Below are 40,528 nucleotides of genomic sequence, written 5' to 3'. Positions count from 1 at the left end.
TTCATTCTCCCCTCAAAACCAAAATCAGCTTTTCAGTTATAATGCGTCAGCCCTGAGTTTTACCCTGTTTGAGTAATTGCGCAATTGTGTATCTTTGTTGTGCGGTTAGTTGACTCATATCTTGGTATTCATTGGACCGACCGCTAAGATAACAATTATCCGCTTCAGTAGGAGCAAGAGGGAGAGCTTTTCTCTCTCTGCTTCTCTGAATAATATGTTGGATTGTGCTTAGGGTGCGATCCATTTTTTTTGCAGGTATGAGTTGCATTTACTAATTGAATATACGATTTTCTACCGAGGCTATTTCGATTTCCTCGGAGGTCTAGGCTGAGTGGCGGTGATCGGCAGTCAACGGCTAGCTGTTACCTAAAGGCTCTAGTCTCTCTAGTGCCACTTGTGCTCCTAGGGATGCTAGTTCCTCTAACTTCTAATCTCTAACCTCTAACTTCTTTTTCGTACCTTTGAAGTGGAGTAGCGAGAGTTGCTCCCATTTCCCAAGCTAGACACTATAAACTATAGTACAATTGATGCAACAGATAGAGGGTCCCATCGGGGTATTTGACTCAGGGTACGGAGGATTGACCATCCTGCGTAAGCTACGTGAGCAACTACCTCAGTACGACTTCGTTTATCTCGGTGACAATGCGCGCTCGCCTTACGGCTCGCGGTCTATGCGTGTCGTCTACCAGTTTACGAGAGAGGCCGTTGAGAGGCTCTTTGACCTAGGTTGTCCCCTAGTCATCCTCGCCTGCAATACCGCCTCAGCAAAAGCACTCCGTCAGATACAGCAAGAGGATCTGCCCAAGCTCGACGGTGGCTCCATGCGTCGTCGTGTGCTGGGGATCATTCGCCCGACGGTTGAGTGCATTGACACACTCACGGGCACCAAGCATGTGGGTATCCTCGCCACTGAGGGTACCGTCTCTAGCGAGAGCTATGTAGCTGAGATACACAAGCTCTACCCCGATATGACCGTCGTGCAGGAGGCTTGTCCGCTTTGGGTGCCAATCGTTGAGACGGGCGAGAGTGATAGTCCAGGGACCGACTTCTTCGTGCGCAAGCACTTGGAGCGACTCTTGGCACAAGACGAAAAGATTGACACGATCATCCTCGGTTGCACCCACTACCCTATTCTGATGCCGAAGATACGGCGCCTGCTCACCCCCTCGATCAAGGTCGTAGCTCAAGGCGAGCTGGTAGCTAAGTCTCTCGAAGAGTACCTCCTACGGCACCCCGAGATGGAGGCTCAGCTAACACGTGGTGGCACGACACGCTACTACACGACGGAGCAGACGGAGCGCTTCTCACGGACTGCTTCAATATTCTTTGACACTCCCATATCGGTAGAGCATCTGTCTCTATCACAATACTAATAAATAACCAATAGCAAACGAATTACTATGAAGAGATTCTATTTTGTAGCACTACTCCTGCTGACCTCTCTGCTCTGTGTCAGCTGCGGTACCTGCAAGAGCAGTAGCAAGATCAATCTAGCCACTCTCGATGGTAGCTCTTGGGAACTCACCCACATGGACGGTATCAAGATAAATGACGACGCTCTACAGACAGCTACTATCAGTATCAGCAAAGCCAGTATCTATGGAAAGGCTGCCTGCAATAGCTACGGTGGCGAGTGCTTCGTCTATTCTGATGGGCGTATCAAGATTAAAAACATTATGGCAACCCGTATGGCTTGTAGCAATATGATGTACGAGCGCATCTTCCTAGCAGCACTGCAGGAGGCGAAAGCCTTTCGTATGAGTGGTACCAACAAGCTCATGCTCTACTCTACGCACGATGCCTCTGGTCAGCCCAGCCTAACCTTCAAGCGCAAGTAACCCCAGCTGCACAACATATCACTATGGCGTAGACCCTCATCTGGGGTCTACGCTATGATCTTACCTTTAACTTCTAATCTCTAAGCTCTCCCCCCTATGCGTATCCGCACTCTCTTTACCACCCTCGTACTCCTCTGCTCGCTCACACTCGTTGCTCAGCAGCAGCGTGAGATCACTCTACCAGAGGTCACCTCAGGCGCTTTTGCAGCTCGTGGCGCCGGCAACGGCTTTCGCTCTCTACCTGACGGCAAGCACTACACGCTCATCAGCGACGACTACCAGCGCATCGTCAAGTACGAGTACGCTACGGGGCGGGCTGTCGATACGCTCTTTGACATTGCCAAGGCGCGTGAGTGCGACATCAAGGCGATCTGGGACTACGACATAGCCCCTTCAGGACATCATATCCTGATCTATACCGACATCAAGCCGATCTACCGACGCTCCTACACGCTACGTGCCACCCACTATGATGTGCGCCGTAATCTTTGCGAGCCACTCACCGAGGGCGACATTATGATCCCCACCTTTAGTCCTGATGGGCGGATGGTCGCTTTCGTCAGGGACAACAATATATTTATCAAGAAGTTTGACTTCAACTCTGAGGTACAGGTCACTACGGATGGTAAGCGCAATGAAGTGATCAACGGTTCCACCGACTGGGTATACGAAGAGGAGTTTAGCACGACACGCCTGATGGAGTGGAGCCCCCAGAGCGACTTCCTAGCCTTCGTACGCAGTGACGAGAGCCACGTCAAGGCTTACTCAATGCCGATCTACGGAGACGATCTCTACCCCACGGACTATGTCTACAAGTATCCCAAGGTGGGCGAGCAAAACTCGACCGTCTCGCTACACCTCTACAACCTTGATCTCAAGCGCACCGACCGTGTGGATCTACCACTAGACGCTGACGGCTACATACCCCGCATCGCCTTCACTGGCTGGGGAAGCGATCTAGCAGCCGTCACGCTCAACCGCCTGCAGAACGACCTCAAGGTCTATCGCATCAACCCAAAGAGCCGCACACCTCGTCTGACCCTCCGTGAGCAAGATCCACGATATATCAACAATGAGTTCATCAACTCAATGCAATTCGTCCCCGAAGGCATCGTTATGCTGAGCGAGCGCAATGGATCTACACAGCTCTACAAGTACGGCACGAATGGAGCGCTACAGAAGCGCCTGACGCAGGGCAACTGGGACATCATCAACTTCTACGGTTGCGACCGTGATGGCAACGTCTACTATCAGGCAGCGGACCAAACACCTACCCAGCGACGTGTCCTCAAGACGACCCCTCAAGGCAAGACAACCGTCTTAGCTGGAGAGGCTGGCATCAATCGCGCTAGCTTCACTCAGGACTACAGCTATTTCATCAATAGCTATAGCAATGCTAAGACACCAGCTATCACGACAATCCGCACGACCAAGGAGGGCAAGGTAATCCGTACGCTTGAAGACAACGCACAGCTAGTTGCTAAGCTCAAGGGGTATGACTACAATGACAAGGAGTTCTTTACCATTGAGGTGGCTCCTGGGCGTACGCTCCATGGCTGGATGATTCGCCCACCACACTTCGATGCGAGCAAGCGCTACCCCACGGTGATGCACCAGTACAGTGGTCCCGATTCACAGGAGGTACTGGATCAGTTTTACATCGGCTGGGAGTATGCCCTCGCTCAGGCTGGCTACGTCGTAGTCTGTGTGGACGGACGTGGCACTGGTGGGCGTGGCACCGAGTGGCGCAAGTGCACCTATCGTGAGCTAGGTCTGCGCGAGAGTAGCGACCAGATAGCAGCTGCTGAGGCGCTACCCAAGCAGTTTAACTATATCGATGGAAGTCGCATCGCAATCTTCGGCTGGAGTTTCGGCGGATACAATACGCTTATGTCGCTCTGCCGTGGCAAGGTCTTTCGTGCTGGTGTAGCTGTGGCTCCTGTGACCGACTGGCGCTTTTACGACACGGTTTATACAGAGCGCTTTATGGCGACACCGCAGGTTAATAATAAGGGCTATGAGGCTTCCTCAGTCCTCTCTATCGCTCACAACCTCCATGGCGACCTACTCGTCATCCACGGCACGGCTGATGATAATGTGCATCTGCAAAACACGATGCGTCTAGCCACCGAGCTGGTCAATGCGGACATACCCTTTGAGATGGCAACCTACACGGACAAGGATCACAGCATCTACGGAGGCAACAATAGACAGCACCTCTACAGTCGCATCATCGAGTTCCTCGATCGTAAACTGAAGTAGTAAGAGCTAATGAAGCAACCCCACATACGCAAGCCTGAGTGGCTCAAGATCAAGCTTGGTAGCGATGTAACCTATGACGAGACGCGTGCGGTGCTGCAGAAGCATTGCCTGCACACCATCTGCACGAGCGGGCGCTGCCCTAACCAAGGTGAGTGCTGGTCTCGAGGCACCGCTACCTTTATGATCGGAGGGGCGGTCTGTACACGCGCTTGTAAGTTTTGCAATACAGAGACGGGTCGCCCGCTGCCACTAGACCCAGCGGAGCCTCGTCACGTGGCCGAGAGTGTCAGTGCGCTAGGGCTCAAGCATGCGGTGGTCACCAGTGTGGATCGTGACGACCTGCCCGACAAGGGGAGTACCCACTGGGTCGAAACGATACGACAGATACGTGAGCTCTGCCCAAGTGTCACGATTGAAGTACTGATACCAGACTTTGATGGTCAGGCGAAGCTCATTGCTCCAATCCTACAGGAGCGTCCCGAGGTGGTGGCGCACAACATGGAGACCGTGCGACGGCTCACACCCATCGTGCGTAGCCGAGCTACTTATGACTGTAGTCTCTCCGTCTTAGCTCAAATTGCTGAGATGGGGCTTCCCGCTAAGACGGGACTGATGCTCGGTCTCGGCGAGACGCAGGAGGAGATCCTTGAGACGATGGACGATCTGCGTCGGGTAGAGTGTAGCATCCTCACGCTAGGTCAGTACCTCCAGCCTACCCGCCGCCACTATCCCGTGCAGGAGTATGTGCATCCAGACCGCTTTGCCGAGCTTCGGGAGATAGCCCTGGACAAAGGCTTTCGCCACGTCGAGAGCGGTCCCCTCGTACGCTCCTCCTACCACGCTGAGCGTCACTTGCTCTAGCGTACTCGCCCTATGGATCGTTAAGCCGTCTGCTTAGAGAGTGTACAGCTGTGCCTTCGGTATGGAGGGAGGCACTGACGGCAGTTGAGGTAACTGTCTTATGATTGTTGGTTTATCTTTGCAGGGTATTGACTGAGTCAAGATACTTTGGTCGTCTTGTCGGGTGCGCTCTTGGCTAGCGAGAAGAAGAACTCAAGTCCTCCCGTGGGTCTGTTCTTTGCCGAGATTTCTCCGCCGTGGAAGCGTATAGCATTTCGTACTATGGAGAGCCCTAGTCCCGATCCGCCCATCTCACGACTGCGTCCGCCATCGATGCGGTAGAAGCGGTCGAAGATCTTAGCTAGGCTCTCGCTCTCAGGGATGCCAGGACCGTTGTCAGCAAAGGTGAAGTAGTAGTACCGCTCGTCCTCCATCGTCTGCTCGATCTCTATGGTGGTGCCAGTGCCAGCGTAGCGGATACTATTCTCCGTCAGATTGGCAAAGACAGCGTAGAGTAGCGAGTGATTCGCCTGTACGGTGGTCTGCTCAGGGATCCGATTACAGATGGTCATCTGCGCCTCTTGGAGCTTGATCTCTAGAGCCGCTTTGACCTCCTCGACGACACTGTATGGAGTGAGCTCCTGCAGAGAGTAGAGGTCGCTCGCCTCCTCCAGCTTGGTGATCATAGAGACGTCACTGATGAGCTGCGAGAGACGTATCATCTGATTGTAAGTACGCTCGATGAAGTAGCGCTGCTTCTCCTCTGGAAGTGGCTGGTTGAGGATTGTCTCAAGGTAACCACGAGCACAAGTGACCGGGGTGCGCAATTCGTGGGCTATACTATTAGTCATGTCGTGCTTGAGGCGACGATCGTTTTCCTTCTTAGTCACATTGGTTAGGACGATCTCAAAGCTATTGTCCGGGAAGAGCTGAGCGCGTACCTCTAGGTGCGAGCCGTCCCTATCGATGATGTATCGTGTGGAGCGGGGAGCAGTGTCTGGATCGGACTCTATACCAGCTAGAAGGGTCTTGACCTGATAAAGCTCTGGGTAGTCGAGGATGCGCTCATCGATGATAAAGGTGGGAGTGTCGACGAGGGTGTTGAGATTCTGTATGAAGTGGCTATTGGCATAGATAAACTTGCGCTCCGCACTAAAGAAAGATATGCCAGCGTCGGAGCTAGCGAAGTGCTGTATGAGTTTCTCGCGCTCGATCTCGTAGCGGGTCTTGCTCTCTTCGAGCATCTTAAAGGTCTTCTTAAGCTGCTCTCCTAGCTCTCCGATTTCACCCTTGGGGAAGGTGACCGACTCGTACTCCCCTCCAGCCTGTGCCTTCGCCACAAAGTCATGAAGCTTACGCACTGAGCGGGAGAACTGGTCGGTAAAGAAGACCACTGCTAGCAGTGCTAGACTAAAGATGCCGACGATGAGGAGGAGGAAGAAGTGATTGGAGCGAAAGTAGTTGACATAGTCTATATGGTAAGGGATGGCAACACGAATGTAGTATCCCTGATCTTGGTACTCCTTCGCAAAGTAGTAGAAGTCCTCCCCGAGCGTTTCGCTATAGCGCTTGGAGGTGCCAGTGCCATGGAGATTGGCCTGCTGTAGCTCTGCACGTGAGAGGTGGTTCTCAGGGATGGGACCCTGGGTAAAGTTGTCAAAGTAGACATCGCCCCTCAGGTTGATGATCGTAAAGCGCAACTTGTTCGGGAGGTAAGCCAAGAAGCGTCCTAGAGCTTGTGGATCAGGTAAGTGGCTAAAGCTAGAGAGCGTGTCTGGCTGTCGCTTCTGAGGGTGTGTCGTGTAGTCTATGATGTAGCTATTGACACAATCGGTGGCCTGCTCGAGGTATTCCTCGAGGGCTTTGGTCTTGATCTCCTTTTCGGAGGCACGCTGTACGAAGTAGATGATGCCACCAAAGAGGATAAAGAGCAGCGTTGCGGAGATAAAGACTTTGGACTTATAGTTGTACTGGCTCATAGTAGGACGGTAGATGGTGTAAGCGTGGGACTACTGGGGCTCCTCCTCGACGAGGCAATAGCCGAAGCCTGAGCGGTTGATGATCTTGACTCCGCCACTGCGTAGCTTCTTGCGAATGCGGGTGATATGTACGTCGATGGTGCGCTCCAAGACGAAGACATCTTCGCGCCATACTCGGTCGAGTATCTCCTCACGGGAGAAGACTTTGCCTGGATCTCGTGCCAATAAGACGAGGATCTCAAGCTCTTTCTTGGTTAGCTCGATAAGCTCCCCATGGACGAAGACCTGCTTGGCATCTAGATCAATGAGGAGCGTGCCGATCTCTATCTGACTCTCTCCAAAATCTGGACCGCTCTGCAAGAAGCGCATGAGGATAGCCTGAATGCGTGCTTGTAGCTCCTTGATGGAGAAGGGCTTCGCCATATAGTCGTCGGCTCCGATGTTAAAGCCAGTGAGGAGATCGTTTTCGGTCCCCTTAGCAGTGAGGAAGATGATCGGCGTGGTGAGCTTCTTATCCCGTCGTATGAGCTCAGCGAGCTTGAAGCCGTTCATCCCAGGCATCATTACGTCAAGAATGAGCAGGTGGTACTCCTCAAGTGGCATCTTGAGCGCCTCCTCAGCATTGGCAGCTGTGGAGACTTGATATCCCTCGCTGGCGAGGTTGAAGGTAAGTATCTCGCGGAGGTCCTCCTCGTCATCGACGATGAGGAGCTTAAACTTCTTCTTGTCCATAATTCTCTAGCTCTTGTTCGGTGGGGATCTCTACTTTTTGGCTCTTAGCGTGGAGCAGGTTCTTTCCTTCTGAATGGAAGATGGCTGCCTCGGCAATGTTTGTCGCATTGTCACCGATACGCTCCAGATTGTAGGCTATGCTGCTGATCGCCAGTGACGCCTGTATGGAGTCTACGTCAGGACTTTGCTCAGTGTCTAGTAAGGCTTGGGGTAGCGAATCGTTGATCTGGTAGTGCAGATCGTCTATATGAGTGTCTCGAGCGATGACTCTGCGTGAAAGCTCGGAGTCACCAGCGAAGAACGACGTGACCGCATCGGTGACCATCTGATAAGTCTCCGTAAGCATCTCACGAAGCGTGTCAGCATACTGTAAGTACAGTCCGTTGCCCATGTCGATCGCACGGGTGAAGTTGGCCACATTGAGCAGTAGATCACCAATGCGCTCTAGGTAGCTGGTCATATCGTGCAGGGCAAACATACGCCTCGCCTCAGAGGCACGAGGAGCGTAGAGGATGATTCCGTTGATGACTTCGCTCCTTATCTTGACCTCTAGGCTATCTATGATGGTTTCGTTCATCTCAATGTGCTCGTAAGCCTCAGGCTCGACGATCCCGCTGAGGAGATGCTGTATCGCCTCGACTTGGCGAGCGATCACTTTGTTGAGTACATTGAAGTCTTCCTTGATCAGGACGACGTGGTGATCCATATTGGGTGACATAGGCTGTGACAGTTTCGTTTTTTACTTGATTATGTGTCTGTCTGTACGGCAGATCTAAGGTACAACGTTTTATCCGAAGTTGCCCTGTAGGTAGTCCTCGGTGCGCTGATCGCTGGGGTTGGTAAACATCTTGTCGGTGCGGTCATACTCGACCAGCTCGCCAAGGTACATAAACATAGAGCGGTCGGATATGCGTGCCGCCTGCCCCATATTGTGCGTGACGATGAGGATGGCTATCTCCTTCTTGAGCTCTAAGATCAGCTCCTCGATGCGATTGGTCGCTATCGGGTCTAGGGCGGAGGTCGGCTCGTCCATCAGAAGTAGCCGAGGACGTAGTGCCAAAGCACGAGCGATACAGAGCCGCTGTTGCTGTCCGCCCGAGAGGAAGGAGCCACGCTTGTCCAGTCTGTCCTTGACCTCCTCCCAGAGTCCGACAGACTGCAGAGAGCTGGTCAGGATCTCTTCGCGCTGCGCCTTGGAGACTTTGATACCGTTGAGCTTGTAGCCCGCCATCACATTGTCAGCGATGCTCATCGTCGGGAAGGGATTCGGCTGCTGGAAGACCATCCCCGCCATACGACGGACGACCATCGGGTCTTTCTCTAAGATGTTTTCCCCCTGCAGGAGGATGCGCCCGTCGGTACGTATACCAGGGTAAAGCTCGTGCATGCGGTTGATGGCTCGTAGCAAGGTACTCTTGCCACAACCACTGGGTCCCATGATGGCGGTGATCTCATGGTCGTAGATCTCCGCCGAGACATTGGTCACGGCACTCTTCTCAGGAGTGTACCAGATGCTTACGTTGTCTAGCTGGAGGACCACGTCGGGCGTTGTCATCTGTATAGCGTTTGGAGTCATGCTTTTGACAAAAAAGAGGTTACTAGTAGCGTGTCCGAGCGGAGATACGCTTGGCGATAAAGTTTAGAAGAAGGACCAGGAGCAGGAGGAAGAGCGACGAGCTCCATATCAGCTCCTGAAGGTTGGGATCACTGTAAAACTCCCAGATGAGTAGCGGCACAGCTGACGAAGGGGTGTCGAGCGTCCACGATATGCGGGTACTACCTAGCGCGGTCATGATGAGCGGTGCCGTCTCGCCGATGATACGACTCATCGCTAGCAGGATGCCTGTCAATAGACCTCCCATAGCAGAGGGGAGGAGAACCTTGAGTACCATCTTGCGATAGGAGCAACCGAGAGCGAGCGCCGACTCTTTGAAGGACTTAGGCAGTCGCGCCAGCGTCTCCTCCGTAGAGCGTATGATGAGCGGTAGCATCATGATCGCTAGAGCCACAGCACCCGCTAGAGCCGAGTAGCCCCGCATCGGTAGTACGATCCAAGCGTAGACGATGATACCGATGACGATCGAGGGAGTGCCTTGTAGTAGATCTGTGACAAAGCGTACTACATGGGCGAGGCGTGACGATCTATTCTCCGAAAGATAGATACCGCCCAGGAGACCTATGGGGATAGCGATGATAGAGGCTACGAGGGTCATGAGGAGCGTGCCGACGATACCATTAGCGATACCGCCTGGGAGTATCGTGCGAGAGCCTTCGATCGTGTTAGCGCGCTTAGCCATCATCGCCTCGACAGCTGTTGGTGCCGTCTTGGTGAAGAAGTCCCAGTTGATCTGCTCATACCCCTCCATGACGATCTTACCGATGATGAGAAAGAGCGGTATGACGGTAATGCAGGCGAGTACGATATTGACTAGATAGACCGTGCGGTCCCAGCCCTGTCTTACTTTGAGTGATGCCATGGTCGGTTAAGCTCGTTGCTTGTTTAGGATAATCTTCACAATGCCATTGATGATGGCTGTGATGAGGAAGAGGACGAGTGCAATCGCTATGAGCGAACTGAGCTTGAGCCCGTGTGCCTCGTTGAACTGATTAGCAATCAGCGAAGCCATACTCTGTCCCGTGTCAAAGAGCGATGTGGGCACCTTGTCCGTGTTGCCGATCAACATGGTCACCGCCATCGTCTCGCCGAGCGCTCGTCCCAGAGCGAGGATGTACGCTGCGATGATCCCGCTCCGTGCGTTGGGTAGGATGACCGATCCGATCACCTCCGTGCGGGTGGCACCGAGACTGTAAGCTGCCTCCTTAAGCGACTTAGGCGTAAGCATGACAAACTCCGCCGTGAGCGACGAGGCGTAGGGGATGATCATAATGGTCAGTATGAGCACCGAAGTGAGGATCCCGTAGCCATTGCCTTGCGGTCCATCGATCATGTCAATGAGCGGACGAAGGGTGTAGAAGCCCCACAGACCGTACACGATAGAGGGGATGCCCGCCAGCAGGTCCGTCAGCGAACGTATGACGCCTGCGATGCGCTTCCCCTTGAAGTACTCTCCGATGAAGAGTGCCACCGGTAGCGAAAAGGGGACGCAGAGGATCAAGGCTAGTATCGAGGTGACCACGGTCCCCACGATAAAGGGCAACGCCCCATACTGCTCCCGCCCAGCCGTGGGGTCCCACTCGGAGGAGCAGATGAAGCGAAAGAAGCCAAACTCACTAAAGGCCTCCATGCTGTTACTAATCAGACTGATCAGCATCGCTAGGCAGATCAGTAGCACGAGGAGCCCAGAGCTCATGAGTAGACCTCGGAAGATCTTGTCTCCGATGGGGCGTGACGCTTTACGGACGAGGGTGGACATACTGTTTGAATAGTAGGTGTGAAAGGTAAAGAGACATCTCTCCTCCGAATAGAGAGCGGTACAGGTCGGATGCGACTCACTAAGTCATCGGAGCTATCCAGACGGCACTACTGTTGAGAGGGGGAGGAGAGACGTTCTTCTTTTGGTGTGAGGAGATTGCTACAGAGACAGTAGCAGTCTCCTTTTTTGTTTTTCAGGTGTATATAGGGAGCTACTCCTTAGGAGAGCTAGTTAAGTCTATTGGATTACCGCCATAGGTTAGCTGAGCTAGCTGCGCCTTGGCTGCAGCGATCATCTCAGGCGATAGCGGTGCGAAGTGGATCTGCGAAGTGATCGCTTGCGCCTTATCACTTAGCATCCAGTTGAGTAGACGAGCCGTCTCGGTAGCCTCAGCCTCTGAGTGGTTGCTGTAGCTGAGATCCTTGTAGGTGATGAGCCAGGTGAGGCAACTGATAGGATAAGCCTCAGGGTGCGCCGAGTTGGTGATCATCTGTCGTGTATCGGGCGCCACCTCACCAGCAGCTGCCGCAGAGATCGACTCAAGCGAGGGGAGGACAAAGTTGCCCGCCTGATTCTGCACCTTTGCTGTCGGGATCTTTAGCGAAAAGCTGTACTCACTACCCACATAGCCGATCGCACCATCCGTCTGAGCGATCACGCCTGCGACACCTGGATTGCCCTTTGCAGCCATACCCGTAGGCCACTTGAGCGACTTGCCCGTACCGATCTGCGCAGCCCAGTCGGGGCTCACCTTCGTCAGATAGTCACTGAAGACATTCGTCGTGCCACTACCATCAGAGCGATAGACGGGCGAGATCTCCTTGTCGGGGAGCTTTTGGTCAGGGTTGATCGCAGCGATAGCGGGGTCATTCCAGCGGGTTATCTTGCCTAGATAAATGTTTGCTATGATCTCGCCCGTGAGCTGTAAGGAGGTGATCTCGGGACAGTTGTATGCGATGACGACGGCGCCCATGCAGGTCGGTATGTGGATCACCTCGCGAGGCATCTCCGCCAGCTCCTCATCCGAGAGGAAGGCGTCAGAAGCGGCAAAGTCGACCACCTCATCCTTGAGGCTACGGATACCACCGCCACTACCCACGGCACCGTAGTTAACATGTATCCCCGACAGCTCCTCATAAGCTTTGAAGGCCTCGGTATAATAAGGTAGTGGGAAGGTCGCTCCCGCAGCGTCAAGCTGGGTCACACGACCACCTTTGCCAGCGCAACTGGCAGTCATGAGAGCGATGGTGATGAGGACTAAAGCCTGGAGTGTACTCTTATTCATAGTTATATTGGTAAGTTTGTTTGTTGCTGAGAGAGGCCCCTACCGAGACGATCGGGAAGGTTAGATCTCCCTTTTCGCTTGCAATATTACGCCCAATGGATTATTCCACTGTGACGAAAATGTTACGACACGGTGAAGTTGTTAAGCCATCAAGACACTTCCCCATCGCCTTACCACTCTAATCCTAGCTCTTCGCTAGAGGTCTACGAGCAGTGACTATAAATAGAAAGAACAAGAATAGAGCAGGGGAAAAGACCTAGATCCTAGCAGACAGACTGGACGGAAAAGCAACAAAATAGCAAGAGAGACGTGCATCAGCCCTTTTGGCTGGCACGTCTCTCTACATTTTTAACCCTAGCGAACAGGGCGTACTTGCGAGTTACTCCTTAGAGTCGACTCTGCAAGACTATTTACTTCTTTTTGTCTGGATCAGGCCAGTTCTCCTCAAGATCAGGAAGTGTATTACGATCCTGGACAGGAAGCTCCCAGATGAACTCAGGGTTGTCAGGAGACACCTCTAGATCCATAAACTCCTTCTTGTCGTGAACGTAAATCTCTCTAGGACCATAAGGATCTGACAGAAGGAGCTTCTGGATACCCTTGCCCTTGCGAGACATAGGCATATTCCAGCGCTTGAGGTCTGTCATACGTGTACCCATACCGATCATCTCACGAGTACGCTCATCCATAACGATCTGCTTCATCGCCTCTTGAGTATCAGCGTTGATGAGTTGATCAGTCAGACCACGTGCCACGCGGAGCTTCTCAATGGTCTTCTTAGCCCCAGCTACATCACCCTTCCACGCTTGAGCCTCTGCCTTGATGAGGTAGGCCTCAGCAATATCAAAGAGGTGCGTAGTGTGTGCATAGGAGAACTGATTCTTAGCCTCGTTACGATTTAGAGCTGGATTACCTCTAAACTTGGAGACAAACGTCATCGTTAGGTACTTACCTGGACCAGGGCCAATAGGATTTTTCCTCTTCTTAGGATAGACAACTGGAACATCTTCTAGCTTATCAGAGTTGCTACTGAGGTTTCTTCCCTTGTTAGGACTGTAATGCCAAGGCTCCTCAAACCAACTACCCTCCGTCGTTTGGTGATCTTTGTCAATCTGCATACGAAGATCCTTCGCAGCACCCGCTGCAGCAACATAGTCCTTAGGACCATATAGATCAAGAAGATATTGATTAGGATACCATGTAGGTGAGACATACTCTTGGAGTACAGGTTCGATTTTTCCCGTCTTTTCATTATAATCTTCGCCTGCGAAGAAGAATAGCCCATGCAAGATACCTCTTACACCTCCGACTTGCTTATTGGCAAAGGTCTTTACCATAATCTCACTGGAGGACTCATCAACCCAAAGCTTTTTAAACGAGGCCATCGAACCATCAGATAGCTTGTATTCATCCTTATCAATAAACTCGTCCACTGCCTCTATAGCCTTGTCATACTCATGCATCTCCAGATAGATACGAGCCATGACAGCAAAAGCATAGTCTCGATGTATATAGTAAGGAATCTTATTAACGTCCTTTAGCTCTACCTCATCTCTATCGGGCAAGTCCTTAGCAGCAGCCTCGAGCTCGGAGATACAGTAGTCATAGACCTCTTTTTGAGTAGCTCTCTTCTTTGCAGTTTTCTGAAAGAGTGGGTCATACTCCTTAACAAGGATGATGCCAGGTAGATTTGCATTAGCATCATAGCGCTTGGAGAAGCGACACATCAGACGGTAATTAGCCAATGCACGTAGCGTACGTGCTTCAGCTACGTACTCCTTTATCTTGTTCTGCTCTTCGGGTTTCAGCTTATTGTACTTAGCCGTATCAGCCTTAAGCTCATCGATACGCATGATAAAGTAGTTCGCATCCTTGATGATCGTCGCAAAAGCGCCAAAGTACCCAGCTATTCGATCATTGTCAATCAGCTGACTACGATTCCACTCAAAGAAAGGAGAGTTAGCACCATTGTCCGAAGCTGTAAGATGGTATAGGTCAGCCTGTGCATCCCCTAGGAAGAGATTAGCAGGCGACTCTGCCACTCTTACAGATGTATACATAGCATCACGTAGCCATGCGACCTCTTGGAAGTTTTGAAGAGGCTTTTGCTCCTTGACTCCCTCAGGCACGAAGCCCACCTGACACGCAGATAGCGCTACGAGAGCGAGGATAGCCAGAGCGATATTCTTAATATGTAGATTCATAGTAGTGTCTTTGTTTATGAATTAGACTCGATGATACACTTAGAAGGTAACCTGTAGACCACCCACATACTGACGTGTATTGGGGTATTGATTCATCGTCAAGTTACCAGCAGACTCTGGATCAAAGCCTGAGAATGCTGTAAGTGTAAGCAGGTTACGACCAGTCACATAGACGCGTACACCAGAGATGAGTCCGATCTTCTTAATCCACTCTGTGGGGAGTGCATATGAGAGACGGACATCCTTGAGTCGGATGTAAGATGCGTTTTCAATCAGACGAGAGTCAAACTTGAGTGACTGACCAAACTTAGGAATATCCGTGTTGCGATTATCCTCTGTCCAGATATTCTTGAGCTTGCGACTCTTATTGGCACCGAGGAAGCCTTGAGTGGTGTTTTCCGTAAAGAAGCGGTCATTATTGACTAGATACTTACCTGCACTGTACGTGAAGTTGACATCTAGAGCAAGACCCTTCCAGCTAGCACCGAGTGCAAGACCACCATTGAAGGGGGCATTCATAGCATAGCCCGTAGGGGCAAGTAGGTGAGTGCTGTAGTGATTTGTAGTCTCACTGGTTTTGTTACCATGCTCATCAAGCTTGTACCACAGCTGCTCACCAGTCTCAGGATCTACACCAGCGTAGTGAGCCATCAGGTACTGGACAGGACCACCTACCTTATACATAATAGACTTGTCAGGCTGTCTGTACTCCTTAAGACCATGGAATAGCTTTGTAACACGCTCGAGGTTGTAATTCATAATTACAGAAGCGTATACATTCCAGTCACGGGTACGTACGATGTCGTAGCTGAGTGTGAGGTCGATACCAGTATTGGTCAGCGAACCGATGTTCTCATAGCGAGCTGAGAAGCCCGAAGCATAAGGCTGTGGTACACGCATCAACATATCATCCGTAATACGGTGGTAGAGATTCAAGACCGTATGGAATCTGTTGTCAAATGCATCAAGGTCAGCACCGATGTTGAGGTTAGACTGCTTCTCCCATCCTAGGTCAGGGTTACCGATAGATGCAGCACCGTAGGCGAATGCGCCACGATAGTTTTCCTGTCCCATAAGAGGCATAAAGGCAAGCGAGGGAATACCAGAGTTACCAGTAGTACCCCAGCTGGCACGTAGGCGTAGGGTGTTAAGCCACTTGACGTGCTCTAGGTGTGCACGATATAGATCGTACGTAGCACCGATAGAGTAGAAGGTACCAGCATGCTTCTTAGCACCAAATCGAGAAGAAGCATCCCTACGTAGAGAGAGGTCTACGTGTAGGAAGTTGTCAAAAGAGTAGTTGACACGACCAAAGAAAGAGAGGTAGTTGTAGCCGCCCTTGCTCTGGCTTGGTAGTCTCAAGTCAGACTCCTGCGTACTACCGTTACTTAGTAGATTGAAGTCATCATCCTCAATACCGAGAGCAATGGCTCGAATAGCATCTCCACGATACTGTACCCACTCCTGACCAAGTAGGAAAGTCAACTTATGGCGGTCAGCAAAAGAGGTGCGATACTCAGCCGTATTGGTCCATGTGAAGTTGGTAGCTAGAGACCTAGTCTCTCCACGACCACCACGCTTGTCAACAGCCCAGTAAGCATTCGTGCGATTGTACACAGAGTAAACGCTATGGCTCAGGTCAAGACCAGCTTGCGTCTTGAGCGTAAGCCCCTTGATGGGAGTTAGCTCTGCATAGGATGCGATGTTAGCTTGGTAAGTGTAGTCGTTAGCTGTATAGTACTTTTCTTGCTGATCTATGGGGACACCATAATCTCCTGTAAGGTCGGAGTAGAGGTAGCGACGCAGATTACCCTGGCTGTCGTATGGGGTTAGATAGCGAGGCTGTACGAGAGAGCCAAATGTACCTGCCGAAATGGCGGGAGCGCCCTCAAAGCCCGCAGCATCTTGCTTAGTGAATGCACCGAAAGCATTGACACCTACCTTGAGCCACTCCTTGACTCGACTATCGACCTTCACACGACCATTATAGCGAGTGAAAGAGTTGCGACCACGTGCGATACCCTCTTGAGAGAGTGTACCCAAAGAGATATAATACTGAGAGCGATTGCTACCGCCACTCATAGAGAGGTCTGCCTGATATGAGGGAGCCTTCTTACCCATAAAGTAGCTGAGCCAGTCAAAGTTGTAATTGTCTGGATTGTAGTAGTCGCTCAGATTGAAGTCCTTAGAGTTAGGTCTGTAGAATTTGTCTGTCTCATAGGGATTAAATGGCCATGCATAACGCTCATCATCACCATCCTTATTGCGAGACTTTTTTGCAAGCTCATCCAGCAGGTTGACCTTCGTATAGGGTCTATTACTAGGCCAGTCAAGAGGCTTGAGATACCCATTTTGTGCCTGGAAGTCTAGTAGCTCATCACCAGTCATCATCTGCTCGAAAGGTCTTCTATTGCCGAGCATAGAGACACCATACTGTGCGTTGAAGGTGATTGTACCGAAGCCCTCCTCAGTGTGCTTACCTCTCTTGGTCGTGATGACGACGACACCGTTAGCAGCACGAGCACCATAGATAGAGGTAGAGGAGGCATCCATAAGGACGTTCATACTCTCGATATCACTAGAGTTCATAGCCATAACGGTACCTAGATCAGTCTGCATACCATCTACTATGTAGAGAGGAGTAGCGCTAGCTGTTAGGGAGCCACGTCCGTGGATATTTACATCAGCGACGGCATTAGGGTCACCCGAAGATGTGGTTACGTTCATACCAGCGACTTTACCCTGGAGAGCGTCCATCACGTTAGCTACGGGTTTCTCTGCAATCTGCTCACCAGATACGCGAGCCATAGAGCCAGAGATCGTGCTGAGCTTCTGTCCTGAACCGTAACCTACGACAACCACCTGGTCTAGGACTTGTGAGTCGGCCGTCATAACGACATGCATCACCTTAGTAATAGGAAGGGTGACTGTCTTAAGACCTACGTAGGAGAAGGTCAGCTTCTTAGCAGAGGCAGGCACACTGAGGGTGAACTTACCATCTACGTCTGTCGTGGTACCGATAGAGGTATTGCCCTCGACGACCACGTTCGCAAACATCACTGGCTCCTTACCCTCTCCCGAGGTGACAGTACCTGTGATGGTCCTATTCTGCGCCACAGCCCAGCCTATACTGGCCGTTAGCATCAGAAAGAATAGAGCCAATCTTTTCATAAAACTCTTCTTTAGCGTTAGTTATACATTGATAGTTTGAATAGTCATAACAACACGCCAAGCCACACAAGCGACTGGGCGGTATGTATCCGACATAACCTAAGAACAAGTGATAGAGTCTCTTCTAATCACGACTACATAGGCACCACCCTATGCAAATCCTTTCAGTATGATGGAAGGGAACCCACCTTAATCTTTCGGAAACAAAGGTAGTACAAAAAAGTGTGGAAAGCAAATCTCCCCCCTCTCCACCTTGACTCGCACGAGACGTTATTTCATATGACTTCGATGTTTGATATTGGTCACAGGAGCTCTGTATGCTACTAGCAGAGGAGCCGATCAGATAGAGTTTTCGAGACAGCTCCAGAGTGGGACTCCCTGAGGAAATGGGACAATCGCCACGGAGGAAAGATGATTTTTCCAGGGAGGAATGGGGAAATTCTTCGGACTTGTGATTTCGTTCTTCCGAAGTTTCATTTGGTTCTTCCGAAGTTTTATTTCGACCCTCCGTGGGGATTTTTGTTTTGCTCGGTGGGGGATCTTGATTTTCTACGGAGCTTTTGGCGAGAGTCGCTAGTGCTTCTAGTGACTCTAGTGATACTAGGTGCTAGTCCTAGCGTCTTATCTCTAACTCCTAATCTCTAACTTCTAATCTCTAATTTGATTACCTTTGCAGTAACTCTGTGGGTATGGCGATCAGATCATCTTCGCCGAGAGCGCACAGAGCTCTCTGTCAAACGTTTATCACTTTATATCTCCTTTGTCCACTAAGCTCTATCATACAGCTGTCCTCTGTGAGGATTCTCTTAACCTGCTGGTCACGACGCCTTCGGGTCTCTATGTAGATGTCACGATGGGTGGCGGGGGACACTCGCGTGCGCTCCTCGAGCGACTCTCTCCCGAGGGTCGCTGCATCGGTCTAGACCAAGATCCCGATGCGATAGTCAATGCGCCTCAGGATAGTCGCTACCACTTTGTAGCGACGAACTTTCGCTACCTGGGGCAGTGGCTCGACTACTGGGGGCTCGCAGGAGAGGTAGACGGGATCTTGGCTGACCTGGGGGTTTCGTCTCACCACTTTGACAGTGAGGAGCGGGGCTTTAGCTTTCGCTATGAGGAGGCGATGCCTGATATGCGTATGAATAGCCGATCGGGTGTTACAGCTCGTGACCTACTGATGAGCTATAGCGAGGAGCAACTGGCCGATATACTATATTATTATGGTGAGCTACATGATGCTCGTCGTATCGCAGCGCTACTGGTGTCGCATCGTGCCATAGGCTACCCAACGATCGCCTCTCTTATGGAGGTGCTGGCACCAGTCCTACCCAAGGGAGGGCCTCAACTACGCAATAAGCTGAGCCGTATCTTCCAGGCTCTGCGCATTGAGGTGAATGATGAGCTGGGTGCTCTGCGTCAATTGCTGAGCGACTCGGTGCGTCTCCTAAAACCTGAGGGGCGCATAGCGATCATCTCTTATCACTCGCTGGAGGATCGTATGGTCAAGGAGTTCTTCCGTCTAGGGAGCTTTGAGCAGCCTAGTGAGGCTTTGGCTGGTATGCCCATGTCAAAGCCAGCTCCCCTGCGTGTGATCACAAAAAAAGCTATCACACCCTCTGCGGATGAGATAGCAGACAATAATCGTGCTCGTAGTGCAAAGCTACGTGTGGCGGAGCTTCGTGAGGATATTTAAGTGGGATGAGCTATGGTCAAGATCGACGAATCATACTTTGACAACAACCTAGAGGAGGAGCTACAGGAGCCAGCACCTGTGGCTACCGATGAATCTGAGACTATATCTCAGCCGAGGCCATTACTGGGAGATCTCCTAGATGAGGAGGACTCGCTAGAAGTTGTCGAGGCGGATGCTCCGAGCGACACGGCACCCGATGCAATGGATCCTGCAGACGATGAGGAGACAGATGAGCCCGCCACGTTTGAGCCCGCTCCCCTAGCGGAGCTAGAGGCTCCCGATGAGCAGGACGCTACAGAAGAGCTGGAGAACTCCGAAGAGCTAGATGAAGAAGACGAGTCTGATGAAGAGTCTGGCGAGTCCACTCGTAAGCGCTCTTCGCATGGTCTGTGGTACTGGCTGGGCGGTGATATGCTGGAGCAACCTGCCTTTAGAAAGTATATACCTGCCTTTATCGCCATCCTCCTGATGGGTCTGATCCATATCACGAGCAACTATCAGATCATCGCCAAGCGTCGCCAGATAGACAAACTAGAGACACGCGTCAAAGACTTGACCTACAAACATATGGAGAGTGTCAGCGAGCTAACCCGTCGTAGTATCGGGGGCAACTTCGAGCAGCAGCTCCAAGCGATGGGGTCAGATCTAGAGGCCTCCTCCCAGCAGTCGATCATCCTCTATCGTGATGCTAAGAAATAATCTCTTGCCCCTCTAACGAACCACTCCTCTATGTCAAAGCATAGTCCTATCATAGCTCGCTATCGTGCCTTAGGCTTTCTAGCCATCTTGATGACTCTATGGATCTTTATCAAGGTCTTCGGCATCATCTTCGTCGATGGTCCGACGTGGCGCAGGATCGCTCAGAGCTTTCATCAGCCTGACACAGTAACGATCTCGCCACTACGAGGCAATATCATTTCGTCAGATGGGCATATCGTAGCTATTAGCAAGCCTGCGTACAAGCTTTACATAGACTTTGGGGCAGAGGCTATCCAGCAGATGGAGCCAGACTCGCTCTACAAGCAACTGGATTCGCTGGCCTACCAGATGAGTCTCTGGGACAAGGGGGAACAAGCCACTTACCCAGCGCTACGTAAGCGACTACGTGAGGGCTATCGTAAGGCACAGCATAAGCAACCAGGCTATCGCTACGTATCTATATACCCGTATGAGGTGAGCCACGTAGAGTATCAGCGACTTAAGCAGTCCTATCCGCTGATGATGACGGTGGAGCGCAAGGGGCGCTTGGTACGTCGCAGTGGTCCGCTCAGAAATGGATTGACGCACGAGGAGCGTGCACTGCGAGACAGACCTTATGGCGAGCTAGCGAGACGTACGATAGGTAGCGTCTACAAGGAGGTCAAGGGCGACCTAACACAGGGCGAATATGGGCTGGAGCAAAGCTTTGACACTCTGCTACGGGGCGAGCCAGGGCTGGCGGTGAGACAGTACTTGGCGGGGTCTACACGACAGAATACGCTACAGCCGCCTCGTGACGGCTACAATGTGTACACGACACTAGATATGAATCTGCAGCAGATCGTACATCGTGCGCTCTATGAGCAGATGACTCAGTTTGAGGCGGACTATGGAGGCGCTATCCTGATGGAGGTGGAGACGGGGCGTATCCTAGCCCTAGCCAATCTAACGAAGGGTGGCGAGAGCTACTACGAGGGGGTCAACTATGCCGTCAGCGCACTCAACGAGCCAGGCTCTACGATGAAGACACCCTTTATGATGGCTGCCCTGGATGATGGGATCTGCACTCCTAGCGATACTATTGATACGGGCAACGGAGTCTTCAAATACGGTGGCTACAACATCCGTGATCACAATGCGAACCGAGGAGGCTATGGACGTATCTCTGTAGCGCAGGGACTATGGTACTCGAGCAATATTGTCATGGCAAAGATTGCGATCAAAGGGTATGTGGAGCACCCCGATGGGATCTATCAGCATCTGCGCAATTATGGCCTCTTAGAGCGTCTAGATGTAGGACTCGAGGGGGTCGCTACACCAACGATCATACGACCTGAGGACAAGAGCTATGGTAACTCGACGATCCCTGGCATCAGCCGTGGATATGGTATCTCGGTACCTGCGATCAATACGCTCAACTTCTACAACGGTGTCGCCAACGGCGGGCGTATCATGCGCCCCTATCTGGTGGATCGTGTAGAGGATGCTGAGGGCAATGTAATCCAAGAGTTCCGGTCACAAGTCCTGCATGAGAATATCTGCAAGCCTGCTACGCTCGACTCAATCCGCTCAATGCTAGACAACGTAGTGATCAGGGGTACGGCTGCCAAGACGGTACACTCTGACCTGATCTCCATCAGTGGCAAGACAGGTACGGCTCTAATGAGCAATCATGGAGGTGCGGGCTACCGTGCTAGTGGAGAGGTCTACATGACTTCGTTTTGCGGATACTTTCCCTCCGACCGTCCTAAGTATAGTTGCATCATCTTCGTAGTCAATCCTCACGGTCCTGGGCGTGCCTCTGGAGGTATCGTGGCAGGTGGCGGGGTGAAGCGTATAGCTGAGGAGATCTACACGCTCTCAAATCCAATCCTCCTAGACACGATCACACCATACCCAGCTAGCGAGCGGTTGAGACACTTAGACTTAGCTGGTGGGGAGAAGAAGCGTGTCGAGAGTTTTGTCAAGACTTACAAAATCCCTGAGATGCGACCCGAAGGGGGCAGTAAGGTAGCCTCTGACCAACTGGTCGTACCTCAGTACGGTCGTGGAGGGGTGCAGCTACACCCTCTAGCTCGCTACGCCAAAGGGGTGATGCCTCGTCTCGTGGGGCTGGCGCCCAGTGAAGCGATCTATCAGATTAGCTTGCAGGGGCTGGAGGTGCAGTTGGTCGGCTACGGCAGGGTCGTGGAGCAGAGCATACCCGTCGGCACGCCTATCCATCCAGGACAGAAGGTGATCCTCCACCTGGGCAACAATCATAGACAGTAAAAGTAAAGCGAAATCCTCTCTAAGATAGATATGAATCTCAAACCACTCAATAATTATATAGTAGCACTCACCGAGGAGCATCTACTAACCCAAGCACACACAGGAGCCGTCTCTACGGAGCTCTGTCAGGTGACCTCGATCGAGCAGGACTCACGTCGTGCCTCTGAGGGATGTATCTTTGTAGCGCTACGTGGTGTACATGTGGACGGGGCGGACTACATCCCGAAGGCGCTCGCAGCGGGCTGTCGTATCATCGTCACTGAGCACCCACGGCCTGAAAGCATCTCCGACGAGGTGGCATGGCTCACGGTGACCGATACGGCGAAGGCGATAGCGGTTCTAGCCTCTGTCTACTATGATCGTCCTGAGCGACAGCTCACGATCGTAGGGGTTACGGGGACTAATGGCAAGACGACCACTGCCACGCTTTGCTATCAGCTGTGGAACTGGCTCGGTATGCGAGCTGCGCTCTTTAGCACGGTCTGCATACGCATTGGTGACGAGGAGTATCCCGCTACTCACACGACACCTGACGCTCTTGAGCTACACCGTGTGATGAGGGATATGGTAGATGCGGGGTGTCGCTACCTTTTTATGGAGGTTTCTTCGCACGCTTTGGTACAGCAGCGGGTCTATGGCTTGCCCTTTGCGCTAGCGCTCTTTACCAACCTAACGCGTGACCACCTGGACTACCACGGCACGATGCAGGCTTACATTGCGGCAAAGAAGTTGCTCTTTGACAATCTCTCCCCAGATGCCTACGCCTTGGTCAATGCCGACGACCGTAACGGTAGCGTGATGGTGCAAAACTGCGTTGCTCACCTACACACCTATGCGATGCGTAGCCATGCGGACTATATGTCTCAGCTCTTAGGACAATATGTGGATGGCTCTACCCTACTGCTGGACAACGAGGAGGTGGAGATCAAGCTCGTCGGGAGCTACAACGCTTACAACGTGACGGCCGTCTACGGTGTGGCTCGTCTCCTCCTACCCGATCTAGACAAGAGCTTGATCCTGCGTGGCATCTCTAGTCTGGAGCATGTGAATGGTCGCTTTGACCTACTCGCCTCACCGAGAGGTTATCACGTGGTGGTGGACTATGCGCACACGCCTGACGCTCTGGAGAATCTACTGAAGACTGTCTCTGAGCTCAACGCTTCACAGGTCTACGTAGTGGTCGGCGCAGGCGGTGATCGTGATATGGGCAAGCGTCCTGAGATGGGGCGCATCGCCTACAATATGTGCGACCGCCTCTATCTCACCTCAGACAATCCACGCTCCGAGGATCCGCAGACAATCATTGATCAAATGCTCGAGGGCATCCCTCAGACGGAGCGTGACCAAGTCTACACCAATGTCTCTCGTCGCCAAGCGATCACAGACGCTTGCGCAGCTGCACAGCGTGGCGACCTAGTGGTCATCGCTGGCAAGGGTCATGAGACCTATCAAGAGATCAAAGGCATCAAGCACCACTTTGACGACAAAGAGGTGGCGCAAGAGATCTTTGCAAAAGAGAAGCTGGCATAGATAGCGTACCTTTGTCCTTCACTTAGCCCTTCCCCTATAATCTTTATCAACTTACCCATCACGCTATGCTTTATCACCTCTACGATTGGTTACAGGCAAACGACATCCCTGGCTGGCGATTGGCTCAGTACGTTACCTTCCGAGCAGGAGTCAGCTTTATCCTAGCTCTCATCATCAGCACGATCATCGGTCGACGCATCATCCACTGGCTGCATCGTATGCAGATAGGCGAGGTGGTTCGCACGCTAGGACTGGAGGGTGAGGCGATGAAGAAGGGCACCCCAACGATGGGTGGTATCATCATCATTATAGCGATCATCGTCCCGACGCTTCTCTTCGCTCGCCTCAACAATGTCTATGTACAGCTGATGGTCTTCACGACCCTGACGATGGGTGCCTTGGGCTTTATTGATGACTATATTAAGGTCTTTAAGAAAAACAAGGCGGGGCTCCACGGGCGCTACAAAATCATCGGACAGGTACTCCTAGGCGTTGTCGTGGCGCTCACTTTCTACTTGAGTCCAGACATTATCATTCGGGAGAATCAAGAGGTGACTCACAACGGTCGCATTGAGCAGGTTACCTTCTCCAGTCAAGAGTCTAAGAACACGCAGACGACGATCCCCTTTGTCAAGAACAACAACTTTGACTATCTCTCGCTAATCCCCGCCTCTACACCACACCGCGAACTGGTTGGCTGGATTGTCTTCTCAATCATCATCATCTTGATCGTCACCTTTATCTCTAACTGCGTCAACCTAACGGATGGTCTGGACGGACTAGCCGCAGGAACAGCCGCCCCTGCGGGCGTCGCCCTGGCGGTGCTCGCCTATGTCTCCTCACACATAGCTCTGGCACGCTACTTTAGTATCATGTTTATCCCAGGCGCTGAGGAGCTAGTGATCTTTGGCGCAGCCTTCGTGGGCGCGACCTTTGGCTTCCTCTGGTACAACGCTTATCCTGCGCAGGTCTTCATGGGAGACACGGGCAGCCTAGCCATCGGTAGTATCATCGCCGTGATGGCCGTCCTCATTCGCAAGGAGCTACTCCTGCCGATCCTCTGCTTCCTCTTTATCATTGAGGGGCTATCTTCGCTGATGCAGCAAGCATACTTCAAGATAACCAAGCGACGCACAGGGACTGGCCGACGGATCTTCAAGATGACGCCACTGCACCACCACTTTCAGAAAGCAGGCAATAGCGGTATCGATGCTTTGATCCAGCGCCCCCTCGCACCTATCCGAGAGGCTAAGATCACCGTTCGCTTTTGGCTCATAGCTATCCTACTGGCTGTCCTAACAGTCATCACGCTTAAAATGCGATAATTTATAGACTTACAACGATCTCACAGATATGCAACGCAACGAATATATCATCCTAGGAGCTGGAGAGAGTGGTGTCGGAGCTGCCATCCTAGCTCAAAAGCAAGGGCTCCCCGTCTTTGTCTCCGACTCGGGACAAATCAAGCCACAATACAAAGCGGAGCTGGAGCAGTACAGTATCCCCTACGAGGAAGGCGGACACACCTTCGCTCGTATCTTATCAGCCAAAGAGGTGATCAAGAGCCCTGGCATCCCCGACAGCGTGCCCCTCATACGACAGCTTGCGGAGCAGCAGACGCCTATCATCAGTGAGATCGAGTTCGCCTACCGCTACGCTGGCGACAGTATGATGATCGCCATCACGGGGAGCAACGGCAAGACCACTACGACCAACTGGCTCTATCACACGCTCCACAATGCGGGACTAGATGTCTCTATGGCGGGCAATGTGGGTACTAGTCTAGCCCGTCAGGTGGCGCTCGCTCCGCACGCTTACTATGTGATCGAGCTGAGTAGCTTCCAGCTGGATCATATGTATCAGTTCAGAGCGCACATAGCCATCCTGCTCAATATCACACCCGATCATCTAGATCGCTACGACCATAAGATGGAACTATACGCACGGGCCAAGATGCGCATCACGCAAAACCAACAGTCCACCGACTACTTCATCTCTTGGATCGAAGACGACTGGACACAGCGCCTACTCAAGGAGCCAGGCATGGGAGCGGGACGACGGGTCTTCTTCTCCACCGAAGGCTCTTCAGACGAAGCGGTCGTGGCTTCTAGTCACGATGGAAAGATACGCTTCGCCCTCCAGGAGCCACTCCTGGAGATGCCAGAGAGCGCTCTAGCTCTATCGGGCAAGCACAACGTGCAGAACGCCCTGGCTGTCGGTTGCGCTGCGCAGGCCTTAGGCATCAAGCCTGAGGTCATACGAGCTTCGCTGGAGACCTTTACCAATGTACCCCACCGCCTAGAGTATATCGCCAGCATCGATGGCGTAGACTATATCAACGACTCCAAGGCGACCAACATCAACAGTACCTGGTACGCACTAGAGAGTATGCGCAAGCCGACAATCCTCATACTAGGTGGTACCGACAAGGGCAATGACTACAACGATCTGATGGCTCTAGTTAAGGAAAAGGTCGTCGGACTGATCTATATGACGACTGACTCGGCCAAGCTCCACCGCAGCTTCGACAGTGTCATACCACGCCACGAGGAGGTTACCTCGATGCGTGACGCTATCGCCGCCGCACGCCAGATGGCCCAGGCAGGAGACACCGTGTTGCTGTCGCCAGCCTGCGCTAGCTTTGACCTCTTCACCTGCTACGAGGATCGTGGCGATCAGTTCAGAGCGGAGGTACTCGCCATCGCTCAGCAACAGCCTGATACTGACCGTTCGCTCTAGCCTATCCGACACTCTATGATACCACAAGACGAATATAATCCGAGCCAAGAGACCACACCTTCGGACATCTTCGACCTCTTCCCCCGTGAGACGGATCAGCATAGCGAAAGCGAAGACCCGTCCGAAGAGAACTCCCTAGAAGCTACCAAGGTAGAGCCAACACCACGCAAGCCACGCATCACAGGCGACCGCTCGTTGTGGTTCCTCTACTTTGCCTTCCTAGCCACGTCGCTACTCTTCATCTATAGTGCCACCAGCACACTAGCTTACCGTGGAGAGAGCCTGTATGCGCCCTTCACTGGTCATCTCAAGCACATCATTATGTCTGTCCTTGCAGCCTGGTTTTGCTCTCGGCTGAGCAACTTCTGGTTACGCTTAGGCGGGATGGGCTTCTTTGTCTTGATGCTCTTAGCTGTTATAGCGACTCCATTCATCGGTACGGAGACCAATGAGGCGAAGCGTACGCTCTTCGGATTCCAATTCTCAGAGTTCTACAAAGTTGGTGTCATCTGTCTTGCCTCTGTAGTCCTCTCTATACGTCAGTTAGGTAGTCTTAATCGGCGCTTCTACATCTTTTGTGGTATCACAGCTATCGGTCTAGTCTTCGTTGCCAAGGAGAGTCTGTCCATGGGGCTCATCCTCGTCGCCTTCATCCTCGGTATCGGACTCGTACAGACAGGTCTCTCCAAGAGCTTGCTCACGATCAGTGGCGTAGGGCTAGCGAGCATCACGCTACTCCTAGCTTGTCTCTTATTACTCCCCGACAGTATCATCAAGCAAAACAGTAGCACCGCCCGCTGGAAGGGACGTATTGAAGACTTCACCGCTAAGTCTGACTCCAGCAAGTTTGTCATTAACGAGGACAACTTTCAGGAGCAGCATGCACGCATCGCCATCGCACGGAGCAATGGTACGGGCGTCTTCCCTGGCAATAGTGTGGAGCGAGATATCCTCCCCGAGGCGTACTCCGACTTTATCTATGCGATCATCATCGAGGAGACAGGCTTCATCGGGATGATTTGGGTGCCACTACTCTATATCTTACTCTTCTTCAAGCTCTCTCGCTGGGCGACCCGAACGCAACGTGACTGGCAGCGCATCTTCCTACTTGGTGTCGGGATTATGTACACCACGCAGGCGATCATACATATGTGCGTCGTCACGGGGATCTCGCCGAATACGGGTCAGACGCTACCACTCATCAGTCGTGGTGGCTCTTCGCTCCTAGCCACCTCAATGGCTATCGGTGCCTGCATCGGGATCACGAGACATATCCGCGAAGATGAGTACCAGCGCCAATTGGAGCAAGAGAGCCAAACAGGGGAGGCGACCGAACCTGTTGCTGATACTATCTCTACAGTTGAAGAAAGCCCCCGGGCCACCACCTTTGATGAGGCGGACGATATGGCGTAGTCTCTACGCCTGACGGTTCCAAATGTGCCAAGCGTAGCGAGCCTGCACGAGGAGCATCTTCAGCCCATTGATCGTCGTCGCTCCCTGCTCACGACAAGCCTTGAGGAAGCGTGTCTCCTCGGGATTGTAGATCAGATCCATACAGAGATGCTCTGGTGTGATCGCCTCATAGGGGATCTGCGGGCGCTCCATAGTAAGTGCCCCCATGCCGACAGGGGTCGCATTGATGATGATCCACTTGTCCGCTATCAGCTCAGGCGTCAAGTTACTATAGGAGAGGATATGTGGAGCTTGCGGATCTCTACTAACCAACGTACAGTCACGACCGAGACGCTTGAGTGCCTGTGCCACCGCTTGCGCCGCACCGCCCGTACCGAGGACGAGCGCATGCTGTTGCTCTGATGTGAGTAGTGGCTGGAGACTCTCCACGACACCCTGCACATCCGTGTTGTAGCCGAAGAGACGCATCCGACCTCCCGTACGATCCACAACGATCGTATTGACAGCTCCCACATACTTAGCCTCGGGATCTATATGATCTAGATAGTTGCACACCTCCACCTTGTAGGGGCTCGTCACATTCAGTCCCACGATGGCAGGATTAGACTCCAGCCAAGGTCTCAGCGCTGAGAGATCATCCAGCTCTTGTAGTATATAGCGCGCATTGATCCTCTGGGAGTCAAAAAGGTCGTTGAAGTAGTCTGCCGAGAGCGAATGCCCTACGGGCTTACCTATCAGTGCATAAATGCGTTGCATACTCTTATTCGTTTATCTCTTTTAAGCCTCTGCAGTATATAAGACACAGATCCCGAGAGGCATCTCTTTATAGTGCACCTCTCTAAAGCCAGCCCTACGGATCAGCGCCGTCATCGCCTCTCGCTGTGGCATCGCCTTAATAGATGCGGGGAGATAGCTGTAGGCAGAGCGATCGTGAGCGCACAGCTGTCCGATCCACGGGATCAAGTGCTTAGCATAGATGTTATAGCCCTGAAGCAATAGCCCCCCACGTGGCTCGCTCAGCTCTAGTATAGCGAGCCTCCCCCCAGGGCGTAAAATGCGTTGCATCTCTCGCAAGCCCTGTAGTGGATCCGAAAAGTTTCGAATACCCAGCGTGCAGGTCACAGCATCGACCGATTGCGAAGCTAGAGAGAGCTCCTGACAATTCTCCGCAGAGAGCGTCACAGCTGGCACCGAGTGGACAGCCCTCTGAAGACGTTCAGCAGCCACCGCCAGCATACCCTCCGAGAGGTCCACACCGACTATCTCACGCACCGACGGCAAGTAGCGAGAGAGCATCAGGATCATATCCCCCGTACCGCAGGCCAGGTCAGCCACACGACGAGGCGCATAGTCCGCTAGGTACTCTATGACCTGCCAGCGCCAAGCCAGATCCATACCGCCCGTCATGAGGCGATTCATCAAGTCATAGCGTCCAGCTATGCGGTCAAACATCTGCCGCACGTAACGAGACTTACCATCTATAGGTAAAGGCATAGTAAATAGAGAGATTAGAACCAGCGACTAAGGAGGTTGTACACAGCCCCTCTAAGTCGCTGGTTCGTTTGTATAGTTATGTAGCCTCCTACTTCTTGAGGAAAGCTAGCAGATTGTCCTCAATACGCTTAGCCACATCTTGGGTTTGCTCCTTGACGAAAGTCTTGCCCGTGATGTGCTCGTAGAGCTCTATGTAACGATCGCTCACAGAGGCTGCATACTCAGGCGTGATGGCAGGCATCTTCTGCCCAGCCTTACCCTGGAAGCCCTGCTCGATAAGCCACTGACGGACGAACTCCTTCGAGAGCTGACGCTGAGGCTCACCCTTAGCTTGGCGCTCCTCATAGCCCTCTAGGTAGAAGTAGCGAGAGGAGTCAGGCGTGTGGATCTCGTCGATCAGGATCACCTTGCCATCCTTCTTGCCAAACTCATACTTCGTGTCCACGAGGATCAGACCACGCTCACGAGCGATGCGTGTCCCCTCCTCAAAGAGCGTCTGCGTGTACTGCTCGATGACCTTGTAGTCCTCCTCCGAGATCAGTCCAGAGGCGATGATCTCCTCACGGCTAATGTTTTCGTCGTGTCCCTCGTCAGCCTTAGTCGTAGGCGTGATGATCGGGTGTGGGAGGCGCTCATTCTCCTTCAGCCCCTCGGGTAGTTGTATGCCACAGATCGTACGCTCGCCAGCCTGATAAGCACGCCATGCGCTACCAGCTATGTAGCCACGTACGATCATCTCCACCTTAAAGGGCTCGCAGCGGTGTCCCACCGTAACCATCGGATCAGGAGTCGCTATCTTCCAGTTGGGCACGAGATGCGCCGTAGCGTCAAGCTGCTCAGCAGCTATTTGGTTGAGCACCTGACCCTTGTAGGGGATACCCTCAGGGAGTACCACATCAAAGGCTGAGATCCTATCCGTAGCGACCATCGCTATCAGATCGCCCTCAAGGAAGTATACATCTCTCACCTTGCCATGAAAGACAGACTGGATACCTGGGAGAGATAGGTCGGTGTGTGTTAGAGCTTGATTCATTGTATTATGATCAATAATTGATTTGCTAAAAGGGGGTCCCCTCCTCCAGCCTTAGCCGAGAAAGAGGAGTGCTTCTATGAGTCTATGAGTCTTTACCTTGATCCTTATCTAGGTCTATATTTTGATCTTGGCGAGTCTCTTGAGCGATACGTTCGCCTTGCAGTGCTTGATGCTCATTGCGATCGTAAGCATCCACGACAAGCTGCACGATCGGATGACGCACGATGTCCTGAGCATCAAAGTAAACGAAAGGTATCTGCTCCACATCGCCTAGGATCCGCTCAGCAATGCGCAAGCCCGAGGTGACACCCCGAGGCAAGTCTACCTGCGAGAGATCTCCCGTGATGATCATCTTACTATTGCGTCCGAGACGAGTGAGAAACATCTTCATCTGATGATGGGTCGTATTCTGCGCTTCGTCTAGTATGACGACCGCATCGTTGAGCGTACGACCACGCATGTAGGCTAGCGGAGCGATCTGTATCACATCGCTCTCCATATAGGTGCGCAGGCGCTGCGTCGGGATCATCTCCTCGAGCGCATCGTAGAGAGGCTGGAGGTAAGGGTCGAGCTTGTCCTTCAGCTCGCCTGGCAGAAAGCCCAACTTCTCGCCCGCCTCGACAGCGGGACGCGAGAGTATGATACGTCGCACCTGCTTCTCCTTAAGCGCCTTGACCGCTAGGGCTATCGCTATGTAGGTCTTGCCCGTACCAGCCGGTCCGATCGCAAAGAGCATATCGTGATCCGCTATGGCCTCGACCATCTCACGCTGGTGAGTGCCTCGGTAGCCGATACTACGACCTCTCGCTCCATAGAGCAGATGATTCGGCGCCACCTTGACCTCAGGGAGTTCCTCGCCCGTAGCCAGCTTGCGTATGGTCTGCTCCGTCAGGAGATTGTACCGCAGGACATGCTGTACCAACTTGTCGAGGAGCGCAGTCAAGAGCTGTATATCGGTCGTGTCACCCAGTATCTTGATGATCCGATCATGAGCCACGATCCGCAACTTAGGATAGAGGTTGCGTAGCAATAGCAGGTACTCACGATTAGGACCGTAGAGCACCGCTGGATCTATCTCCTCTAGGATATATAGTCTCTCAGTCACTAGGCTTCGCTACTCCTTATTATATATGAGCTGCTATCTCGGAGGCGATGCGAGCCATCTCCTCGTCGGTAGGCTTCGTAGCAAGCGGTCCGTGCGCCACGTCACCCTCACTATTGATCGGGATCAGATGCACATGAGCGTGTGGCACCTCCAGTCCTAGGACCAGCGTAGCCACCTTACGGCAGTGCGTCGTCTCCTGTATAGCGCGAGCTACCCGCTTAGAGAAAGCCATCAGCCGAGCCAGCTCCTCGTCCGTCAGGTCGTAATAGTAGTCGACCTCACGCTTCGGAACAACTAGTGTGTGCCCCAGCTGATAAGGATTGATATCTAGAAATGCGTAGTGCTCCTCATCCTCCGCAATGCGGTAGGAGGGGATCTCACCCGCTATGATGCGACTAAAGATTGATGCCATAGAGCATTCGTTGTTTTTGGGAGGATCTATTCAATAAGAGAGGCACCCTATCGAGTGATCTCTAGAATCTCAAAGACCAGTGTACCCGCAGGCACCTGTATCTCCGCCACATCGCCCACCTTCTTGCCAAGGAGTCCCTTAGCAATGGGGGTATTGACCGAGATCTTGTTTTCCTTAAAGTTTGCCTCAGCATCAGAGACGATGTAGTAGCTCTTCTCCTCGCCCTTCTTCTTATTGAGCAGGCGCACATGGTTCAGTATCTGCACCTCATCGGTCTTAATCTGCGAGGGCTCCAGCACACGGGCATTGCCCAGCTGAGCCTTGAGCATAGCGATCTTGTCCTCCAGGTGAGCCTGCGCCTCCTTGGCAGCATCGTACTCAGCATTCTCCGAGAGATCGCCCTTGTCACGCGCCTCAGCAATCTGCTGTGTGACCTTGGGCCGCTCCTCAGCCTCCAGCTGTTTGATCGTATTATTGAGGGCGTCATATCCCTCTTGGGTCATATAGTAATATCCCATAGATGATTAGGTGATAATGGTGTCTAATTCAGCCTAGTGCGTATCCTATGAGCCACACCCCGCTAGCCATCTATCGGCTGGCAAAGGCGCCTCATAGATACAAAACAAATGAGGACTTACTCCCACACAGCACCCCCTATCGTCTAGAAGAGCCACATCAGAGAAGCCTCGTCATACGTTGAGATGTGCTACGCCGTCCGCACATCTTCCTTACTGAGTGCAAAGGTACTAAAAAAACGTTTCATCGCCTCCACCGCCCCAGCAACCGTACATTCCCTCTAATCTCTAACCTCTAAATTCTAACCTCTAATCTCTTCCCTACCGAGGAAATAGGGAAAATCCAGGGTGCAAACGAAAATTCTCCACGGAGCTGGAAAATAAAACTTCGGAAGAATGAAATGAAACTTCGGAAGAAAGATTTCGAAGTTCCGAAGAATTTTTCCATTTCTCGCTGGATAATCAAAGATCTCCACGGAGGAATCCTTCGATTTCCTCCACTCTCCCTCGTAAAGCTCACTTTTTTTACAATGCCTCAATCCTGATTTAGACAAAGCTCCTCGCTCTACTTGTGCGGTTTTTTCGTACCTTTGCACTAGATGAGCTGGAGGAGAAGTCGCTTGATGCGAGCCTCCGCCAGACTCAGATACGATCTCTCCTCAGCAGAGCGGTATAGCGATACGCTAGTCTAGGAGATGCAACATGTACTCTTGGGGCTGATTGGCTTTGACAGCGTGTTGTAGTGATTCGTAAGCATGTGGTGCCTGCTGTGACGCACCTTAAAACCTTACTGCGAACCTTTCTAAATGGCGAAAACAACTTTGCTCTCGCTGCGTAGTCGAAGTATAGTACACTAACGCTTCATCCCAGGCATAGGTGCCGGGACGAGACATCACCCAGGGGGCCGTTGCTCCGAGGCGCTCTGATACGGTGGTGCATGGATATCGGGGATCGGATGGTGTAGCCTCGTACATCGTCTTAAACTTTAGAGGATAAGGCTTTAGCTCGGTCGCTGTGCTCGTGAGTTGAAGCCCGACAATCAAAGTACAGCTAAACATGTAGAAAGCGCTTTGCCACCATGTTTGGACCGGGGTTCAATTCCCCGCAGCTCCACAACCCCACAGACAGTTAAGTCCCTTCGACTGGGTACGCCTAGTCGGAGGGACTTATCTTATATGGTCACTTACATAAAGAGCCGATCGGGCACCTGCTACCGCATAGTAGGTATCTATCACTAGCACTGCATACTAGATGAAGCATTATCTTTGTCTCCACAGAGCACCTAAGCCCATCCATAGACTCACACAAAAGACCATACAGCTATGAGTATTACATACAGAGTGGTAGCCTCGATAGTGAGACTCCTAAACATTAAGAGGCTCTTTAGAATGTCAGAAGCAAAAATCCTCGCCTTTGCGACTAAGCAGTCGAATAAGTTCAGGCTTCGGCTAGATCAATTCAAGGACTATCACTGCTCCATAGAGGAGGTCGATGGCTTTAAGTGTGTCAAGCTACAGGCGACTCCTAAGCCCGCTGCAAAAGCTGTCCTGCTACTTTATGGCGGAGGGTATGTCACACCACCAGATGCGAGAGACTTCAAGATAGCCAAGAGGATTGTCGATCAGACGGGGAGCGATGTGTGGTTTTTCCTTTACCCCCTGATTGTGGAGCAAACACTCGAGGTGACCTTTGAGAAGACGCATCAGCTCTATCGGCGTATGCTCGAGCAGTACGCTCCTGAGCAAATATCGATCTTAGGCTTCTCCTCAGGAGCTTGTCTTGCTATCGGGATAGGACAATATAATAATGAGCAGCACCAGCAGCTACCTAGCCCCAGACAAATCATAGCGGTCTCTCCTGGAGGCATCCCCCTCTCGCTTTGTGAGGGACATGAAGACATGGCAGACGAAGATGCAGACTTCATTACCTCTCTAAAGGCTCTCTCGGAGCAAGACATAATCGTCGACTACCATTACTTCGGCACCGTCGCCTCGATAATAAACCGACACAAGCAACAGCCCGACTATATGATCAACAGCTGCGTGGGCGACTTCTCACACTTCCCCAAGACCTACCTCTACTATGGGTCGCACGAGTGTCTCTACGCTTGCGCTCCCTACTACAAGCGCGCATTCGTGCAGTATGGGGTCCCCTATGAGATACATATCGGTGAGGGACTGTGCCACTGCTATCCGCTCTTTCGCTTCTTTCCAGAGGGGCGTAAGGCTCAGGACGAAATCATCAATCGCCTAAGATAAGCGTAGCGCACCTTCCCAAGCGAAAGGGAGTCTTACGTGAGAGCTTTGCAAAATCCGCATAGTAGGAAAGGAGTTTCTATCCAAAAGCATTTGCACTCCCTCCTGTAAAGAATTGAAGGGTTCTTAGGGACCAACCAAGAGTCCTATATGTCGCTATGGGCAATGGTAATCAGCGACAGCCGGTGCCACACGCTAATGCGATCGGACAGGTAGAGTGGTGTGCCATTGGCGTAAAAATCGTTACCTTTGCATCAAGCTTTCCTATAGGAGATCATCACGCATGGCGCGACGATCGCACTTCAGGCTCCCTTATTACTACCTCATGGCTACATCCAAAGATAAATCAACCAAGAAACGCTCGACTCAGTCTCGCAAGCGTACGAACGCATCGGGCCGAAAGGACGCAACCCCCTCTCGCTCGGTGGGGAGTCGTATGCGCTCGTGGGCTCAGGACTTACAAAAAAACGTCGCCGACAAGCGGTATGGCGAGCTGATCTCTTTTATCTTAGGACTGATACTCCTAGCCTTCGTCGTATACGTCTTGGTGGCTTGTGTCTCCTACCTTCTGGTGGGCGCACGGGATCAGAGCATCGTCACGGCGCTAACACCCTGGGAGGCGCTGACACAGACGCTCCCAGAGGGGATCGATGGCTCGGTGGCTGAGATACAAAATATAACCCGTGTGCATGGAGCTTATCTAGCACACTGGCTTATGGATGGCTTCCTCGGCTTCGGTAGTTGGTTCCTACTCATCTTAAGCTTCGTCGGGGCCTTGCGACTGATGCGCATCTCTAAGCGGGGTAGCATCATCAAGATAACGGTCTACGCCATCCTCCTAAGTCTATGGACAGCTCTCGCTGGGGCTGCGATACAGGATCTCCTCGGCATGCCCACATTCTTCCGCTGGGGCGGTGCTTACGGTACGCTGTGGCTTGGCAACCTGTTACCAGCCATTGGTTGGCTAGGTGTGGCTCTGATACTGCTTGTCTCGATCATTATCCTCATCGTGGTGATCCGCTACGAGTACCTCCAGTGGATGCGTCGCGCCATTGGTCTAGGCTGGGTCAAGCGTCCTAATCGTTGTCGCAAGGCTGAGGATCCTCTAGAGAGTGCCGAAGGTGAGGAAGAAGCATCAGATGAAGAACCGACAGATACTGATGAAGAGGTTGTTCCAGACGACATGGATGGTGAGCCAGACACTACAGAAGATGAGGAGTCTCCCCTACCAGCGCCAAGCGTCTTGGCTGCACAGTCAGCACCACGCACTACATCGCAAGCACGTCGTGAGCCTGTCTCTACGCCAACCGAAGAGAGCCTTGAGGGTAGTGTCACAGTAACCGTGGCGCAGGGCGATGCGGACTCGCAGGTTGCCTCCGTCATACCGCAGAGCGACATGCGCCGTGGTGGATATCAGATGCCTTCGCCAGACCTATTGGCCGATGTAGACCAAACTTCGCAGACAGTGGATCGTGCCGAGATCAAGGAGATAGAGCAACTCATCGTTGAGAAGCTCAGCGATCTAGGTATCGCCCTAGAGCCTGTTGAGGTGACCATCGGACCGACCGTGACGCTCTATGAGTTTAAGCTAGATCCCAAGGTCAAGGTCAACCGCATTCGTAGCCTTGAGGACGATATAGCGATGAAGGTAGAGAGCATCGGCGGTATCCGCATCATTGCTCCGATGCCAGGGCGTGGTACCATAGGCATTGAGGTGCCAAACCGCAACCCGCGTACCGTCGGCATGAAGGCGCTGATCACTTCGCAGAAGTTTATCACGACAGATCAGAAGCTCCCGATAGCCATTGGTCGAACGATCACCAACGATGTCTACCTCTTTGACCTCTCCAAGATGCCCCACCTCTTGATAGCTGGTGCTACGGGACAAGGTAAGAGTGTCGGCCTCAATGCGCTCATCACTTCACTCCTATATAATAAGCGTCCCGAGGAGCTTAAGCTAATCCTTATTGACCCGAAGATGCTGGAGTTTAGCATCTACGAGAGCATCGGACGGCACTTCCTGACGAAGCTAGAGGACGAGGAGAAGTATATCATCACCGACACAAACAAGGCGCTCCCTGTCCTAGAGTCGCTCTGCGTAGATATGGACGCTCGCTACGAACTATTGGCTCGGGCTAAGGTGCGCAACATATCGGAGTACAACAAGCTCTTCCGTCAGGGACACCTACGCGAGGAGGATGGCTACGTATTCCTACCCTACTTGGTACTCATCGTCGATGAGTTTGCCGACCTAATCATGACAACGGGACGAGCCATTGAGAAGCCTATCGCACGTCTAGCGCAGAAGGCACGTGCAGCTGGTATCCACATCGTCCTCGCCACACAGCGTCCGAGTACAGATGTGATTACGGGTCTGATTAAGGCGAACTTCCCAGCACGTATTGCCTTTAAAGTTTCCTCGCAAGTGGACTCACGCACCATCCTCGACACCACAAGCGCCAAGGATCTCATCGGACGTGGCGACATGCTCATCAATGATGGCAAGGAGATGCGTCGTATCCAGTGCGCCTTCATAGATACGCCTGAGACGGAGCGCATCGTGGACCACATCTCTCATCAGCCCTATCCTACGGAGCCCTATCTGCTACCTGAGCCTCCTGCCACGGAGGGAGCAGCTGGCGGAGCTGGACTTGGCGGTGGTGGCGCGACGGAGCGCGACCCACTCTTTGAGGAGGTGGCTCGCCATGTGGTACAGATGCAACAAGGATCGACGAGCAATATCCAGCGACGCTTCAACATCGGCTACAACCGCGCTGGACGTGTTATGGATCAGCTCTACGAGTGTGGCATCGTGTCGGCACAGGATGGCAGCAAGCCTCGTCAAGTACTCATATCCGATGAGGAGACTCTCAACCGACTCCTAGACACCCTCTAACTGGTAACCCCAAACAGTATGAGATCAAACCTCTCCCTATCATATCTCCGCCACGGCGCACCTCTTACGGTGCGTCTCTTCGGGACTCTCTTAGCTCTGTTCGTCTGTGGCACCTTCGCCATAGCACCTCTGCAAGGACAGCGCAAAGCGGTCTTTGACCTCAACAAAGCGCTCCAGCAGTTTGAGCAGCAGGTCAACAAAGGGGTCGCTATCACCTTTGCGTTGAACTCTCCTGGTACTCCGTCACAGGAGGGCTACACGTGGCTCCAGGGGCGTCGCTTCATGCTCAGTATGCCTGGCATGGAAGCTGCCTTTGATGGCACTACCCTACGCATCATCAATCAGAAGGAGCGCACCTACACCTTGATGACTCCCTCCGAGCAAGACCTCACGGCGATGAATCCGCTGGCATATATCCAGAAAGCCTCGCAGCGCTATCGCATCACCGAGCGCAAGAGTCCCCGAGGCACGGTCATCTACCGATTTGTGGCAAAAAGCGGGTCTGGGCCTCTCGCAGGAGTCAAGTACTATGAGGTAACTTTCGACCAGCAGAGCCAGGCTCCCAAGAAGGTAGATCTCTACTTTGACCTAGGAGAGCAGGTCTCTTACACCATTCGTAAGATGCAAGCGAAGGAGCATGTTACGTCACAATCCTTTACCTTTGCACCGCAAGAATACAAATCGCTTGAGGTCGTAGACCTACGCTAAGCCTCAGGCGCTCCACACTATAAACTATGTACATACAGGTACTCAAATCTAAGATTCACCGCGTCCGGGTCACACAGGCTAACCTCAACTACGTGGGTAGCATCACCATCGACCGCACCCTTATGGAGGCCGTCGGTATCCTCCCAGGAGAGCGTGTGCAGGTCGTCGACTGTAACAACGGCAACCGCCTTGACACCTACGTCATCGCTGGCGAACCCGACAGCGGAGTCATCTGTCTCAATGGCCCCGCAGCCCGTCTCGTACAGCCTGACGATATCGTCATCATCATGTCTTACGCACTTATGGACTACGACGAGGCGCGCACCTTTCAGCCTAAGATTATATTCCCCGATAGCGACACCAATCGACTATAAACCACTCATCATCTCACCAACATGTTTGAAAACCTAAGCGAACGCCTAGAGCGCTCATTCAAAATACTCAAAGGCCAAGGTCGCATCACCGAAATCAACGTCGCCGAAACGCTTAAAGACGTTCGTCGCGCCCTACTTGATGCCGATGTCAACTACAACGTGGCTCGCGACTTCACCGATCAGGTCAAGGAGAAGGCACTCGGTCAGAACGTCCTCACAGCGGTCAATCCTGGCCAGATGATGGTCAAGATAGTTCACGACGAACTCGCCACCCTCATGGGTAGCGAGGCGGTGCCCGTCAACCTCAAGGGGAGTCCAGCCATCATCCTTATGTCAGGACTCCAGGGCTCTGGTAAGACCACCTTCTCAGGCAAGCTCGCCAATATGCTCAAGAAGCAGGAGCATCGCAAGCCTCTCCTAGTAGCGTGTGACGTCTACCGTCCCGCTGCTATCCAGCAGCTACACGTCCTCGGGGAGCAGATCGGCGTACCCGTCTACAGCGAGCCCGAGAGCAAGGATCCCGTACAGATCGCTCGCAACGCGATCGCCCACGCTCAGCAGGAGGGACTAGATACCGTCATCATCGATACGGCAGGTCGTCTAGCCGTCGATGAGGAGATGATGAATGAGATCAGCAGTATCAAGGAGGCTATCCGCCCCGATGAGACACTCTTCGTCGTTGACTCCATGACTGGTCAGGATGCAGTCAATACGGCAGCCGAGTTTGACAAGCGCTTAGACTTCGACGGTGTGATCCTCACCAAGCTGGACGGTGACTCACGTGGTGGTGCTGCGCTTTCTATACGCAGTGTCGTCAATAAGCCGATCAAGTTCGTCGGTACAGGCGAGAAGATGGAAGCTCTTCAAGTCTTCCACCCCTCCCGTATGGCGGATCGTATCCTCGGCATGGGTGATATCGTCTCCCTCGTCGAGCGTGCACAGCAGCAGTACGATGAGGAGGAGGCAAAGCGTCTAGAGGCCAAGATTGCTAAGAATCAGTTTGACTTCAACGACTTCCTCGCTCAAATCGCTCAGATCAAGAAGATGGGTAACCTGAAGGATCTCGTCTCCATGATCCCAGGAGTCGGCAAGATGGTCAAAGACCTTGACATCAGCAACGATGCTTTCAAGGGCATCGAGGCAATCATCCACTCTATGACCCCCGAGGAGCGTACCAAGCCTAGCGTCCTCGATGGCTCACGTCGCAAGCGTATCGCCGACGGTAGCGGTACCTCTGTCGCCGAGGTCAATAGGCTCATTCAGCAGTTTGACCAAGTGAGCAAAGTCATGCGCAAGATGCAAGGCGGAGGCTTGGGACGTATGCAAGCCAAGATGCAGAAAAAGAACAAGAAGCGTCGCTAGCCTACTCTAATTCGCATCGCAAGCGACACGCCTAGAGAGACTCCAGTAGCATAGCTCAGGCCTCTCCCAAGGAGTAGCACGCTCTCCGTCAGCAGACGAGGAGCGTGCTACTCTTTTTGAGTCTAAGCGATCGTTTCGCAGCTAAAAGTTTAGCCGTTTCAGCAATCCTTGATTTTGCAAATCGTAGATGGACGGTACAGGGCTGACGCATTATAAAAACGAACTTATTTCATTTCCTTCCTAGGCATTTCCAATTCCTCCGTAGATATTTTTGATTTGCTACCTAGGAAATGGACAAATTCTTCGGACTTATGATTTGATTCCTCCGAAGTTTCATTTGATTC

General features: G+C 52.4%; 32 protein-coding genes and 1 other RNA gene. 18 read left to right on the top strand and 15 right to left on the bottom strand.

All coding sequences use genetic code 11. The annotated features are described in order from the left end of the window. The first annotated feature begins 527 nt into the window (after nt 1-527). The 4 genes from murI (at nt 528) to lipA (ending at nt 4,961) form a co-directional block, all read left to right on the top strand. Entirely contained in the window at nt 528-1,373 is an 846-nt protein-coding gene (gene murI / locus Q0X57_RS00770; RefSeq protein ID WP_297726256.1) for a glutamate racemase, read from the top strand. A gap of 27 nt (nt 1,374-1,400) precedes the next feature. Then, entirely contained in the window at nt 1,401-1,838 is a 438-nt protein-coding gene (locus Q0X57_RS00765; protein WP_297726252.1) for an META domain-containing protein, read from the top strand. Between the two features lie 96 nt (nt 1,839-1,934). Further along, nucleotides 1,935-4,100, top strand: coding sequence for a S9 family peptidase (locus Q0X57_RS00760; protein ID WP_297726248.1), 2,166 nt, complete (start codon nt 1,935-1,937; stop codon nt 4,098-4,100). A gap of 9 nt (nt 4,101-4,109) precedes the next feature. Next, a complete protein-coding gene (lipA, locus tag Q0X57_RS00755; RefSeq protein ID WP_297726245.1) occupies nt 4,110-4,961 on the top strand; it encodes a lipoyl synthase in 852 nt (283 codons plus the stop codon). Between the two features lie 137 nt (nt 4,962-5,098). Here lipA and Q0X57_RS00750 read toward each other — a convergent pair whose 3' ends face one another. The 9 genes from Q0X57_RS00750 to Q0X57_RS00710 all read right to left on the bottom strand — a co-directional run bounded on the left by Q0X57_RS00750 (nt 5,099) and on the right by Q0X57_RS00710 (nt 17,685). Continuing rightward, nucleotides 5,099-6,919, bottom strand: a complete 1,821-nt coding sequence (locus Q0X57_RS00750; protein ID WP_297726243.1) for a HAMP domain-containing sensor histidine kinase — start codon at nt 6,917-6,919, stop codon at nt 5,099-5,101. A gap of 30 nt (nt 6,920-6,949) precedes the next feature. Further along, nucleotides 6,950-7,651 carry a response regulator transcription factor gene (locus Q0X57_RS00745; RefSeq protein WP_297726240.1) on the bottom strand — a complete coding sequence of 234 codons (702 nt, stop codon included), beginning with the start codon at nt 7,649-7,651 and terminating at the stop codon, nt 6,950-6,952. Next, nucleotides 7,632-8,357, bottom strand: coding sequence for a phosphate uptake regulator PhoU (locus Q0X57_RS00740; RefSeq protein WP_297726237.1), 726 nt, complete (start codon nt 8,355-8,357; stop codon nt 7,632-7,634). Before Q0X57_RS00740 ends, Q0X57_RS00745 begins: the two co-directional genes overlap by 20 nt. Before the next feature lie 81 nt (nt 8,358-8,438). Then, entirely contained in the window at nt 8,439-9,227 is a 789-nt protein-coding gene (pstB, locus tag Q0X57_RS00735) for a phosphate ABC transporter ATP-binding protein PstB (RefSeq protein ID WP_297726234.1), read from the bottom strand. A gap of 22 nt (nt 9,228-9,249) precedes the next feature. Next, complete coding sequence (pstA, locus tag Q0X57_RS00730) at nt 9,250-10,128, bottom strand: phosphate ABC transporter permease PstA (RefSeq protein ID WP_297726231.1); 879 nt, start codon at nt 10,126-10,128, stop codon at nt 9,250-9,252. 6 nt (nt 10,129-10,134) lie between these two features. Further along, entirely contained in the window at nt 10,135-11,025 is an 891-nt protein-coding gene (gene pstC, locus Q0X57_RS00725) for a phosphate ABC transporter permease subunit PstC (protein WP_007365998.1), read from the bottom strand. Between the two features lie 211 nt (nt 11,026-11,236). Next, nucleotides 11,237-12,310, bottom strand: coding sequence for a phosphate ABC transporter substrate-binding protein PstS (gene pstS / locus Q0X57_RS00720; RefSeq protein ID WP_297726227.1), 1,074 nt, complete (start codon nt 12,308-12,310; stop codon nt 11,237-11,239). A 410-nt stretch (nt 12,311-12,720) separates the two neighbouring features. Further along, complete coding sequence (locus Q0X57_RS00715; RefSeq protein ID WP_297726224.1) at nt 12,721-14,514, bottom strand: RagB/SusD family nutrient uptake outer membrane protein; 1,794 nt, start codon at nt 14,512-14,514, stop codon at nt 12,721-12,723. A gap of 39 nt (nt 14,515-14,553) precedes the next feature. Further along, entirely contained in the window at nt 14,554-17,685 is a 3,132-nt protein-coding gene (locus Q0X57_RS00710; protein WP_297726221.1) for a SusC/RagA family TonB-linked outer membrane protein, read from the bottom strand. Between the two features lie 760 nt (nt 17,686-18,445). Between Q0X57_RS00710 and rsmH the strand changes: the two genes are divergently transcribed. The 7 genes from rsmH (at nt 18,446) to Q0X57_RS00675 (ending at nt 28,030) form a co-directional block, all read left to right on the top strand. Continuing rightward, a complete protein-coding gene (gene rsmH, locus Q0X57_RS00705) occupies nt 18,446-19,378 on the top strand; it encodes a 16S rRNA (cytosine(1402)-N(4))-methyltransferase RsmH (RefSeq protein ID WP_297726218.1) in 933 nt (310 codons plus the stop codon). Between the two features lie 12 nt (nt 19,379-19,390). After that, on the top strand, nt 19,391-20,077 hold the full coding sequence (locus Q0X57_RS00700; RefSeq protein ID WP_297726215.1) for an FtsL-like putative cell division protein: 687 nt from the start codon (nt 19,391-19,393) through the stop codon (nt 20,075-20,077). A 30-nt stretch (nt 20,078-20,107) separates the two neighbouring features. Further along, nucleotides 20,108-22,348, top strand: coding sequence for a penicillin-binding protein (locus tag Q0X57_RS00695; RefSeq protein WP_297726212.1), 2,241 nt, complete (start codon nt 20,108-20,110; stop codon nt 22,346-22,348). A 30-nt stretch (nt 22,349-22,378) separates the two neighbouring features. Then, nucleotides 22,379-23,878 carry a UDP-N-acetylmuramoyl-L-alanyl-D-glutamate--2,6-diaminopimelate ligase gene (locus Q0X57_RS00690; RefSeq protein ID WP_297726209.1) on the top strand — a complete coding sequence of 500 codons (1,500 nt, stop codon included), beginning with the start codon at nt 22,379-22,381 and terminating at the stop codon, nt 23,876-23,878. 65 nt (nt 23,879-23,943) lie between these two features. After that, nucleotides 23,944-25,203 (top strand): phospho-N-acetylmuramoyl-pentapeptide-transferase, encoded by a 1,260-nt coding sequence (mraY, locus tag Q0X57_RS00685; protein ID WP_297726207.1) that lies wholly within the window; start codon nt 23,944-23,946, stop codon nt 25,201-25,203. 28 nt (nt 25,204-25,231) lie between these two features. Continuing rightward, nucleotides 25,232-26,617 carry a UDP-N-acetylmuramoyl-L-alanine--D-glutamate ligase gene (murD, locus tag Q0X57_RS00680; RefSeq protein WP_297726204.1) on the top strand — a complete coding sequence of 462 codons (1,386 nt, stop codon included), beginning with the start codon at nt 25,232-25,234 and terminating at the stop codon, nt 26,615-26,617. A gap of 15 nt (nt 26,618-26,632) precedes the next feature. Then, nucleotides 26,633-28,030 (top strand): FtsW/RodA/SpoVE family cell cycle protein, encoded by a 1,398-nt coding sequence (locus Q0X57_RS00675; RefSeq protein ID WP_297726200.1) that lies wholly within the window; start codon nt 26,633-26,635, stop codon nt 28,028-28,030. A 3-nt stretch (nt 28,031-28,033) separates the two neighbouring features. Here Q0X57_RS00675 and Q0X57_RS00670 read toward each other — a convergent pair whose 3' ends face one another. The 6 genes from Q0X57_RS00670 to greA all read right to left on the bottom strand — a co-directional run bounded on the left by Q0X57_RS00670 (nt 28,034) and on the right by greA (nt 32,592). Further along, nucleotides 28,034-28,786 carry a shikimate dehydrogenase gene (locus Q0X57_RS00670; RefSeq protein ID WP_297726197.1) on the bottom strand — a complete coding sequence of 251 codons (753 nt, stop codon included), beginning with the start codon at nt 28,784-28,786 and terminating at the stop codon, nt 28,034-28,036. Between the two features lie 21 nt (nt 28,787-28,807). After that, the gene (gene ubiE, locus Q0X57_RS00665) at nt 28,808-29,524 is read right to left on the bottom strand and encodes a bifunctional demethylmenaquinone methyltransferase/2-methoxy-6-polyprenyl-1,4-benzoquinol methylase UbiE (protein ID WP_297726194.1); all 717 of its coding nucleotides are present in this window, start codon (nt 29,522-29,524) and stop codon (nt 28,808-28,810) included. An 88-nt stretch (nt 29,525-29,612) separates the two neighbouring features. After that, complete coding sequence (locus Q0X57_RS00660; RefSeq protein WP_297726191.1) at nt 29,613-30,557, bottom strand: phosphoribosylaminoimidazolesuccinocarboxamide synthase; 945 nt, start codon at nt 30,555-30,557, stop codon at nt 29,613-29,615. A gap of 82 nt (nt 30,558-30,639) precedes the next feature. Beyond that, nucleotides 30,640-31,662, bottom strand: coding sequence for a PhoH family protein (locus Q0X57_RS00655; protein WP_297726188.1), 1,023 nt, complete (start codon nt 31,660-31,662; stop codon nt 30,640-30,642). A 19-nt stretch (nt 31,663-31,681) separates the two neighbouring features. Further along, nucleotides 31,682-32,074 (bottom strand): HIT family protein, encoded by a 393-nt coding sequence (locus Q0X57_RS00650; RefSeq protein ID WP_007364474.1) that lies wholly within the window; start codon nt 32,072-32,074, stop codon nt 31,682-31,684. Between the two features lie 47 nt (nt 32,075-32,121). Beyond that, nucleotides 32,122-32,592 (bottom strand): transcription elongation factor GreA, encoded by a 471-nt coding sequence (gene greA, locus Q0X57_RS00645; RefSeq protein WP_007364464.1) that lies wholly within the window; start codon nt 32,590-32,592, stop codon nt 32,122-32,124. 47 nt (nt 32,593-32,639) lie between these two features. Between greA and Q0X57_RS00640 the strand changes: the two genes are divergently transcribed. From Q0X57_RS00640 to ffh, 7 genes are all read left to right on the top strand, one after another. Next, the gene (locus Q0X57_RS00640; protein ID WP_297726179.1) at nt 32,640-32,774 is read left to right on the top strand and encodes a hypothetical protein; all 135 of its coding nucleotides are present in this window, start codon (nt 32,640-32,642) and stop codon (nt 32,772-32,774) included. Between the two features lie 527 nt (nt 32,775-33,301). After that, nucleotides 33,302-33,705, top strand: a transfer-messenger RNA (tmRNA) gene (ssrA, locus tag Q0X57_RS00635). A gap of 272 nt (nt 33,706-33,977) precedes the next feature. Next, a complete protein-coding gene (locus tag Q0X57_RS00630; RefSeq protein WP_297726176.1) occupies nt 33,978-34,847 on the top strand; it encodes an alpha/beta hydrolase in 870 nt (289 codons plus the stop codon). Between the two features lie 322 nt (nt 34,848-35,169). Next, on the top strand, nt 35,170-37,740 hold the full coding sequence (locus tag Q0X57_RS00625) for a DNA translocase FtsK (RefSeq protein ID WP_297726173.1): 2,571 nt from the start codon (nt 35,170-35,172) through the stop codon (nt 37,738-37,740). Between the two features lie 18 nt (nt 37,741-37,758). Then, nucleotides 37,759-38,448 carry an outer-membrane lipoprotein carrier protein LolA gene (locus Q0X57_RS00620; RefSeq protein ID WP_297726170.1) on the top strand — a complete coding sequence of 230 codons (690 nt, stop codon included), beginning with the start codon at nt 37,759-37,761 and terminating at the stop codon, nt 38,446-38,448. A 26-nt stretch (nt 38,449-38,474) separates the two neighbouring features. Then, entirely contained in the window at nt 38,475-38,822 is a 348-nt protein-coding gene (gene panD, locus Q0X57_RS00615; RefSeq protein ID WP_007364505.1) for an aspartate 1-decarboxylase, read from the top strand. 21 nt (nt 38,823-38,843) lie between these two features. Then, nucleotides 38,844-40,184: a signal recognition particle protein gene (ffh, locus tag Q0X57_RS00610; RefSeq protein ID WP_297726165.1), complete on the top strand. Its 1,341-nt coding sequence runs from the start codon at nt 38,844-38,846 to the stop codon at nt 40,182-40,184. The last annotated feature ends 344 nt before the right edge of the window (nt 40,185-40,528 follow it).

The sequence above is a fragment of the uncultured Porphyromonas sp. genome (genome assembly GCF_947254915.1).
GTDB lineage: Bacteria > Bacteroidota > Bacteroidia > Bacteroidales > Porphyromonadaceae > Porphyromonas.
The sequence above is the reverse complement of the archived record's forward strand: the minus strand, read 5'-3'. Positions and strand labels throughout refer to the sequence as shown.

What these genes read in the sequence shown, in the direction of transcription:
- murI (WP_297726256.1), top strand. Translation starts at nt 528, where the DNA reads ATGCAACAGATAGAGGGTCCCATCGGGGTATTTGACTCAGGGTACGGA.
- Q0X57_RS00765 (WP_297726252.1), top strand. Translation starts at nt 1,401, where the DNA reads ATGAAGAGATTCTATTTTGTAGCACTACTCCTGCTGACCTCTCTGCTC.
- Q0X57_RS00760 (WP_297726248.1), top strand. Translation starts at nt 1,935, where the DNA reads ATGCGTATCCGCACTCTCTTTACCACCCTCGTACTCCTCTGCTCGCTC.
- lipA (WP_297726245.1), top strand. Translation starts at nt 4,110, where the DNA reads ATGAAGCAACCCCACATACGCAAGCCTGAGTGGCTCAAGATCAAGCTT.
- Q0X57_RS00750 (WP_297726243.1), bottom strand. Translation starts at nt 6,919, where the DNA reads ATGAGCCAGTACAACTATAAGTCCAAAGTCTTTATCTCCGCAACGCTG.
- Q0X57_RS00745 (WP_297726240.1), bottom strand. Translation starts at nt 7,651, where the DNA reads ATGGACAAGAAGAAGTTTAAGCTCCTCATCGTCGATGACGAGGAGGAC.
- Q0X57_RS00740 (WP_297726237.1), bottom strand. Translation starts at nt 8,357, where the DNA reads ATGGATCACCACGTCGTCCTGATCAAGGAAGACTTCAATGTACTCAAC.
- pstB (WP_297726234.1), bottom strand. Translation starts at nt 9,227, where the DNA reads ATGACTCCAAACGCTATACAGATGACAACGCCCGACGTGGTCCTCCAG.
- pstA (WP_297726231.1), bottom strand. Translation starts at nt 10,128, where the DNA reads ATGGCATCACTCAAAGTAAGACAGGGCTGGGACCGCACGGTCTATCTA.
- pstC (WP_007365998.1), bottom strand. Translation starts at nt 11,025, where the DNA reads ATGTCCACCCTCGTCCGTAAAGCGTCACGCCCCATCGGAGACAAGATC.
- pstS (WP_297726227.1), bottom strand. Translation starts at nt 12,310, where the DNA reads ATGAATAAGAGTACACTCCAGGCTTTAGTCCTCATCACCATCGCTCTC.
- Q0X57_RS00715 (WP_297726224.1), bottom strand. Translation starts at nt 14,514, where the DNA reads ATGAATCTACATATTAAGAATATCGCTCTGGCTATCCTCGCTCTCGTA.
- Q0X57_RS00710 (WP_297726221.1), bottom strand. Translation starts at nt 17,685, where the DNA reads ATGAAAAGATTGGCTCTATTCTTTCTGATGCTAACGGCCAGTATAGGC.
- Q0X57_RS00700 (WP_297726215.1), top strand. Translation starts at nt 19,391, where the DNA reads ATGGTCAAGATCGACGAATCATACTTTGACAACAACCTAGAGGAGGAG.
- Q0X57_RS00695 (WP_297726212.1), top strand. Translation starts at nt 20,108, where the DNA reads ATGTCAAAGCATAGTCCTATCATAGCTCGCTATCGTGCCTTAGGCTTT.
- Q0X57_RS00690 (WP_297726209.1), top strand. Translation starts at nt 22,379, where the DNA reads ATGAATCTCAAACCACTCAATAATTATATAGTAGCACTCACCGAGGAG.
- mraY (WP_297726207.1), top strand. Translation starts at nt 23,944, where the DNA reads ATGCTTTATCACCTCTACGATTGGTTACAGGCAAACGACATCCCTGGC.
- murD (WP_297726204.1), top strand. Translation starts at nt 25,232, where the DNA reads ATGCAACGCAACGAATATATCATCCTAGGAGCTGGAGAGAGTGGTGTC.
- Q0X57_RS00675 (WP_297726200.1), top strand. Translation starts at nt 26,633, where the DNA reads ATGATACCACAAGACGAATATAATCCGAGCCAAGAGACCACACCTTCG.
- Q0X57_RS00670 (WP_297726197.1), bottom strand. Translation starts at nt 28,786, where the DNA reads ATGCAACGCATTTATGCACTGATAGGTAAGCCCGTAGGGCATTCGCTC.
- ubiE (WP_297726194.1), bottom strand. Translation starts at nt 29,524, where the DNA reads ATGCCTTTACCTATAGATGGTAAGTCTCGTTACGTGCGGCAGATGTTT.
- Q0X57_RS00660 (WP_297726191.1), bottom strand. Translation starts at nt 30,557, where the DNA reads ATGAATCAAGCTCTAACACACACCGACCTATCTCTCCCAGGTATCCAG.
- Q0X57_RS00650 (WP_007364474.1), bottom strand. Translation starts at nt 32,074, where the DNA reads ATGGCATCAATCTTTAGTCGCATCATAGCGGGTGAGATCCCCTCCTAC.
- greA (WP_007364464.1), bottom strand. Translation starts at nt 32,592, where the DNA reads ATGGGATATTACTATATGACCCAAGAGGGATATGACGCCCTCAATAAT.
- Q0X57_RS00640 (WP_297726179.1), top strand. Translation starts at nt 32,640, where the DNA reads ATGAGCCACACCCCGCTAGCCATCTATCGGCTGGCAAAGGCGCCTCAT.
- Q0X57_RS00630 (WP_297726176.1), top strand. Translation starts at nt 33,978, where the DNA reads ATGTCAGAAGCAAAAATCCTCGCCTTTGCGACTAAGCAGTCGAATAAG.
- Q0X57_RS00625 (WP_297726173.1), top strand. Translation starts at nt 35,170, where the DNA reads ATGGCTACATCCAAAGATAAATCAACCAAGAAACGCTCGACTCAGTCT.
- Q0X57_RS00620 (WP_297726170.1), top strand. Translation starts at nt 37,759, where the DNA reads ATGAGATCAAACCTCTCCCTATCATATCTCCGCCACGGCGCACCTCTT.
- panD (WP_007364505.1), top strand. Translation starts at nt 38,475, where the DNA reads ATGTACATACAGGTACTCAAATCTAAGATTCACCGCGTCCGGGTCACA.
- ffh (WP_297726165.1), top strand. Translation starts at nt 38,844, where the DNA reads ATGTTTGAAAACCTAAGCGAACGCCTAGAGCGCTCATTCAAAATACTC.